We start from the raw sequence: 57,671 nt of genomic DNA, 5'->3' as shown, positions 1-57,671 counted from the left end.
CGGTACCGCTGGTGGCGACGGGATCGCCGTATCTGGTCTCACCGGGACGGGTGACCAAGGACGACGACACTCCGTACAAGGTCTTCACCCCGTTCTTCCGGCGATGGCGCGAGGTCGGCTGGCGGGCTCCGGCACAGTCCGGCGCCGAGACCGCCCGTTGGTTTGACCCGGCGGAAGTGTCGGTGCAGCGGTGCGAAATACCCGACCCGGGCGCCACGCTCGACCTCGCCGCCGGCGAGGAGGCAGCCCAATCGGAATGGGAAGCCTTCGTCGACGACGGCCTGCAGCGCTACGCCGCCGACCGCAACCGGCCGGACCTGTCGGGCACCAGCCGGATGTCGGCGCACTTGAAGTTCGGCACCATTCATCCGCGGACCCTGGTCTCGGATCTGAACCTGCGCCAGCGCAGCGACGCCGCCTATCTGCGCGAGTTGGCTTTCCGCGACTTCTATGCCGCCGTCCTGCATCACTGGCCCGCCAGCGGCTGGTGGAACTGGAACCGCAACTTCGACTCCATCGAAACCGACACCGACGCCGCGGCCGAACGCCGCTTCCAAGCCTGGAAAGCCGGCACGACCGGTTATCCCATTGTCGACGCCGGGATGCGACAGCTGCGCGAGGTCGGTTTCATGCACAACCGGGTCCGCATGATCGTCGCCTCGTTCCTGGTCAAGGACCTCCACCTGCCCTGGCAGTGGGGCGCACGCTGGTTCCTGGAACAGCTCGTCGACGGCGACATGGCCAACAACCAGCACGGCTGGCAATGGTGCGCGGGTTCCGGGACCGACGCCGCGCCGTACTTCCGGGTGTTCAATCCCCTCACCCAGGGCGAGAAGTTCGACCCCGCAGGCGATTACATCCGCCGTTGGGTGCCGGAGTTGCGCGACGCCGACGACCCGCATCTGCGCAAGGGTGACCGCCCGCCGGGATACCCGGAGCCGATCGTCGGCCACGCCGCCGAGCGGTCCGAGGCGCTACGCCGCTACGGCAACATCGGCTGAAAATGCGGTCGCTCCGAGCGACCGTTTCGATTTCTGGATTTCGCCTTCGCAAGATCGCGCCGCGTGCCATTATCAGCCAACTTCAGGTCTCAACGCCGAAAGGTGGCGGTATGGCCCGCATAATTCGAACATTGGTGGTCACGGGTGCCGCCGCCGGACTGATTGCCGGCGCCGGCGGGTGCCATTTCTCCTTCAACGGATCGTCTTCCCACAGCGTGAGCAAGAACGATGTCGCTGCGCAGATCAAAGAGAAGATGACCGACGTGAATGGCAACAAGCCCGATTCGGTCAAGTGCCCGGGCAACTTGCCGGCCAAGGTGGGAGCGGAGGTGACCTGCGAGATGAAGATCAACGACGTCAAGTACAACGTCAAAGTCACCGTGACCAGCGTCGAGGGCAAAGACGTCAAGTTCGATATGGTCAAGACGATTGAAAAGGATTCCTAGGCCCGACCGATCAGAGAGTCCAGCATGAGCAGCCCGCAGCCGCCGGTGGTTCCGACCGATCCCAGCGCGGTCGAGCCGTCCACCGGGCGCCGGATGCTGACGATGATGGACCCGCGCTTCCTGCTGGCACTGGCCCGCGGGTACCCCGTCGGGGTCAAACAGTTCCTGTGGTTCTGCCTGCTGCTCATCTATCCCGCGTGGCTGTTCGCCATCCTGGCATCGGCGGCGCTCTACTACGCGGTCTACGCCACGCTCTGGGTGTTGTTCTGGCCGGTGCGCGCCTGGATGAAGCGGAACCGGCCCGACGACTACGCCGCCAGTCAGCGGAAGTGACGCCGGCTCACGGGGTTTGGTTAGCCGCCTTCTTGCGCTCGATGTCGGCCAGCGCGGCGGCCAGCTCGGCACGCTGGGCCGCCGATGTCTCCCAGGACAGCTTGCGGTTCTTGACCACCTTGGCCGGTGCGCCGACCGCGATCGAATAGTCCGGCACGACACCGCGGACCACGGCATGCGATCCGAGCACGCAACCCCGTCCCACGGACGTGCCCCGCAGCACCGACACCTTCACTCCAATCCAGGTGTCGGGTCCGATGCGCACCGGCGACTTGATGATGCCCTGATCCTTGATCGGCAGCGTGATGTCGTCCATCCGGTGGTCGAAGTCGCAGACGTAGCACCAGTCGGCCATCAGCGCCGAATCGCCGAGTTCGATGTCCAGGTAGCAGTTGATGACGTTGTCCCGACCCAGGACCACCTTGTCGCCGAATCGCAGCGACCCCTCGTGCGCCCGGATGGTGTTCTTGTCACCGATGTGCACCCAGCGGCCGATCTCGAGCTGCGCCAGTTCGGGCGTGCAGTGGATCTCCACGCCCTTGCCCAGGAACACCATGCCGCGGGTGATGATGTGCGGGTTCTGCAACTTGAACTTCAGCAACCGCCAATACCGCACCAGGTACCACGGTGTGTACGCCTTGTTGCGCAGCACCCACTTCAGCGACGCCAGGGTCAGGAATTTGGCCTGGCGCGGGTCCTTGAGTCGCCCGCCACGCCACCGGGTATGGAGCGGAGCACCCCACATGCTCGTCATGGCAAAAGCCTACCGGCGGGCAATTGGAGTTCAGCTACGGGCGGCGGGTTACCCTCACCTGTACTCAATCGCTGCTTGATCCCGACCGTATCCGGACTCGATCCAGAGAGGAAAGCGTGTTCGCGCGACGTCTACTGACGGCCGTTTCGGTGGCTGCGCTGGCGGTTGGTATCGGTGGCTGCGGCAACACGGATTCCTGGGTGGATGCGGCACCGGCGGAGGGCTGGCCGGCGCAGTACGGTGACGCGTCCAACAGCGGATACACCTCTGCCACGGGCGCCAGCAAGCTCAAACTGCGCTGGACGCGTTCGACGAAAGGAAGCCTGGGCACCGGGCCGGCCCTCGGTGCCCGCGGTTATCTAGCGCTCAACGCGCAGACCACGGGCGGCTGCTCCTTCATGCAGTGGGAGAGCGGCAACGGGCGGCAACGCTGGTGCACCCGCCTGGTCCAGGGCGGCGGCTTCGGGGGCCCGCTGTTCGACCGCTTCGACAACATCTACGTCGGGCAGCCCGGCGCGATCATCTCGTTCCCCACGACGCAGTGGACCCGCTGGCGTAAGCCGGTCATCGGTATGCCGACCACTCCCCGATTCCTCGGGGACGGCCACCTGCTGGTGAGCACGCACCTGGGGCAGATGCTGGTGTTCGACACTCACCGCGGCGCGGTGGTCGGCACCGCCCTGGACCTGGTGGACGGCGTCGACCCCGCCGACGCGACGCGTGGACTGGCCGACTGCGCGGCGGCCCGCTCAGGTTGCCCGGTCGCGGCGGCACCCGCGTTCTCCGAGTCCAGCGGGACCGCGGTGGTCAGTGTGTGGCAGCCCGGGGCGCCGGCCGCCGGCCTCGTCGGGCTCAAGTACCGCGGCGGACAACTGGCCCGCGAGTGGACCAGCGAGGCCGTCACCGCCGGTGTGCTGGCCAGCCCGGTGCTGTCCGCCGACGGGGGCACGGTCTACGTGAACGGCCGCGACGAACGGCTGTGGGCCCTGCACGCGACCGACGGAAAAGTGAAATGGTCTGTGCCACTTGGCTTTACGGCGCAAACCCCGCCGGCGGTCACCCCGCAGGGGCTGGTGCTGTCCGGCGGGGGCCCCGACACCCGGCTGGCGGCCTTCCGGGATGCCGGTGACCACGCGGACGCGGCTTGGCGACGCGAGGACGTCACGCCTTTGTCGTCGTCGACGTTGGCTGGGTCCGGCGTCGGCTACGCCCTGGTTGCCCTTCCCCCGCAGGACGGCGGCCCCGGCATGTCGTTGCTGGTCTTCGACCAGAAAGACGGGCACACCGTCAACAGCTATCCGCTTCCGGCGGCCACCGGAACCGCGGTCGGGGTGTCGCTCGGCAAAGACCGGCGGGTGGTCGCCGCCACCGGCGACGGCCAGATCTACACCTTCGATCAGGAGTAGGCGCTACACCGCCAGCGGCGGCAGCGAGCTGCGCGGCACCTGGACAGAAGTGGCGCCGGCGAACGACGGCAGCAGCTCCCCCTGGGCGAAGTAGAAGATCAGCGCGTCGTCGGTGATGGCGAAGTTCTGGTAGTTGGTCGGGTCGTGGCCCGCCCCCGGGGAGATCGCCACGCCCAGCCCGCTTTGGTGTTCCAGTTCGCGCTGCACGATCGGATAGATGGTGTCCAGCGGGTTGGTGTTGGGCGCGAACAGGTTGTCGAACGTGATGGGCTGCTTGCTGGCCAGGTTGTAGTTGAAGGCCTTGTACCAGTTGGACGGCCGGGCCCCGCCGAGGTCCTGGAAGAACTTGAGCACCACGCTGCGGGTCCGCGGCGGCTGCCCAGAGGTGTGTTGTTCGTTGGTGGCGTCCATTTGGTATGGCTGGTCGCGCCGTCCGGATCCCTGCGCGACGTTGACGAACCCGTCCCGGTTCTGGGTGATGTAGTCGGTCAGTGCCTGCTGGTCGGGGTAGTCGACGGGAAACGTGATGTCGAGGGTGTAGGTGGCGCCGGACTGGTGGATGTGGCAGATCTGTCCGGCTTCCACGGTTCCGCCGATGCCGGCGCACGACGGTGGCGCGGCGGTCGCCGTGAAAGAGGCCGGCCAGCCGGTGACGGCCGCACACATCAGTGCCGCGGCCGCTATCAGATAACGCATCGTCGCTTGTTTCCTTCAATACCCAGCCCACCAAGAATGGCGGTGGCCCCTCATCAGGTAATCGCCGTCAGCGTACCCGGCGTTACCGCGCCGGACGGCAGACGTATGCCACCGCTCGATTGCCGGCCCCGAAGCGGCCGATGCGCGCGATGACCACGGACAGCGACACATCGCCGCGCAACCGCAGGCGTCGGCGCAGCACGTCCGGATCCACCTGCACACCGCGCACCAGGATCTCGAGCGCGCCGCAGTCCAGCGCGGCCAGCGCCTGCCGCAGGCGCCGCTCGTCGAAGGCCAGTTGTTCGAGGATTTCGAAGCCTCGCACTCCGGCGGGCAGCCGGTCACCGGACAGATAGGCGATGTCGGGGTCTAGTTGCCACAGTCCGTGCCGGGTGCCGTAGTGGCGCACCAGCCCCGCCCGCACCACGGCTCCGTCGGGGTCGATGATCCATCGTCCGGCGGGCCGCGTCGGGCAGTCGTCCGGGTCGGCGTCGGTGATCTGCTCGTCCCGATCCAGCACGCTGGCCCGTCGCCGCACCCCAGGCGCGGTCAAGCCGGCCGACCACAGGCAGGCCTCTCGCACCGAACCGCGGTAGGACGTCACCTCGATCTCCGCATCGAATCCCAGTCGGTCCAGCTGGTCGAAATCGATTCCCGGAGAACACTTCACAGCAAGATCGCGGCCGCGGTGGCAATCCAGCAGCGGGCCGAGTGCGGGCTGGTAGTCGGCCGGGTGGAAGCGGCGGCGGCCGCCGCTGCGCCGGGCCGGGTCCACGACGACGACCGCGTCACGAGTCACCGGACGCAGCGCGTCGGCGCGGCAGAGTTCGACCGTGCCGGCCAAGTTGTGCTGGGCCATCGTCAGCCGGACCGGGTCGAGATCGCTGCCGATCACCCGCGCCGCCGAGCGCCGTAAAGCGGCCGATTCGGTGCCGATCGAACAGGTCGCGTCGTGCACCACCCGGCCGGCCAGCCGGGCGGCGCGATGCAGCGCCACCGGCGCGGCGGTGGCCTGCTGCAACGCCTCGTCGGTGAACAGCCAGCGGGAAACGTCGTCCAGGCCGCCCAGTTTGTCGGCGGCCTTGCGCCGCAGCAGCGTCGTCTCCACCAGGACCGTGGCCCGGTCGCCGAACCTGGCGCGCACAACGCCGATATCGGCGATCCTGCCGGCGTCGCTCAGTTCGAATTCGGCGACCGCCGCGAGCGCCGCGGCGCCTGGAGCCGAGCGCAGATAGCGGACGTCGTCGGCGCTGAAAGCAACACTCAGGAGGGCTTGACCCCGGTGACCATCACGTTGTAGAACCAGCCCTTCGGCGCGACGTGGCGCCAAACGTTGGCATCCACCCAGCTCAGCGCCTTCCAGCCGCTGAACGCGAACCGCGCCCAGCCCCAACCGAGCCGACCGGGCGGCACCGAGGCTTCGAAGGTGCGCACCGGCCAGCCGAACATGGCGGCGGTGAACTCTTCGCTGGCCGTTTCCACCTCCACCGCGCCGGCGTTGGAGGCCATCCGCTCCAGGTCGGCCGGGGTGAACGTGTGCAGGTCGACGACGGCTTCCAGCGCGGCGGCGCGGGAGGACTCGTCGAGCTCCTCCTGCGGCCGGCGCCAGCTCGCCAGTCCGGGCAGCTTGGTGACGTTGGTGGCGACCCGCCAGGTCAGGGTGGACAGGCCGCGGGCATAGCCATTGCCGATCGAGGTCGGCTCACCGGCGAAGACGAACCGGCCGCCTGGCTTGAGGACGCGGATCACCTCGCGCAGCGAAAGCTCGACGTCGGGGATGTGGTGCAGCACGGCGTGCCCGACCACCAGGTCGAAGGTGTCGTCGTCGTACGGGATGCCCTCGGCGTCGGCGACCCGGCCGTCGATGTCCAGGCCCAGGGACTGCCCGTTGCGGGTGGCGACCTTGACCATGCCCGGCGACAGATCGGTCACCGAGCCGCGGCGCGCGACCCCCGCCTGGATCAGGTTGAGCAGGAAGAAGCCGGTGCCGCAGCCCAGCTCCAGCGCGCGGTCGTAGGGCAGCTCGCGGAGCACCTCGTCGGGCACGATCGCGTCGAAACGGCCGCGGGCGTAGTCGACGCAGCGCTGGTCGTAGGAGATCGACCATTTCTCGTCGTAGTTCTCGGCTTCCCAGTCGTGGTAGAGCACCTGGGCGAGCTTGCTGTCGTGCCTGGCCGCTTCGACTTCCTCGGCTGTGGCGTGCGGGTTGGGAGCCGCGTCCGCGCGGATCTCAGTACTCCTCGTCATGCAGGGCAGCCTAACCGCCGCGCCGATCGCCTTCCGCATGAGCGTCCTGACCAGCGGAAAAGACGTCCACGTAGCGGCGAATCTCAGCGGCGAGCCGCTCGGAGTCACCGCCGTCGTCGGATGCCGCGTTGATTCCGGCCTTGGCGGCGGCCAACGCATGCGGGGGTCCGTCCAGGAAGCGCCGCGCCCAGTTCGCCGCCGCGTCGTACACCTCGTCCGGTGCCACCATGTCGTCGATCAATCCCAGGGCGAGCGCCTCCTCGGCGTCGAAGAAGCGCCCGCTGAACACCAGCTCCTTGGCGCGGCTCGGGCCGACCGCGTGAGTGAGCCGGGCCATCCCACCGCCGCCGGGAATGAGGCCGGCCAGAATCTCGGTGGCCCCGAACTTCACGTTGTCGCCGCTGACGCGCCAGTCGGCGGCCAGCGCGAGCGTCAGTCCCGCACCCAGCGCATATCCGGTGATGGCCGCCACCGTGGGCTTGGGGATCGCGGCCACGGCGTCGATGGCCTCGCGCCGCGCCCGGGCGGCTGTCCCCGCCTCCGCGGCGGTCAGCGTCCGCAGCTCGGGCATGTCGTCGCCGGCGGAGAAAATCTCGTGACCGCCGAACAAGATCACCGCCGCGACGTCCTCGCGTCGACCCAATTCGCTTGCGGCGGAGACGATTTCGCGGTACACCTGACGCGTCATCGCGTTGGTCGGCGGGCGGGAAAGCAACAGCATGGCCAGCCCGGCATCCTGGGTGCCGTCGCTGACGACGACGCTGACGAATTCGCTCACGTCGCACTCGGGTTCATAGCGGCCACTCCATCGCGCCACCCGCTTCCCGCGCACGGTGGTAGCGGTCCGAATCGAAGAACTCGAACACCCAGTTGTCGCCGCGCTTCTCCAGGATCGGCTGCACCGGCGCGATCTGGCGCTCGACGGCCATCACGTCGGCGACCGTGCGTCCCACCAGCGAGTCCAGCTGGGTCCAGGTCGGCGGCAGCAGGACGTTGCGCCCGGCCTCGAAATCGTCGATGGCATCTTGCGGCAACGCCCAACCGGACCGGTCGGATTCGGTGTTGTCGCCGTCGGCCCGCTGGCCCTCCGGCAGCGCCCCGACGAAGAAATAGGTGTCGTAGCGGCGGGTGCGTTCGGCCTCCGGGGTGACCCAGTTCGCCCACGGGCGCAGCAGGTCGGCGCGCAACACCAGTTTCTCGGTCTGCAGGAAGTCGGCGAAGGACAACGTGTGATCGGCCAGTGCGCGGCGGGCATCGCCATATACCGACGCGTCGCCGACGATGCTGTCCGGGTCATCGGCCGGTCCGGCGAACAGCACCCCGGACTCCTCGAAGGTTTCCCGCGCCGCGGCGCAGACCAGCGCGGTGGCCAGCTCGGTCTCGATGCCGAACCGCTGCGCCCACCACTGCGGCGGCGGCCCGGCCCACGCGATATCCGCGTTGCGGTCCCGGTCGTCGACGCCGCCGCCGGGGAACACGATCACCCCGGGCGCGAACTCCATCCGGGAGTGGCGGCGCATCAAGAACAGCGCGATGCCCGACGGGGTGTCGCGCACCAGCATCACGGTCGCAGCCGGACGTGGTGTCAGGGGCACTTCGGTGCTGTTCATGCCTGCCTCCGGTGAGCGGCGCGGCTGCGCACCCGCCGCGCGAAGTATCGGCCGTCGACGACGTCCAGCGCGATCCGCTGCCCGAACGCCGTCGAGAGGTTCTCGGCGGTCAGCACGTCGGGCAGCAGACCCGAGGCCACCACCTTGGCCTCCGACAGCAGCAGGCAATGGCTGAATCCGGGCGGTACCTCTTCGACGTGGTGGGTGACCAGCACCAGCGCCGGGGCGTCGGGGTCGGCGGCCAGGTCGGCCAGCCGCGCCACCAGTTCCTCCCGGCCACCCAGGTCCAGGCCGGCGGCGGGTTCGTCGAGCAGCAGCAATTCCGGGTCGGTCATCAACGCGCGGGCGATCAGCACCCGCTTGCGCTCACCCTCGGACAGGGTGCCGTAGGTGCGGTCGGCCAGGTGCTCGGCACCGAGGCTTTCCAGCATGTCGACCGCTCGGCGGTAGTCGATGTCCTCGTAGCGCTCGCGCCACCGGCCCAGCACCGAATAACCGGCCGAGACAACCAGATCCCGCACCAGCTCGTCGCCGGGCACTCGCTGCGCGAGCGCCGAGGAGCTCAGTCCGATGCGGGACCGCAGTTCGGCGATGTCGACCCGGCCCAGCCGCTCCCCCAGCACGAAGGCGACACCCGAGGACGGGTGTTCGGAGGCCGCGGCGATGCGCAGCAGAGATGTCTTGCCGGCCCCGTTGGGACCGATGATCACCCAGCGTTCGTCGAGTTCCACGGCCCAGTCCAGCGGGCCCACCAGGGTGCGTCCGCCGCGGCGGAGCGAGACGTTTCGGAAGTCGATCAGCAGGTCTGGATCGGCCTCGAGAGAGCCTGGTTCAACCACCCGACCATCGTGCCGTATCACTCGCGAGCGGGGGGTACCGGCCCACTGGCGAGCAGACGCGAAAGCCCCCGACACGCCGTGCGTGCGGGGGCTTTCGCGTCTGCTCGCGCTAGTCAGCCGGGATCTCGACGCGGCGCACCACGCCGTCGACGGCGTCGGCGGCCTCGATCTCGCCGCGGGTGACGCCCAGCAGAAACAACACGGTGTCCAGGTAGGGATGGCTCAGCGACGCATCGGCGACCTCGCGCAGCGCGGGTTTGGCGTTGAACGCCACACCCATGCCCGCGGCGGTCAGCATGTCGATGTCGTTGGCGCCGTCACCGACCGCGACGGTCTGCTCCATCGGCACGCCGTACTGCTCGGCGAACGCCCGCAACGCGGCGGCCTTGCCGGGCCGGTCGACGATGGGTCCGCTCACCCGACCGGTGAGCCTGCCGTCAATGATCTCCAGCTCGTTGGCGGCGACGAAGTCGAGCTTGAGTTCCTCGGCCAGCGGCTCGATGATCCGCCGGAAACCACCGGAGACCACGCCGCAACGAAAACCCAAGCGCTGCAACGTACGTAGCGTGGTGCGGGCACCGGGCATCAGCTCCAGCTGTTCAGCTACCTCGTCGATCACCGAGGCGGGCAGGCCGGCCAGGGTGGCGACCCGCTGCTCCAGCGACTCCGCGAAGTCCAGCTCCCCGCGCATTGCGGCCTCGGTGATGGCCGCGACCTGCCCCTGGGCGCCGGCGCGGGCCGCCAGCATCTCGATGACCTCGCCCTGCACCAGCGTCGAGTCGACGTCGAACACGATGAGTCGTTTTGTGCGCCAAGCCAGCCCGAAATCCTCGACGGCCACGTCGACGTGTTCGTCGGCCGCCACCTTGGTCAGCGCGGACTGCAGCGGCCGGTGTACGTCCGCGGGCACCGAGACGCGCAGTTCTAGTCCGGTGACCGGGTAATCGGAGACACCGCGGATGACGTCGATGTTGACCCCGAGCGCGGCCGCCTCCCTGGCCACCGCGCCGAAGGCGCCCGCGGTGATCGGCCGGCCCAGCACCACGATGGTGTGGGTGGAGGGTTTGCTGATGATCGGCACGTCGTCGCTGCGCTCGACCGTGACGTCCAGACCCATGCCGTGGATGGCGGCCTCGACGTCGTCACTCAGCGCGGTCCCTTCGGCGAGTTCCGCTGCACAGGAGACCAATACGCCCAGGGTCAGCCGGCCACGGATCACCACCTGCTCGACATTGAGCAGCTCAACGCCGTGCTTGGAGAGAACCTCGAAGAGCGCTGAGGTCACACCTGGCCGGTCGACACCGGTGACAGTGATCAGCACCGACACCTTCGCTGAGGCGGTCACCCCAGGTTGCCGCTACTGCTCACTAGTCGCGCGATCCGCCTCAGTCCGTGGACCGAATCCCTTCGGCGACTCGCCCGCGGTGGCGTGGCGCCCGATGTGCGCTTCGTCGCGCATCCGTTCCACCATGTGCGGGTAGTGCAATTCAAAAGCCGGTCGCTCCGAACGGATCCGGGGCAGCTCGGTGAAGTTGTGCCGCGGCGGCGGGCAACTGGTCGCCCATTCCAGCGAGTTGCCGTAACCCCACGGGTCGTCGACCGTAACGACCTCGCCGTAGCGCCAGCTCTTGAAGACATTCCAGACGAACGGGAACATCGACGCGCCGAGGATGAACGCCCCGATGGTCGAGACGATGTTCAGGCCTTGGAAGCCGTCACTGGGCAGGTAGTCGGCGTAGCGACGCGGCATCCCCTCGTCACCCAGCCAGTGCTGCACCAGGAACGTGGTGTGGAACCCGATGAACGTCAACCAGAAGTGCAGCTTGCCCAGCCGCTCGTCGAGCAACCGGCCCGTCATCTTGGGGAACCAGAAATAGATCCCGGCGTAGGTGGCGAACACGATCGTGCCGAACAGCACGTAGTGGAAGTGCGCGACGACGAAGTAACTGTCGGTGACGTGGAAGTCCAGCGGCGGGCTGGCCAGCAGCACACCGGTCAGGCCGCCCAACAGGAAGGTGAGCAGGAAGCCGACCGAGAACAGCATCGGCGTCTCGAACGTCAACTGCCCCTTCCACATCGTGCCGATCCAGTTGAAGAACTTGATCCCGGTCGGCACCGCGATGAGGTACGTCATGAACGAGAAGAACGGCAGCAGCACGGCCCCGGTGGCGAACATGTGGTGCGCCCACACCGCCACCGACAGCGCCGCGATCGCCAGCGTCGCGTACACCAGCGTGGTGTAGCCGAAGATCGGCTTGCGGGAGAACACCGGGAACACTTCGGTGACGATGCCGAAGAACGGCAACGCGATGATGTACACCTCGGGGTGCCCGAAGAACCAGAACAGGTGCTGCCACAACAGGACTCCGCCGTTGGCCGGGTCGTAGATGTGCGCCCCCAGATGCCGGTCGGCGGCCAGCCCGAACAGCGCGGCTGTCAGCAGCGGGAAGGCGATCAGCACCAGGATCGACGTCACCAGGATGTTCCAGGTGAAGATCGGCATCCGGAACATCGTCATGCCGGGCGCGCGCATGCACACCACGGTGGTGATCATGTTGACCGCACCCAGGATGGTGCCCAGACCGGCGACCGCCAGGCCCATGATCCACAGGTCACCGCCCGGTCCTGGTGAGTGGATGGCGTCGGTCAGCGGGGTGTAGGCGGTCCAGCCGAAGTCGGCGGCGCCGCCGGGAGTGATGAAGCCCGCCATACCGATGGTGGCGCCGAACAGGAACAGCCAGAACGAGAATGCGTTCAGCCGCGGGAACGCGACGTCGGGCGCGCCGATCTGCAGCGGCAGCACCAGGTTCGCGAAACCGAACACGATCGGCGTTGCGTAGAACAGCAACATGATCGTGCCGTGCATGGTGAACAGCTGGTTGTACTGCTCATTGGACAGGAACTGCAGGCCGGGCGCGGCGAGCTCGCTGCGCATCAGCAACGCCAGCAGGCCGCCCACGAAGAAGAACACGAAGCAGGTGACGCAGTACATGATGCCGATCAGCTTGTGATCGGTCGTAGTGATCAGCTTGTAGACCAGGTTCCCCCGGGGGCCCGTCCGAGCCGGGTACGGACGAACTGCCTCGAGTTCTCCCAAGGGGGGCGCTTCGGCTGTCAACAGCTCCTCCAAACATCCATCCGGACAGGGGCGCAGAACGCGCGCACTAATCCGAATCTTAGCCCGCCATCAGGTCGGCGGAAGGTCTGGTCCTACAAACTGTCGTAATTGTGCCGGACCAGCGGACCCCCGCAGCAACAGGGGTGGGCGCCCAGGCCCGCTTCACCAGCCTTGAGCTGGCCGGATGTTAACGTCGACCGTGTGCGATCCGGCGGTCTGATTCTCAGCGTGGCCGCCGCGCTGGTACTGACGTGCAGCGCTTGCGGTTCCGGCAAAACGGGGCCCTCGTCCACCCTGGTAACCCCGACCACCCAGATTGCCGGCGCCGGCGTGCTGGGTAACGACCGCAAACCCGAGGAGTCATGCGGGCGGGAACCGGCCGCGCCCGATCCTGGCCCACCCACCCGACCGGCGCGCAACGCCCCCGGCGTCACCCCGGACGTTGCGCAGGTGCCCGCCGATCCGCAGCGGATTGTGGTGCTCTCCGGCGACCAACTCGACGCGCTGTGCGCGCTCGGCCTGCAGTCGCGGGTGGTCGGGGCCGCGCTGGCCGACGGGTCGAGCCAGCCGTCCTACCTCGGCAAGGTGATTCACGACGTGCCCGGCGTGGGATCTCGCACCGCTCCGGATCTGAACGCGATCGCGGCGGCCCGACCGGACCTGATCCTGGGTTCCGTGGCGCTGACCCCGACGCTCTACCCGCAGCTGGCGGCGATCGCGCCGACGGTGTTCACCGCGGCCCCGGGCGCGGCCTGGCAGGACAACCTGCGCGGGGTGGGAGGGGCGACGGCCCGCGGCGGCGCTTCCGACGCCCTACTCAGCGGGTTTTCCCAGCGCGCGACCGAGGTAGGGGCCAAGCACGACGCGGCCCACTTTCAGGTCTCGGTGGTCCAGCTGACCAACAGCACCCTGCGGGTGTACGGAGCCAATAACTTCCCGGCCAGCGTGCTGGCGGCCGTCGGAGTGGACCGGCCGGCGTCGCAGCGGTTCACCGACAAGCCGTACATCGAGATCGGCGCAACCGACGCCGACCTGGCCAAGGACGCGGACTTCTCCGCCGCCGACGCCGACATCATCTATGTGTCCTGTGCCTCCCCCGCGGCCGCCGACCGAGCGGCGACGGTGCTGGACAGCGGGCCCTGGCGCAAACTCGGCGCCAACCGCGACAACCGGATCTTCGTGGTCAACGACGAAATCTGGCAAACCGGCCAGGGATTAATCGCCGCCCGCGGCGTGTTGACCGATGTCGGCTGGATCAGCGCGCCGATCAACTAGTGACGGTGCCCACCAGCCCGCAGCTGGCCGGTAACCATTACCTTAGCTAAGCTTTCTTGTAGTACACGCGACCGAAGAGGGATACGTAAATGAGCACCGTCAACGCTTACGCCGCCACGTCGGCGACCGAACCGCTGACCAAGACCACAATCGAACGCCGCGAACCCGGCCCCCACGACGTGGCCATCGACATCAAGTTCGCCGGCATCTGTCACTCCGACATCCACACCGTCAAGGCCGAATGGGGCGTACCGAACTACCCCGTCGTCCCGGGCCACGAGATTGCCGGTGTGGTGAGCGCGGTCGGCTCGGAGGTGACCAAGCACAAGGTCGGTGACCACGTCGGCGTCGGCTGCATGGTCAACTCGTGTGGCCGGTGCAGCAGCTGCGAGGCCGGTCTGGAGCAGTACTGCAAGAACGGCGCGACGTTCACCTACAACTCCATCGACAAGGACGGCACCTCCACCCAGGGCGGTTACAGCCAGGCGGTCGTCGTCGACGAGAACTTCGTCGTGCGCATCCCCGAATCGTTGCCGTTGGACGCCGCCGCGCCGCTGTTGTGCGCGGGCATCACGTTGTTCTCGCCGCTGCGGCACTGGAAGGCCGGAAAGGACACCCGGCTGGCAATCATCGGCCTGGGCGGTCTGGGCCACATGGGCGTGAAGCTGGGCGCGGCGATGGGCTGCCAGGTTAGCGTGCTGTCGCAGTCGCTGAAGAAAATGGAAGACGGATTGCGTTTGGGCGCAAGCAATTACTACGCGACCTCGGATCCGGCCACCTTCAAGGAACTGCGGGGCAGTTTCGATCTGATCCTGAACACCGTGTCGGCCAACCTCGACCTCGGCCAGTACCTGAACCTTCTCGACGTCGACGGCACCATGGTCGAACTCGGCATTCCCGAGCACCCGATGGAGGTGCCGGCGTTCGGGCTGGCGCTGGCGCGACGCAGCCTGTCCGGGTCGAACATCGGCGGCATCGCCGAGACCCAGGAGATGCTCGACTTCTGCGCCGAGCACAATGTGACGCCGGAAATCGAGGTCATCGAAGCCGACTACGTCAACGAGGCCTACGAGCGCGTGCTGGCCAGCGACGTGCGGTACCGGTTCGTGATCGACATCTCAACCCTGTGACGGAGGCGCGTCGTCGGCGTCGATGCCGGCCAGCGGCCACCCGGCCGCGGCCAGGACGCCGGCGACCCGCGCAATGTTCTCCGGACCCGCGTCGTAGTGGGTCACCTCGGAGATGAACTCGGCGATCTCGTCACGGTCGATCACCCCGTCGACCGTGGCGGGTGAGCCCTCGGCGGTGATGTCACGCACCACCTGCCTGATCTGCTCCTCGGTCAGCGGAGTGTTGCGCAGCAGGGCCAGCAGCGGCATCCGGTCCGGCCCTGGCACGCCTTCGGGATAGCCGGCGCGCAACCATCGCAACACCGACGCGCAGAATGCGGACACCGAAACGCTCTTGGCAGCGGACGCGGTCACGCACCCCAGTGTCACGGCAGGCGCTTCGCTGCGCCACAGCGCGGCGACAACCTTCGCAGTATTCATACGCCGTTCACGCCGCCGTCTCCGCGGGCTGGGCCGGCGGCGCCTCGTTGACCATCAATTCGCTTCACCGGGCGAAAATTAATGGTCCGAAAAACGAAATTCTGCTGCCTTTGTAGGCATACAATCCTCACACGATTCTCACACTATTCGTGGGTGTGTCCCGATGGTCGTTGACCGGGTTGGAGGGCGGCGATGTCCTACGTATCGGCAGTCCCGGAGATGCTGACGGCGGCCGCGGCCGACGTAGCGGACATCGGCTCGTCGTTGAGCGCGGCCACCGCGGCCGTCTCGACTTCGACCACCGCACTGGCAGCCGCCGCCGGGGACGAGGTGTCAACCGCGATCGCGTCGCTTTTTTCCAGTCATGGTCAGGCGTATCAAGCCTTCAGTGCGCAAGCGGCGGCGTTCGAGGCCCAGTTCGTCCAGGCGTTGCGGCAAGCGGGACTGCTCTACGCGGGCGCCGATGCGGCCGCTGTTTCGCCGTTGCAGACATTCGAAGATGGCGTGCTGGCTGTGATCAATGCGCCCACGAACTTGCTGTTCGGGACACCTCTGATCGGCAAGGGCAGCAACGGGGCACCCGGGACCGGGCAGAACGGCGGCCCCGGCGGCATTCTCTGGGGAGACGGCGGCGACGGCGGCTCCGGTGCGGCCGGGCAGCCCGGTGGCAGGGGCGGTAACGCCTTCCTGTTCGGCAACGGCGGGCAGGGCGGTGCTGGTGGTACTGGCATCACCGGCAGCACCGGCTCGACGATTGGCGGCGGCACCAAGGGCGGCATCGGTGGTTTCGGGGGTGCCGGCGGGGCCGGCGGTAATGGCGGGCTGATCTACGGCAACGGCGGCGCCGGCGGTCTCGGCGGCAACGGCGGGATGGGCGGGGCCGGAGTAACCCCCACCAGTTCGCCCAACGGCACCAACGGGGGCAACGGCGGCAACGGCGGTGCCGGGGGCGCCGGGGGCCAGGGGTCACCTTTGTTCGGCCGTGCCGGCGACGGCGGCCAAGGCGGTGGTGGCGGCCAGGGCGGCCAGGGCGGAATCGGCAACGCCGACAGCGGTTCCGGCGGCGGCCATGGTGGCACCGGCGGCAACGGCGGAGACGCGGGCGCCGGCGGCAACGCGGGCGGCTCCGGCGCCAACGCGGGCGCTGCAGGCACCGGCGGCACCGGCGGCACCGGCGGCAAGGGCGGCGGCGCGGGCGCCGTGGCCTTCGGCACCGCCGGCACGGGCGGCGACGGCGGCCAGGGCGGCAATAGTGTCGGCGGCGGCGGCGGTCACGGCGGACTCGGCGGCAACGGCGGCGACAGCAACTCCAACGGCAGCGCCACCGCCGTGTTTCACGGCGGACTCGGCGGCAACGGCGGTCACGGCGGCCAGGGCAGCGTGGGCGGTGACGGCGGCAGCGGCGGCAATGGCGGCATCGCCAACGTGGTCGCCACGAACACAGCCGCGGCCGCCGGCGGCGGCGGTGGTGGCGGAGGCGCCGGCGGGCTCAGTAACGGCGGCGGCAGCGCCGGAAGGGGCGGCAACGGCGGAAGCGGCGGGACCGCCTCCGCCGCGGTCGGCGTCCAACACGCGAGCGGAGGTGGCGGCGCCGGCGGCGGCGGCTCCCAGGCTGTCATTGGGGGCCCAGGTGGCGGTGGTGGCGGCGGCGGCACCGCGGGGATCGGCGCGGTATCCATCTCCGGCCAAGCCGGATCCGATGGCGCCATCGCCGCCGGTAGTTTCGCCACCTCCGGCGATGGAGGTGCCGGCGGCTTCCTCAACAGTCCGTCCGGGGTCGCCAGCGCGGGCGGTGGTGGCGGCGGCGGCGCCGCGATCCCTGGTAACCCGGGCGGGGGCGGCGGCCAAGGCGGCAACGCCGTCGTCAACAGCGGTAACGCGGCCGGCGGACCAGGCGGCGCCGGCGGCACCGGCCAGACCATCGGCGGCGGGGGCAACGACGGTGTGGCCGGTAGCGGCTCGTCTGCGGCCGCCACCGCCACTCCCGGCGCCGGGGGTCAAGCCAGCATCGGCGGGGGCGGCGGCGGGGGCGGCGCCAACGCCAGCAGTGGTGCGGTTGCTCTCGGCGGCGAAGGCGGTGGTGGCGGCGGCGCCTAGCTGACGTCGGTCTCTAGAAGTCCCAGTCCTCGTCCTCGGTGACCACGGCCTTGCCGATCACGTAGCTCGACCCGGACCCGGAGAAGAAGTCGTGGTTCTCGTCGGCGTTGGGCGACAGCGCCGACAGGATCGCCGGGTTCACATCGGTCTCGTCGCGCGGGAACAGCGCCTCGTAGCCCAGGTTCATCAGCGCCTTGTTCGCGTTGTAGCGCAGGAACTTCTTGACGTCCTCGGTCAAGCCGACCTCGTCGTAGAGATCCTGGGTGTACTCCACCTCGTTGTCGTACAGCTCGAACAGCAGCTCGTAGGTGTAGTCCTTGAGCTCGGCCCGCTTGGCCTCGTCGACCAACGCCAGTCCGCGCTGGTACTTGTAGCCGATGTAGTACCCGTGCACGGCCTCGTCCCGGATGATCAGCCGGATCATGTCGGCGGTGTTGGTCAGCTTGGCACGGCTCGACCAATACATCGGCAGGTAGAAGCCAGAGTAGAACAGGAAACTCTCCAGCAGCGTGGAGGCCACCTTGCGCTTGAGCGGTTCGTCGCCTCGGTAGTACTCCAGCACGATCTCGGCCTTGCGCTGCAGGTTGGGGTTCTCCTCCGACCAGCGGAACGCGTCGTCGATCTCAGCGGTCGAGCACAGCGTCGAGAAAATCTGGCTGTAGCTCTTGGCGTGAACCGATTCCATGAACGCGATGTTGGTGTACACCGCCTCCTCGTGCGGGGTCAGCGCGTCGGGGATCAGGCTCACCGCGCCCACGGTGCCCTGGATGGTGTCCAGCATCGTCAGGCCGGTGAACACCCGCATGGTCAGCTGCTTCTCGTTGGCAGTCAACGTGCCCCACGACGGGATGTCGTTGGACACCGGCACCTTCTCGGGCAGCCAGAAGTTTCCGGTCAGCCGGTCCCAGACTTCGGCGTCTTTTTCATCCTGCAGCCGGTTCCAGTTGATCGCAGAGACGCGGTCGATCAGCTTTGCACTACCAGTCACCTGAAACCCCACTTCACCAGGACGATTGGGCTGTCTTGCCTTGGACCCCAAACACTACCCCTGGGGTACGACAAGCGGCGGGAACACAATAAGTTGTGTTTGCGTGTCGTGCGGCTACCCCTTACGGGGCAGCAGGGCGATCATCGTGTCGACCAGTTCGTCGGCGTCGGTGTGCCACTTGTCCAGGTCCATATGCCCACTGAGATCCAGGCCCGCGATGCCGTGGGCACTGGCCAGCAGCAGCGCTCCGTACCGATTCGCCCGGTCCGTCCCGGCGATACGACCGACCAGGTCGAGAAACAGGCTCTGCGCGCGTTGACCCGCCTGCGCCGCGGCGGTGGGATCACCCTTCGGCATGGAGAACATCAGCCGGTACAGGTGCGGCCGGTCGCGGCCGATGCCGATCAGCGCCAGCAGCGCGGTGCGCAGCGCAGCCGCAGGCGGGTCGTCGCCGGCGACCAACTCCTCCAGCGCGTCGGCCAGTTCGTTCAACGCGTTCGTGGCCAGCACACCGAGCAGCGATTCCTTGTCGGCGAAGTGGCGGTACGCCGCCGAGCGCGACACGCCGCTGCGGGCGCCCACCTCGCGCAGGGTCACCGCCTCCACCCCCCCGTGGTCGAGTAGGACGCCGGCCGCCTCGAGCAGCGAACGACGGGTGGCCGCCGCGCTTTCCGCCCGTGTCCTCACCGGCCGAGCATAAGCCGATCTTTGAGTTGACAACGTCAACATTACCGCTAGATTGAGATGACAGCGTCAACTCAAATGCCGCACTGACTCGACGGAGACCACCATGAATTCCTCGATACCCAACCGAAATGAGCTTGTGGTGGTGACCGGCGCCTCCACCGGCATCGGCGCTGCCACCGCAAAAGAACTGGCGCGCCGAGGTTTTCACGTGCTCGCCGGTGTGCGCCGCGAGGCTGACGCCGACGCGCTGGTTGCCGACGGGATCGAAGCGCTCATCCTCGATATCACCGTCGACTCACACATCGCCGCGATCGCCGAGCGGGTTGCGCGCGACCCGCGTCCCGTGCGCGCCCTGATCAACAACGCCGGCATTGCCGTCAACGCGCCCGTTGAGGCGCTGCCGATTGCCCAGTGGCGCAAGCAGTTCGAGGTCAATCTGTTCGGGCACATCGCCATGACCCAGGCACTGTTGCCCGCGCTGATCAGCAGCTCCGGGACGGTAATCAACATCAGTTCCGTCGGCGGCAAGGTGGTGTTGCCGACCTACGGCGCTTACGCCGGATCGAAGTTCGCACTGGAGGCGGCGAGCGACGCCTTGCGGCGGGAGGTCGCAGGGCTGGGTGTCAAGGTGGTGGTCATCGAGCCCGGCGCGGTCAAGACGAAGATGCCGGAGCGCGGCATCGCCACCAGCGAGGGGTTGCAGGCGGACATGACCAGTGACCAACTCGCGCGCTACGGTGATCTCATCGAAGCCGTTACGGCACAAGCCCGCTCGTTCACCGAGGTCGGCGTGCCGGCCGAACACGCCGCAACGGTGATCGCCAAGGCGGTGACCTCGTCGCGGCCCAAGACCCGCTATACCGTCGGTCGCGACGCCGCCATCCTGGTGCGGGTCAGCCGCCTGGTATCCGATCGGGCGCTGGACGGCATCCTGCGAGCCAACCTGCGTTCCATCGCCCGGAAGGCACGCACCACCCCACCGAGTCGGGTTGCCGCAGTTGGGGTTCCGCGCTGAGCGCTACCCCTACGCGACGGACTTGCGAGCTCCCTTGCCAACCCCGAGGAACTGATACTCATCGGGGTCGACCGAGCGGGTGGCGCGCCAGTACTCCCAGGTGTAGCCGCCCCACAGCACGGTGTTCTTGCCGTGCTCGTCGAGGTACCAACTGCTGCAACCGCCGCTGTTCCACACCGAGCTTGTCAGCCGCTCCTGCAGCGCGTCGTTGAACCGGTCCTGCGCCTCGCGGGTGGGAGCCAGCGCCTGGGCGCCCATCTTGTCGCACTTGGCGATCGCATCGGCCACGTAGCGGATCTGGGACTCGATCATGAACACCACCGAGTTGTGCCCCAGGCCGGTGTTGGGGCCCAGCAGGAAGAACAAGTTCGGCACGTCGGCCACCGTCACGCCGCGATGGGCGCCGATGCCCTCGCGGTTCCACCGGTCCACCAGGTCCTCGCCGTGCTGACCCTTGATGTCGACGTAGGTGTAGGAATCGGTGACGTGGAAGCCGGTGGCGTACACGATGACGTCGACTTCGCGTTCGCGGCCGTCCGCGGTGACGATTCCGTCGTGGGTGATCCGCTCGATGCCCTCGGTGATCACCTCGGCGTTCGGGCTGGCGAGCGCGGCGTAGTAGGTCGAGGAGTTCAGGATGCGCTTGCAGCCGATACGGTAGTTCGGGATCAATTTCTTGCGCAGCTCACGGTCCCTGATCGACCGCCAGATGTTCCACTTGCAGTACGCCTCAATGAATTTCAGTGCATTAGGGCGTTTGGTCATGCCGAATGCCAGCGCCTCCTGCGCCCAATAGATGCCCAGGCGCACCAGTGCCCGCAAGCCAGGGACGTTTTCCATCGCCGAACGCACCGGTCGCGGGATCTCCGGGTTTGAGCGCGGCACCACCCACGGCGGGGTGCGCTGGTAGAGCTGCAGTTCGGCGACGTCGCCGACGATCTCGGGCACGATCTGGATCGCGCTGGCACCGGTGCCGATGATCGCTACCCGTTTGCCGGTCAGATCGACGCTGTGGTCCCATTCCGCTGAATGGAAAGCGGGGCCCGCGAATTCCTCGCGTCCTTCGATGTTCGGGAACGACGGGATGTGCAGCGCTCCGGCACCGGAGACCAGGAACTGCGCGACGTATTCGCGCCCGTCGGCGGTGAAGACATGCCAGCGGTACTCATCGTCATCCCAGTACGCGCGCTCGACCAGGGAGTTGAACTCGACGTAGCGACGCAGCCCGTATTTGTCGGTGACGCCTTTGAGGTAATCCCAGATCTCGGGCTGGTAGGAGAACGGGTTCTTCCAGTCCGGTTTGGGCTCGAAGGAGTAGGAGTACAGGTGTGACGGGATGTCGCACGCGCACCCGGGGTAGCTGTTGTCGCGCCAGGTGCCGCCGATGTCGTCGGCCTTCTCCAAGATGATGAAATCCACGCCCTGTTTCTGCAGTGCGATCGCCATGCCCAGGCCGGAGAACCCGGTCCCGATGATGACGACGCGGGCATGCTTCGGCAAAGCCCGCGGTTTCTCGGCCTGGTCGGCCGCCGGTGAGATGACATCAGTCATGGTGAGTCTTCCTGTTGTGCCCGATATTGGCCGGCGCGTGCCGACTGACATGCTGATACCCCGTACCGGAAAAGCAAATACCCAGTACCCGGGGTATCGGATATATCGAGTGTTGTCGATGTCCCCGGTGATGTCAACGCCGCCGAGCGTCAGCTCACGGCAGCGCCGCCGGCATGGCGTCGTGGATCGGCTTATCGGGGTCCAGCACAATGCCGAGCGTCTCGGCGGTGCCCACGATGACGCCCATCATGATGGTGGTCAGCTGGTTGACGAACTGCTCCCGTGTCATCGACCGAGGGCTGTCCGGCTCGGGGCCCAGCCACCATTCGGTGGCCGACGCGGCGCAACCGAACGCCGAGAAAGCCGCGAGCTCGAACGCGGCGGCGTTGAGCTCCATGTCCCGCAGTTCGTTGTTGAACATGTCGGCGATGGTCAGCGTGATCTCGCGGCCCTCCTTGAGGGTGCGCACGGTCGCCTTGGACTGGGCGTTGGAACCGCCGCCCTGGATGAACACGCGCACCACGTTGGGGTGTTCGTCGAGCAGGCTGACGAACTCCTCGACGGCCCGCTGGATGACCTGGCGGGCTGAGTCGGTGGCCAGGTTGATCGACGGAAAGATCGCCGCCCACAGCATGTCCCGTAGCCGTTCCCCGATGGCCAGGAACAGGTCGGACTTGTCGGTGAAATGCCGGTAGATCTTTGGCTTGGCGGTGCCGGCCTCCTCGGCGATTTCCCGAACGCTTAGCTCGGGTCCCAGGCGGTCGATGGCCCGGAAGGCCGCGTCGACGATCTCACTGCGCACCTTCTTGCGGTGTTCGCGCCAACGCTCGCTGCGCGCGTCGACTTTCACCCCCGTGTTCGTGCCTGGGGGGTGGGGTCGGGGAATTCTCACCACGTCAAGCACGATACAGCCCTGCGGGGCTGACCTGGGCAGACCGCGTAGGCCGTGACCGGGTGTCGCGAACTCACCGCGACGCGCGCAGCACTTCGCTCGGCGACTGGCCGAACTCCCGCCGGTAATCGGCCGCGAATCGGCCGAGATTTCCGAAGCCCCATCGGTACGCGATTTCCGCGACGGTGGTCCCGCCCTCAACGGATGATTGCCGCAGCTCCGAGTGCGCCCGGGCGAGGCGGATCGATTTGAGATACGCCATCGGCGTGGTGCCCAGGTGTTTGCGGAAGGCTTCCTGGAGGGCACGCGGGCTCAACCGGGCCGCGGCCGCGACGTCATCGATGCGGATGTCCTCGATGGAGTCCTCGACAGAGCCCTCCAGGTAGGCGACGGCACGACGGACGGCCGGCGGTCGGACGTCACCGCTGGAAACCTCAGCTGGTGACGGGAATTCTTCGGGGTAGGCCTCGATCAGACTGGCTACCAGGGTGCGACGCAGCTGGTCTCGCAGCAGCGCACCGGAGCTCAGAAGCCCGTTCGGTCCGGCATTGCGGAGCAGGAAGTGCATGAGTCTCGCCACCGCGACGGCCCCCTGTTTCGACGGGCGCGAACTCAGCCGAAATCGGACGGCCCCGGATCGTCGGGCTCCGAGCAGGGCCGCAACCGCCGTCTCGAAATCACTGCGTGCGATCCGCACGTGGAAGACGTCGCAGTTCTCCTCCCAGCGCAGCCGATATGCCGTGTGCGCATCCAGCACCACGTGTTGGCCGGGCAACAGCAGCCGGTCCCCACTGTGGGCCCGGACGGCGAGCCGCCCAGTGATCTGCTGGGAGACCAGGACGAAGTCCTCGAACGGCGGCGAATCCAGCAAGGTGGTGGCGGACCCGAAGGACAGCGAGTAAACGCCGAGCCCCGCGACACCACCCTCGGCGTGGCGGGCGCGGAACCCCGAAGAGCCGCCGCGGACGGTGAGGCGGTGGGGACAGTAGACACCCGCGAGTCGGCTGCTCGCTTCCTGCGGATCGGAGGTGTCGGTCCGGATACGAAGACCGTCGATCATGACGCCGCGGCCCTATCCCGGATCTCGACCGCCGTCTCGAGCATCTGGTGAGTGCTGGTGAACCAATCCTGCAGATTGAGGTCCACGATCAGCTCGTCGGCGCCGGCCTCGGCGGCCGTCGCCACGTCGTCCATGATCTGGTCCAGAGTGCCGACGAACGCCGCTCGGTCCGGCCCCGCCGGACGGTCGGTGAAGGTGACGTTTCCGACCACGATCATCTGCATCCTGGCGGTATCCCGCCCGCATTCGGACGCCCGTTGCCGGATTCGGTCCCAGCCGGCGCGGAGGTCCGCGGCTCCGGGGGGCCCCGGCGTGGTCATCACCGGGAGCCAGCCGTCGGCGCGGGAGGCGATGCGCTGCACGGCTTTCGAGGTGGTGCTGCGGCCCAGGTTGCTGCCGCCACCGCCCAGCAGCACCGGGATCTTCGATACGGGCTTGGGCAGGACGGCGGCGTCGTCGATGACAACGCGAGGACTTCGGAAGCTGACCGGGTCCGGGCCCCAGACGGCGTCGAAGACGTCCAGCGTCTCGTCGAGGAAGCGGCCTCGGTCCGCCCGGGTGGCGCCGGTGGCCCGCAATTCATCCGTGGCCCAGCCGGTCCCGAGGCCGGCGATGACCCGGCCGCCGCTGATCCGATCCAACGTGGCAAGGGTTTTTGCCAGTTGTACGGGGGTGTGCAAGGCAGCGACCAGAACGGACGTACCCAGACGTACATTTTCCGTCGCCACTGCCGCCACGGTCAGAATGGTCAAGGGGTCGGCGGCCTGCCGTGAGTGTTCCGGCCACGGCTCGTTCGATCCGGCATAGGGTTCGACGGGCGTTCGCGGGAAGAGCAGGCGTTCGTACGTCCACAAGCTCGCATACCCGGCCGCCTCGGCGGTCCGAGCCGCTTCAACCAAGTCGTGCCGCAGGTCGACTCCCAATCGCTGCGGCAGCCGGAGCCCGAGTCTCATACGTACCCTTCCCTGTTGTCATGACAGTCAGCGCAGTCAACAACGGCGGTGCAGCGCGAATGCCGTTGGAATGGAAAGGCGTCCGGATCTGTGGACTAGATGGCGCATTGCGAAAGCTCGATGCGAGTCCGCCGCGGCGTTGCTACAAGCATGGCAACCGTTATCTCCCCCGATGGCACCACGATCGGCTACGAATCCGTCGGCGCCGGTCCACCCCTACTACTCGTGCACGGCAGCACCGGCACGCGTGCTCGCTGGTCCTCGGTGACACCGGCACTGGCGCAGCGCTACACCGTTCATGCGATGGACCGACGCGGTCGAGGGCTGAGCACGGCCGAGGTGCAGCCCTACAGCCTGGGCCGGGAGGCCGAGGACGTCGCGGCGGTCGCGGAAGCACTCGGTGGAAATGTGTACGCGCTCGGGCATTCTTACGGCGCGTTGGCGGTGCTGGAAGCGGCTCTGATCACGCCGGCTTTCCGCCGCATCATGCTTTACGAGCCGCCGATACCGTCAACGGGCCTCGGCGGCGGCTCCCCGGATGGCTGGGCCCGGATCACCGCGATGCCCCACCCGCGCGGCATCCTCGAAGCGTTCTACCGCGAAACCCTGCACCTGCCGTTGTCGGAGACCAAAGACCTTGCGGATCGGGAGTTTTCGTATGTCGCCGATTCGATCGCACACACGGCCGGCCGTGAGCTCACCCATGCCAGCGCCTATCGCGTGACAGCGCGGCATGCCGCCATCACCGTCCCCGTGCGAATGTTGCTCGGCACCGAGAGCCCGGCCTACTTTCGGGCCGCCGCCACAGCCCTCGCCGCTCGAATACCGGACGCCACAGTCGTGGCCCTGCGCGGGCAAGGACATCACGCGATCGACTACGAACCAGAGCAATTCGTCCGCGCGGTAGTGGATTTCGATGCCGCTGTTGACGAGTAATCCCTGGCGGCGTCAGCCTCTGACCAGGTTTCTCGGCGGTCGGGACGGGATCAGCCTGGGCCACCAGAAGAACGGTCCGAGCAGGCGGGCGATGGCTGGTGTGATGAAGGAACGCACGATGAGCGTGTCGAGCAGCAGGCCGATGCCGATCGTGGATCCCATTTCGCCGACCGAAACCAGTTTGCCGGAGACCATTGCCATCATGGTGACGGCGAACACCAGACCGGCGGTGGTGACCACCTTGCCGGAATTGGCCACCGCCCGAATCAGACCGGTGTTCAGGCCCGCCTTGCTTTCTTCCAGGTAGCGGGCGATGAGCAGCAGGTTGTAGTCCGAACCGACCGCCACCAGGATGATGAAGGTGAGCGGCAGGCCCAGCCAACTCATCGGTATGCCGAAGGCGTGCTGCCAGATCAAGATGGACAGCCCGAACGCTCCCGAATAGGAGAACGCCACCGTGCCGATGATGACCAGCGCGGCGATAATGCTGCCGGTGATGAGCAGCATCACCAGAAAGATCAATGCGAATGCCGCTGCGGCCGCGATGATCAGGTCCGTCTTCGCGGCATCCTGGATGTCCCAGTACGTCGTCGCGGCACCGCCGAGATAGACGCGCGACCCGCCGAGCGTGGTGCCTTTCAGCGCCTCCTCGGCGGCGGCCAGATACACCTGGTCGTGGTGGATGCCCGCTTCCGTCAGCGCTTCGCCGTCGTGGTAGATCATGTATCGCGCGGCCTTACCGTCCGGGGACATGAAGAATTTCAGATCGATCTGAAAAGACGGGTTTTCGAACGCATCCGGCGGTAGGTAGAAGAACTCGTCGTTCTTCGAACTGTCGAACGCGTAGCCCAGATCCATCATCTGCCGGCTCAGCGCCTCCAACTCGGCCAGTTGCGGCTCGATCGTGCTGTGCTCGGCGAGGATCTTCTCCCGAAGCTCGTTGAGCTGGTCGACGTTGCGGCCGAGCAGATCGACCAGTTGCGGCAGCACCGCGTCCTGAATCAGGGCGGCTTTCAGGTTCTTGTCCATCTGCTCATCGAGCTGGTCGATCTTGTCGGTGGCGTCGAACAGCGAACGCAGCGACCAGCAGACCGGGATGTCGAAACAGTGCTTCTCCCAATAGAAGTAGCTCCGGATCGGGCGCCAGACATCGTCGAAATCGGCGATGTTGTCCCGCAGCGCATCGGTGACGTCCTTCATGCCGCGGGCGGCATCGGCGGCGATATGGGCCGCGCCGGCCTGCTGCGACGTCAGTTCTTGCTGCTGTCGCATCAGGTCTGTCATGCGGTTCGTGATGTTGGCCATGTCGCTCAGCCGGGTGTTCAGGTCGGTGAGGAACGGCAGCAGTTCTTTGATTTTCGTCCCCATGGTGCCGATGGTGTAGGTGAACGACGAATGCTCGAGCGGTGTACCCAGCGGCCTGGTGACGCTCTGAATCAGTCCCACTCCTGGGGTGTGGAACACACTGCGCGCCACTCGGTCCAGCGCGATCATGTCCGTGCTGTTGCGCATATCATGATCGGATTCGACCATCAGCATGTCACCGTTCAGCCTGCTGACCGGGAAGTGTCGGTCGCTGGCGGCGTATCCCTGCTTGGACGGGCTGTCATCGGAGATGTAGATCCGGTCGTCGTAGTTGGGATGGTAGGTGGGCAACGTCAGCGATCCGACCAGCACGACGACGCAACTTGCCAGCAGAACCCGGCCCGGCCACCGCACCGTCAAAGTGCCGACTTTGCGCCAAACACCTGCTCCGGCTTTACGTTTCGGTTCGAAGATGCCCACCCGGCTGCCCAGCGCAAGCACCGCCGGGCCGAAGGTCAGGGCGGCTGCTACCGCGGTCAGCATGGCGATCGCGCAGGGGATTCCGCAGGTATTGAAGTAGTTGAGCCGGGTGAATTTGAGGCAGAAGGTTGCGCCGGCGACCGCCAGGCCCGAGCCCAGGATGACATGGGACACGCCGTGCACGGCGGAATAGTAAGCGGTTTCCCGGTCTTCGCCGGCGTGGCGTGCTTCTTGGTAGCGGCCGATCAGAAAGATCGCGTAATCCGTTCCCGCTCCGAGGATCAACGATACCAACAAGTTCGAGGCGAATTCTGATATCCCGATCACCTTGTGAAAGACCAGGAACGAGACGATGCCGCGTCCGCAATTCAGTTCCAGCATCACCATGAACAGGACGAGCACCGCGGTTGTGATCGAGCGGTAGACGATCAGCAGCATCACCGAGATGAGCACGATGGTGACGAACATGATCATGATCAGGCTCTCGTTGCCGGCCTGCAGCATGTCCGCCGACAGCGGTGCGGAGCCGGAGACGTAGACCTTCAGCCCCGGCGGGGTCTTGGTCTGCGAGACGAGATCCCGCACCGCCTTGATCGACTCGTCAGACAGCGCCGACCCGAGATTGCCGGCGGTACGCACCAGCGTGTAGGACGCTTTGCCGTCGTTGCTCTGCACTCCGGCGGCGGTGGTCCCCTGACCCCATAGGTTCATCACGTATTGAACGTGCTTGTCGTGCTGCAGCTTTGCGACCAGGTCGTCGTAGAACAGGTGGTCGGATTGGTCGAGTTTGTGTTCGCCCTCCAGGACGACCATCACCAGGCTATTGCTGTCGGACTCGTGGAACACCTGCCCAATGTGGATGAGCGCCTGTGCCGATGGCGCGTCGACCGGGACCAGGGGGCCCCGGCCCGCCTCGGTTACGGGCTCCAATTGCGGGACGACCACATTGAGGACGATCATCAGCGCGACCCAGGCCAGGACCACGGGCACGGCGAACTTGCGGATCGTCCGCGCGACAAAGGGTTTGCGCATGGCGCTGGTGCTGTCGGCCTTCATGCGGACAGCACCTGACACCAGACGCCGGCATGATCACCCGTGGCCGTGTGCTCCGAGCGAACCTGTCCGTCAACGGTGATACGGCAGCCGACGGTTCCGCCCGATACCTGTGCGGTGATATCCGCGGTCGCCGTCGTCAAAACGGTTACCTCCGTGTGTGTCCAGGGCAGTGCCGAGAGGTCGACCACCACGGGGTGGGAGTTCACATCCCAGTAGCTCGCTCTCCCCCACCCCGCCAACTCCCCGAAGACGTCGTATTCGATGCGTTTGGGATTGAACTGCGCGATGGCGAATTTGTTGCCCGGGCTTCGGGTTCGGTCCTCTGAACCGAAGATTCCGTGCGCGGAGTTGATGACAAATCCGGCCAATACGGCTACGACGGCGACGACGGCGGGCAGCCAGAGCCTGTTGAGCAATCGCCGACCTATGGGGACTTTCATTTGTTGTTGCGGTCCTTCGTATTACACGCATGCAGCAGCTCAGGCACCCGCAACCAAGCGTGAGTGACCTCTGCTGGGATCCTTCAGGCAGACACGGCGACGGGACTCAATGCAGCCGAGGCGCGGCGCTCAGCACTTCGCCGCAGGGCTGTACGGGTGTGTCGGGCCCAGTCACGGTCACGAGAGTTGATCCTTCGGTTTCAGCGCCATCGGCGAAGGCACCCACAGAGGGCACCTTCGCCGGCTTTCTGCTGAAACGGTAGGGGCGCGACCGTCGCCGGTCTACCCGGATTGCGCGGCCGCTGGCCGGAAAACGCGGCCGGAAGGAGCCCCGCCCGTCAGGCCTTGAAAGGTCCGCAACCGCCGTCGTATGGTGGCCGGTGTCAACGACGGAAAGTCAACGTCGCCAACGCAATTCGTTTTCTGCTAGCCCTTAGGGGGACTTCACCTTGCCAAAAATCGAGTCCTACGACTTCATCGTCATAGGCGCAGGTACCGCCGGGTGCGTCTTGGCGCGCCGGCTCAGCGACGACAGCAACGTCCGAATCCTATTGCTCGAGGCTGGCAGTGCCACCCTTCCGCCTGCGAGCGCGCAGCCGCCGCAATGGCCCACGTTGATAGGAAGTTCGGCCGACGGCGGGACTCTCACCACTGTTCAGTCGGCAATCGGCAGGGCAGTCCATCTCCCGCTCGGGCGTGGTGTGGGGGGTTCCTCCGCAATCAGCGGCATGACCTTTACCCGCGGCCACCGCGACAGCTACGCCGATTGGCCACCGGGCTGGCAGTTCGGCGACCTGTTGCCTTACTTCAAAGCGAGCGAGACCGCGCGCTACGGCGATGCTGCTCTGCGGGGTAAGAGCGGACCCCTGCAGGTGGCGCCGGTGGAGTCACCGAACGAGGTACTCGCGGCCGGATTGTGCGCCGCACTGCAATGCGGCTACCGGCAGGCTAAGGACCTGAGCGGCGGATGCGAGCTGGGTTTCGCGTCACCGGATGTGACAATCGTCGGCGGGCGCCGGCAGAGCGCTGCGGATGCTTACTTGTGGCCCGTGCTTCCCCGCGAGAATCTGACCCTGGTGGCGGACGCTTTCGTGCACCGGCTGCGAATTGTCAACGGTCGCTGTACCGGAGTGGACTTCGACGTCGCCGGCCAAGCTCCGACGACCGCCATGGCAGGCGAAGTCTTGCTGTGCGCCGGCGCAATTGGCTCGCCAAGGCTCCTCATGATTTCGGGTGTCGGACCGCAAAGCCATCTCCGAGACGTTGGCATCGACGTTGTATGCGACCTACCCGGCGTAGGACTCAACCTGCAAGACCATCCCTTCACCGGAGTGATATATCAAGCAACTCGGCCTATTCCGACACCGCAGAACAACCACGGCGAGATAATGGGAGTGGTTCGCTCCAAACATGCCGGTGCGGCGCCTGACTTACAGATCCTGATGGTGGATACGGGCGCTTTAGCAGGAGTCGACATACCGAACATCTACGTTATCGGTGTCTCGGCGCTGCAACCGTTCAGTCGCGGCAGAGTGCGCTTGGCGGGCCGAGCCGCTGACTTGGAACCCGTCGTCGACCCGAACTACCTCGGGGATGAGCGTGACTTGGAAACTCTGGTGGAGGGTCTATTCACAGCCCGAGAGATCGGGGCCGCGCCCGCAATGGACGGTTGGCGTGGCGCCGAAGTAGCGCCAGGACCACAAGTCGGCACCAGGGATGCATTGCGAGAGTTCGTCAAACAGACGGTAGGCACCTACTTTCACCCAGCCGGCACATGCGCAATGGGCCAAGCTCATGAGTCAGTGGTCGATGACCAGCTTCGCGTCCACGGCGTCTCTGGGCTCCGGGTCGTCGATGCGTCGGTCATGCCCTCGCTACCGGCAACCAACACAATGGCAACCGTCTACGGGATTGCGGAACGGGCAGCAGCTCTCATCAAGAGCCCCAGCGCCGGCACCCTACCCTGATCTGCCGGCATCGTGCCCTACAGCATGCAGGACACGCACCCCTCGACCTCGGTTCCTTCCAAAGCCATCTGACGCAGCCGGATGTAGTACAGCGTCTTGATTCCCTTGCGCCAGGCGTAGATCTGCGCCTTGTTGACGTCGCGCGTGGTGGCGGTGTCCTTGAAGAACAACGTCAGTGACAGCCCCTGATCCACGTGCTGGGTCGCGGCGGCGTAGGTATCGATGATCTTCTCGTAGCCGATTTCGTACGCGTCCTGGTAGTACTCCAGGTTGTCGTTGGTCATGTAGGGCGCCGGGTAGTAGACGCGGCCGATCTTGCCTTCCTTGCGGATCTCCACCCTGGACACGATCGGGTGAATCGAGGACGTCGAGTGATTGATATAGGAGATCGACCCGGTCGGCGGCACCGCCTGCAGGTTCTGGTTGTAGATGCCGTGCGTCTGCACCGACTCCTTCAACCGCTTCCAGTCGTCCTGGGTGGGAATGCGGATGCCGGCATCGGCGAAGAGCTGGCGCACCTTCTCGGTTGCGGGCTCCCAGACCTCATCGGTGTACTTGTCGAAGAACTCTCCCGAGGCGTACTTGGAACGTTCGAACCCCTTGAAATGCGTACCGCGTTCAATCGCAATACGATTCGACGCCCGCAGCGCGTGGTAGAGCACCGTGTAGAAGTAGATGTTGGTGAAGTCGACGCCCTCTTCGGAACCGTAGAAGATGCCTTCGCGGGCCAGATACCCGTGCAGGTTCATCTGCCCCAGCCCGATCGCGTGAGAGTCGTTGTTGCCCTGCTCGATCGAGGGCACCGAGGTGATGTGGGTCTGATCGCTCACCGCGGTCAGCGCGCGGATCGCCACCTCGATGGTCTGGGCGAAGTCCGGCGAGTCCATCGTCTTGGCGATGTTGAGCGACCCCAGGTTGCACGAAATGTCCTTGCCCACCTTGGCGTATGACAAGTCGTCGTTGAACTCCGACGGTGTGGAGACCTGCAGGATCTCCGAGCACAGGTTGGAGTGGGTGATCTTGCCTTCGATCGGGTTCGCCCGGTTCACCGTGTCCTCGAACATGATGTAGGGGTAACCGGACTCGAACTGCAACTCGGCCAGCGTCTGGAAGAACTCGCGCGCCTTGATCTTGGTCTTGCGGATGCGTGCGTCGTCGACCATCTCGTAGTACTTCTCGGTGACCGAGATGTCGGCGAAAGCCTTTCCGTAGACGCGTTCGACGTCATACGGCGAGAACAGATACATGTCCTCGTTCTTCTTGGCCAGCTCGAAGGTGATGTCGGGAATCACCACGCCCAGGCTCAGCGTCTTGATCCGGATCTTCTCGTCGGCGTTCTCCCGCTTGGTGTCCAGGAAGCGGTAGATGTCGGGGTGGTGGGCCTGCAGGTACACCGCTCCTGCACCCTGACGCGCACCGAGTTGGTTGGCGTAGGAGAAGGAGTCCTCGAGCAGCTTCATGATCGGGATGACGCCCGAGGACTGGTTCTCGATGTTCTTGATCGGCGCGCCGTGCTCGCGAATGTTGCTCAGCAGCAGCGCGACTCCGCCGCCGCGCTTGGAAAGCTGCAACGCGGAATTGATCGAGCGACCGATCGACTCCATGTTGTCCTCGATGCGAAGGAGGAAGCAGTTGTGCACGACGGTGCCGCGAATCGTGTAGGTGTGCGTGCCCTCGACGTGGAGGTTGTACACCTTCTCTGGGGTCTCCTGCGTCTGCGTGAGGCCGCGGATCCCGTATACGTGCCGCCCGTTAACTACCTGGTACGTAGTGCGCGAGGTACCCTTCTGCCCCACATAGTTGTACAGGTTCTTGCCTACGTCGAAGATGAAGTCCTCATTTGCGCCGGGCAGGCCCGGGACGAACACCTGACCCGTCACATTCCCAGACTGGTTGGTGTAATGACGAACCCGGGACATGATGCCGACGCGGCGCAGCAATAGTTGCACCTGGTCGACGAGCTCGGGGTTGACCAGGTCAAGCACCATACCGCCGGTGGTCGAGCACCCGTCACCGCGGAACAACCCGGCCAACAGACCACGTTGAAAGTCCTCATCGGCTGTCAGGACATCGTGGGACAGGCGCTTGAGGTGATAGCCGGTGCCGACCAACGACAGGAAGAGCGAAGCCACCACCTTGCTGTTGCAGATCATCCGCACCGATTGGTCCGACACACTCTGGTGAACGGCAAGGTCAGCAGCAAACACTCGCTTGAAGGCCACCGCCAACTCGTGTTGGTATTCGAGTTCGTGTGTGCCGATGGTGAAGTGGATGCCGTTGGGCGTCCTCACGCCATCGGGTCCCGACGGCTTTGAGATGTGTCCTTCTGCTATGTACCAACCAAGGATGAGTCCCAGGTCGTAGGACTCCTCCACATAGCGATTCACCGACACGAACTTCATATGGTGACGCTGCTTGTTGCGATGTTTCAGGTCTACGTTCACCTTGCGGATCAGTCCGTCGACTTCTTCGTATTCGCCGGCGCCGACGTGTTCCATCAGGTCGTAAACCCGCCGTGGACGCTGCTCCAACGGCGCGGCCGTCACGATGAAGTCCGTCGGACGGATGTCTTTGGCGGCTAGCCACACAAAGCCGTTGAACGGATCGGCACCGTCACCGTCAATCAATGTCTGCACATCGCGCGTCGTCCATACCAGGATCGGATGCTCAGGGGTGCACAGGATCGGCTCTTTGTGACCGAAATGCGAGATTTCAACCAGCGGTTGATCATTCGGGTTCTCAATGACCGACTCGACTACTGAGAATGACCCGTCGTGCGACAGCACCCGGTCACCTGCGCGCAGCGCCTCGATGGCCTTCGGCCCCTCGGCGGTGTCGATGGGAGTTCCGGCGGGAAAGCACGAGACCGGCTCACCGCGCTGCTTCTTCCCCGAATTCAGGAAGGTCGGAGTGGCCGGCTGGAACCGGCCGTCGATGATTTCGTCCACCAACTTCTCGGCCAGTGCGGTGTCACCGGCGGCCAGGGTGAGCGAGACCATGACGACCCGGTCTTCGAAGCGCTCCAGGTAGCGCTTTCCGTCAAAGGTCTTCAGCGTGTAGGAGGTGTAGTACTTGAACGCACCGAGGAAGGTGGGAAACCGGAACTTCTTGGCGTAGGCGCGGTCCAGCAGCGTCTTGACAAAGTTTCGCGAGTACTGGTCGAGCACCTCACGCTCGTAGTAGTTCTCGCGGATCAGGTAGTCGAGTTTCTCGTCCTGGTTGTGGAAGAACACGGTGTTCTGGTTGACGTGCTCGAGGAAGTACTGGCGCGCGGCGAGTACGTCCTTGTCGAACTGAATCTTGCCGTCGGCGTCGTACAGATTCAGCATCGCGTTGAGCGCGTGGTAATCCGTTTCGTTCTGCGACGCGTGCGTGCCGGTGGTTACAGGCTCTGCAGTGACGGTTGGTGGCACGTCTGTTCCTTCCAGAATTGGGCCAGGCCCGCGCGGACGGCATCGACGTCGTCCTGGGTTCCCATGAGTTCGAATCGGTAGAGGTACGGAACACCGCACTTGCGGGACACCACGTTGCCCGCGTAGGCGAATTCGGCACCGAAGTTGTTGTTGCCCGCGGCGATGACGCCGCGGATGAGCGAGCGGTTGTGCTCGTTGTTCAGGAAAGTGATGACCTGCTTGGGGACGTAGCCACCGTCGTTGATGTTCGGCGTGGCCCGGCCGCCGCCGTACGTGGGCAGCACCAGCACGTACGGCTCGTCGACCTCTATGCGTTCATGCAGCGGTATCCGTGTGGCGGGAACACCCAGCTTCTGCACAAAGCGGTGGGTGTTCTCCGACACGGACGAGAAATAGACCAGGTTGCGTCCCAGACCATCCATGGCACCGCAACCTCCTTACTTACTTGCCTACCCGCGCTAGGCGCTGAGCGCCGCCTCGGCGAGTGCCTTGATGCGGTCCGGCCGGAACCCGGACCAGTGGTCGTTGTCGGCCACCACGACGGGCGCCTGCAGGTAACCGAGCGCCATCACGTAGTCACGCGCTTCAGAATCCAGCGTGATGTCGACCTTCTGGTAGGCGACGCCCTGCTTGTCCAGTGCCTTGTAGGTGGCGACGCACTGCACGCATGCGGGCTTGGAGTAAACGGTAATGGTCATGGGCGTACCGCTCCTTTGCGGAAGTGGGGACATCAAAAGGACTGGCAACGACTCTGGTGGCACATCTGTACTAGGTACAGCGACCCGACAACCCCCCAGATTCCCGTTTTGCGGCGCCGTGTCAACCGACCTGGAGACGCCGATTCCGGGAAGTTCATCAGGAGCCTGGACGCCTGGTGAACCTGGGTTCTGCCGGTGCTCAAACACTACACCTAGGGGGTGACGACGAGAAGAGATACAACATGTTCTGAATAACATTTCTGAAATTCCCTGGTCGTAAGCGTGTCGCCCGTGTCGCCTCGGCGTGTCGCAGATCACAACTGACGGGATAGGTGTACATGGCGTCAGGTTTAACACCGACCACTGACAAGCGCGGCCGACGGCAGAGCCCGACCGAGAGCCAGCAAAGCCGCCGGCGCATTCGCCGACGGCTTTGACTAGAGCGTTCAGTGACGCGTTATGCCTCGGTGGCGACCCCCGCGCCGGCGTGCGCAGTAACCTCGGCCGCCAGCTTGCCCACCACCTCACGCACGCTTTCGGTCAGCTCCGCGTTCTCGGCCGGCGGCAGGCCGCCAAGTGTGCCGAACGGGACAGACAGCTTGACCTCGTCGAGCACGCGCGCCCCGGCGATTCCGAACGCCTTGCGGGTGTCGTCGTGTGCCCAGACCCCGCCGTACCGGCCCAGCGCTCCACCGACAACCGCCAGTGGCTTGCCGTTGAGCGCGCCGTCGCCGAACGGCCGGGACAACCAGTCGATCGCGTTCTTGAGCACAGCCGGGATAGTTCCGTTGTTCTCGGGGGTCACCACTAACGCCGCGTCGGCCTCACTCGCCGCGGTGCGCAACGCGGCCACCGCCGCGGGTTCCTCGACGGGCGTCCCTACCCCGGGATCGAGGTCTTCGTTGTAGAAAGGCACGTCCGCCAGGGTCTCGAACAGGGTGACGGTGACACCTTCGGGGGCCACGTCAGCCGCGAGCTCGGCGATCTGGCGATTGATCGACCCCGCGCGCAAGCTGCCGACCAGAGCCAAGATCTTGGTTTCTGTCACGTTCATGTCCTTTCGAATTGTTGCTACATCTTCGCACGACCTAACCGGACTATAGTCCGATTAATTCCCGCGGAGTTAAAGTGCGTAGGTGAGCGAAAACGAGCGGCTGGGCCAGTTGGGCATGCCGGCGCCCGGAATCCGCTTGCAGGAACCCTCGCTACCCGAGCGAAGTGACGCCGCGCGCAACCGGGCGCTGCTCCTGGACGCCGCGCGCCACCTCGTCGCCGAACGCGGCGCCGATGCGGTGACCACCGACGACATCGCCGCCGCCGCCGGCGTCGGCAAGGGAACCCTGTTCCGCCGGTTCGGCAGCCGGGCCGGACTGATGATGGTGCTCCTCGATGAGGACGAGAAGGCCTTCCAACAGGCCTTCCTCTTCGGACCGCCCCCGCTCGGGCCCGACGCGCCGCCCCTCGAGCGGTTGATCGCGTTCGGCCGGGAGCGGATCTGCTTCGTGAACACCCACCACGAGTTGCTCTCGGCGGCCAGCCGCGACCCGCACAGCCGCCACGTCGGCGCGGCCGTCGTCCAGCGCCGGCATGTCTGGGTACTGCTGCACTCAGCGCACACCACGGGCGATCTCGATGTCCAAACAGATGCGCTGCTGGCGCTGCTCGACGCCGGCTACGTCGGCCATCAGCTGACCGAGGGCAGCCACAACCAGCAGACGCTGGGCGACGGGTGGGAGAGCTTGGCGCGCAAGCTGTGCGGAAGGTGAGGCACATCCTGCACGTCGACCTCGACCAGTTCCTGGCCTCGGTCGAGTTGCGCCGCCATCCCGAACTGGTCGGGCTGCCGGTGATCGTCGGCGGCAACGGTGACCCGACCGAGCCGCGCAAGGTTGTCACCTGCGCGTCCTATCAGGCACGCGAATTCGGGGTGCACGCGGGCATGCCGATGCGCGCGGCCGCCCGCCGGTGCCCGGACGCTACCTTCCTTCCCTCGGATTCGGACGCCTACGACGCCGCGTCCGACGAGGTGATGGAATTGTTGCGCGACCTTGGACATCCGGTCGAGGTGTGGGGCTGGGACGAGGCGTATGTCGGGTTGGCGGACGGGGATCCATGCGAACTCGCCGAGCAGATCCGCACCGTCATCTCCACACAGACCGGCTTGTCCTGCTCGGTGGGGATCAGTGACAACAAACAGCGCGCTAAAGTGGCGACCGGCTTCGCGAAACCGGCCGGCGTATTTCAGCTGACCGATGCCAACTGGATGACATTGATGGCCGACCGCCCGGTGGACGCGCTGTGGGGTGTCGGCCCGAAGACGGCGAAAAAGCTTGCCGCGCAGGGCATCACCACGGTGTGGCAGCTGGCGCACAGCGATGGCGAACTGCTGACGACGACGTTCGGCCCGCGCACCGGGCTGTGGCTGCTGTTGCTTGCGAAGGGCGGCGGCGACACCGAAGTCAGTGCCGAACCGTGGGTGCCGCGCTCGCGCAGCCACGTCATCACCTTCCCGCGGGACCTCACCGATAGGTCTGAAATGTATTCGGCGGTAACGGAATTGACGCGGCGCACGCTGGACGACGTGATCGCCGGGGCGCGTATCGTCACCCGGGTGGCCGTCACGGTGCGGACCGCGACGTTCTATACCCGCACCAAGATCCGCAAGCTCGACGCGCCGACCACCGATGCCGAAGTCATCACCGCCGCGGCGCTGCGCATCCTCGATCTGTTCGAGTTGGACCGACCCATCCGGTTACTCGGTGTGCGTCTGGAACTCCAAATGCCCGATCAGCGCTGAAGTTGCGGCGGCCCCGGCCGCAACGCGCGCGTGAAGATCACGTTCACCTGACGCATCGCCACGCTGTACGGCCACCAAGCCAACCGCTTGAACGCATACAGCGCGCGGATGTCCTGCGAGGTGTAAATCAGGTACCTGTTCTTGGCGACCCCGGCCAGGATTTTCTCGGCGGCCCGTTCGGGCGAGACGGCGTGCCCACTGAACCGGTCAACCCACCGGGCGACCTGAGGATCGTTGCGGTCTACGCCGGCGATCTCGACCGTGTTGACCAGCGGGGTCTTGACCGCGCCGGGCACCACGACGGACACCCCGATGCGGTGCCGGGCCAGGTCGAAGCGCAGCACCTCGGACAGGCCGCGCAGACCGTACTTGCTGGCGCTGTACGCGGCGTGCCAGGGTAAGGCCACGAGCCCGGCGGCCGAGGAGACATTCACCACGTGCCCACCCCGGCGCGCGGCGACCATGTGCGGAACGAAGGATTCGATGACATGGATCGGGCCCATCAGATTGATCTGGACCATCTTGCTCCACTGCTCGTGGCTCAACCGGTCGACGGTTCCCCACGCCGAAACCCCGGCGATGTTGAGGACCACATCCATGCTGGCGTGGGCGGCGTGGATGTCGGTCGCGAACGCCGAGACCTGCGCGTAGTCCGAGATATCCAGCACCCGGTGCGCGGGCACCTGGGCGCCGAGCGCTCGCGCGTCGGCGACCGTCTGCGCCAGTCCGTCCTCGTCCCGGTCGGTCAGATAGAGTTCGGCGCCCTGCGCAGCCAGCCGCAACGCGGTCGCGCGGCCGATGCCGCTCGCCGCGCCCGTGACGAAACACCGCTTACCCGCGAAGTACCGCTGCGATCCGCTCTGCGCCATGGACGTGACGATACCGGCGGTACCAGGAGCCCCTGCTACCGCGCCGGGCCGCCCCATAAGGCGTTGAGCCACAACTGCTCCAGCACCCGCACTCGGCGGTCCGGATCATGGTGCCGGCCCGCCAGCATCGGGTCCCCGGTGAGCATGAGCGCGGTAGTGCCCGCCAGGGTGCGGATGAGCACCGGAAGGTCGTCGCTGATGGGTTGCGCGGTCCCGGCTTTCACCTCGGCGTCGACGATGGTGACGATCTGACGCAGCACCCCCTCGAATTGCTGCTCGAGGATCTCCCTAATCTCCATGTCGGTATGGCGGGCCGCGTTACACGCGGTCATCACCGGGTCGTTGTGCGTGTAAACCACGGCGGCACTGCCGACCATCCGGGAGGCGAACTGCTGCGGCGACTCGTCGGCCTGGCGCGGCGCGAAGTAGTGCGTGAGCTCCTCGAGTTCCTCGGCGACATCGGCCAGGATCGCGGCGAGCACCGAGTACTTGGAGTCGAAGTAGAAGTAGAAGCCCGACCGGGCCACCCCGGCCCGCGTGCTGATGGTGCTGACCGACAGTTCCGAGAAGGGACGCTCCTGCAGAAGTTGACGGACGGCCTCCATGATCGCCTGCCGGTGTTTGTCGCCGCGCCGACGCAACACGGGCGCGGCGCGCTCATCGTTGACAGCCCGGCTAGGCACTCGCGATCACTTCCTGACCATGCACCACATCAATTCAAGAAGACAACTTGACAGGCGTCAAGTTTTTCCGAAATCATTGGCAATAGTGACGGTTACCACAACCGATCAGGAAACCGGTTAGGAGCGCGCGTCAATGGTGACGACAATCAGCACCCCTCAATACCTCCTTGACCAGGCTCGACGTCGGTTGACCCCGTCGTTCAACAACTTTCCCGGCATGGGCATGGTGGAGCGCAAGCTGCGAAACACCCAGTTCCCAGAGAAGGTACTTGCCGACCCCCCGCCCGACAGCGGGCTCAAACCGATCGTCGGCGATGCCGGCCTGCCGATCCTGGGCCACATGATCGAAATGCTGCGCGGTGGACCGGACTATCTGATGTTTCTGTATGAAACGCGGGGCCCGCTGATTTTCGGGGACTCGCCGTTTCTGCCGTTCGTCACCGCGCTCGGTCCGGATGCCGCCCAGGCCATCTACTCCAACCGCAACAAGGACTTCTCCCAGCAGGGCTGGGTTCCCGTCATCGGCCCGTTCTTCCGCCGCGGCCTGATGCTGCTCGATTTCGAAGAGCACATGTTTCACCGGCGGATCATGCAGGAAGCTTTCATCCGCTCGCGGTTGGTCGGCTACCTCGAACACATCGACGAGGTGGTCTCGCACGTCACCCGCGACGACTGGGTGACCGACGACCCGCGTTTCCTGCTGTATCCAGCGATGAAGGAACTCACCCTCGACATCGCCTCGATGGTGTTCATGGGGCATGAGCCCGGCACCGATCGCGAGCTGGTCACCAAGGTGAACAGGGCGTTCACGACGACCACCCGGGCCGGCAACGCGGTCATCCGCAAGGGGGTGCCGCCGTTCACCTGGTGGCGGGGCCTGAAGGCGCGTGAGCTGCTGGAGAACTACTTCGCCGAGCGGGTCAAGGAGCGCCGGGGCACGGAAGGCAACGACCTGCTGAGCGTGTTGTGCCAGACCGAGGACGAGGACGGCAACCGGTTCTCCGACCAGGACGTCATCAACCACATGATCTTCTTGATGATGGCCGCGCATGACACGTCGACGTCGACGGCCACCACGATGATCTACCACCTGGCCGCGCACCCGGAGTGGCAGCAACGCTGCCGCGACGAGTCGGACCGGCTCGGCGATGGGCCACTGGACATCGAGTCGCTGGACAAGCTGGAATCGCTGGACCTGGTGATGAACGAGTCGATCCGGTTGGTGACACCGGTGCAGTGGGCGATGCGGCGAACGGTGCGCGACACCGAACTGCTGGGCCACTACCTGCCCGAGGGCACCAACATCACCGCCTTCCCCGGGATGAATCACCGTCTACCCGAATTGTGGACGGACCCAATGAAATTCGACCCGCTGCGGTTCACCGAGCCCCGCAACGAGCACAAGCGCCACCGGTACGCCTTCACACCGTTCGGCGGCGGGGCGCACAAGTGCATCGGGATGGTGTTCGGTCAGCTGGAAGTCAAGACGATCGTGCACCGGCTGCTGCGCCGTTATCGTCTCGAACTGCCGCGGCCTGGCTACACGGCGCGTTGGGATTACGGCGGCATGCCGGTGCCGATGGACGGCATGCCCATCGTGCTTCGCCCGCTTTAGTAGGCCGAGCAGACGCAAAAGCCCCCGCACGCACGGCGTGTCGGGCGCTTTTGCGTCTGCTCGCCCAGCGGGTCTCAACCCAACAAACGGTTGGCGCACGCGATCACCGCACGCAGCGCGGACTGCACCGGATCCTCGGCCCACCCCATCGCCCATTCCGCGCGGGTGCCGTCGGTTCCGCGGACGAACGTGGCGGTATGCCGGCCGGCGCGCATCTGGTGAAAGTTCAGCGTTTCCAACGCTATTCCGCGCTGGTGCAGCATCGCCGTGAGCGCGGCGACGGGTCCGCCGGCTGCGGCGGTGGATGCGCTGATGCGATCACCCTGCGCGATCACCGCACGGTAGTTACGGGCTTGCGGCCCGATCCGCGTGGCCGGGCGTTCGGCGTCGGTGCACTCCCAATGGCCGAGCCGAAGCGGCCCGGCGGCCGGCGCGTAAGCGGTCACGAAGTCCCGCCACGACATCGCCGCGGCCGATGTGCGCAAGCCGCTCGGCAGGGCGACGCCGAAGTGGTCGCCGAACCACGCGTCGGCGTGAACTTCGGAAAGAGTGGTTTCGGGGAGAGTCATGGTGCCGGTCTTCTCTGGCTCGAAGGAGCGACCGACGCGAGTAGCTTCCGACCCACAGCGGGGGGTCGGTCTGGATCAGACCCCGCTGCGGGTGCTGGCTACTACTGCAAGCGCGGGAAGAGGCACGAGCGGAAACACTAGCGATCGTGCGGGACCGCGCGCAACTACTTTTCTTCCCGGCGTACGGAAATGTCACACAATTCCTGTCAAAACGACTCGCGGCACACTGGGATCGCGTTAGCATTCCGGTAGCGGTAAAACGCGAGTTGGGTGAGAGCCAGCAAACGAAAGGCGAGACCATGCGCGCGAGGCGGCCCGGTCGGGGGATGCAGTCGCTTCGGGTCGTGGTCGCAGTGCTGGCGGCGGCGTTGGCCGTCGCATCTGCTGGTTGCGCAGCCCAGCGACAAGTTAATCCTGAGTTCGAGGTCACCGGCGGATAGGCCGCTGAGCCCGAATGACGTCGGGGGATCCCGCTGGGGGCCACTGCTAGGGCGGTCGGTTCCCAGCGGGATGGGGTTTACCCCCGGTCAACCGATCATCCGCACCCATGGCCGTCGCCGGTAGTAGAGGCGCCGGTTCACGGTCAGCGCCACGTCCTTCCGCAGCAAACCCGGACCGCGGCCCGTACGCGTAACTTACGCAGTTTCTATGGATGCCCCAGAAAGGACTCGTTGTAGCGCCTACACGGCGATACCATCACATCGCCTACTCGTTGTAGACAACCGTGCAATAACGCCGCAGAAAGGCGAAACGATGACGATTAGCAGGTGGGCTCAGGTGGTGGGTGCAATGATCTTCGCGGCCTACGCCGTTTTCGCGACCGGTTGCGGAAGCACTGGCATGCGGGAAATACCGCAGCCCGAGATCCGCCCCGTGGAGGTTCAGCGCTGAGGCGCTGACTCGCTTCAAAAAATATTGACTAACCCGTAAGAATTTGCCGTCTAACCGGATAACATCGGCAATGCCGGGTGTAGCCGCCGGTGAACTACGAGGAACGGGGTAGCAACGATGCGCACCATGTTCGCCACGAAGACCATCAAAATCGTAGGGGCCGTACTGATTACGGCGTTCGCCGCGCTGGCAGCCGGGTGCGCCCAACCTCCGGCACCCACTGCGCCCGCTGTGCCGGTCACGCCGCCGAACCCTGACATACCGCAGTAACCATTCACAGCCACCAGGACGCCGCGGCGTCCAGGTGGCGACGGATGCGGTAGCGGGCCAGGCTGTCATCGCCGGACTCGATCGCCTCGAGAATCCGTAGATGCGCGTGCTCGACCGCGGTTACGTCGGTCCACGTCAGCTGGGCCTGTCCGGTGCTGGACCAGTGCCGGCGGAACAGTTCGACAATGATCCGCAGGAACAAGTCGAGCACCGCATTTCCGGCCAGTTCGGCGAGCCCGACGTGAAAGCGGAACTCGTCGACCGCGGCCCGGCGAACGTCGCCGCCCTCGGCGATGTGGGTCCAGCTGCGCGGGTCCAGGAAGGCGACCACGTCCGGCAAGGTCCGTCGCGCGACGACCTCCGCGACGTTGTGGATCTCGATTGCGTCCCGCACGCTCCTCAGGTCTTCCCGGCTGGGCTGGCGGTACTGCAGATACAGGGCGATGGTGTCAATGCTGGCCTGCGCCTGGGGTTTTGTGACGATCAGTCCGCCGCCGGGCCCGCGCCGCATCCGCGCGACCGCGTGGTACTCGAGCAGGCGCACCGCTTCGCGCAATGCCGCGCGGCTCACCTGGTACCTGGCAAGCAGCGCAGCCTCGGTGCCCAACACCGAGCCGACCTGCCAGCCGTCGGCGGCAATGTCGTCGGCGATGTTCGCGGCCAATACTTCGGCAAGTTTGCCGCGTGGCGCCACAAGGCCGGCGCGTGCCCGCCTACCCGCTTGCGCGCGGCCTGCCGGGGCGCGGTGCCGCTGTAGCCATGACGTGACGCCCTGTACGTGGCGTTCGCTGAGCGTCTTGGCTCGCGCCGAGTCGCCCGAGGTGACGGCCGCGACGATATCGGCATGGTCACCACGCATCTGATGGGCCGCTTCGACGGCCTGGTCTGCCGAATCGGTGCGTGACGTCCGCGCGTACCGTTTGGTCAGTCGCATCAGGACGTCGATAAACAGTTGCAGCACTGGATTTTTCGACTGCTCGGCGAGGGCGAGGTGAAACTCGTCGGGAGGTGCGGGAAGCCCGGGACGCCACTGCTGCTCGGCACGCAGCACCGCCCGCAGTCGTTCGATCCCGGTTTCGTCGATGTGGTCGGCGGCCAGTTCGGCCGCCAACGGCTCCAGCACCAACCTTGCGTTGAGCAGATCGGTCAGCGTGGTGCCCAGGTACTCGAGGTAGATGACGACCGCCCGCGTTGCTGGACCGGCATCGGGTGCGCAGACGAGCAATCCGCCGTTGGGGCCGCGACGCATCCGCGCAACCTGGTGATGCTCGACGAGGCGAACGGCTTCTCGAAGTACCGATCGACTCACCCGAAACTGTTGTTGCAGCAGCGCTTCGGAACCGAGCGACTCTCCGACCGGCCAGCCGCGACGGACGATATCGGCTTCGATGCACCGAGCGATCTGCGCGGCCCGCTTGTCCGCCCGCACAGGCTCCGGCTCAGTGGTCATCGCGGCTCAGCAGGTAAGCAGCATGCAGCCCGCGACCGGACCACCGCCCACCGAAACCACCCCAACCTCGGGGCGGCGCGAGACCTGCCGCTCCCCCGCATCACCGCGCAGCTGTAGACACCCCTCGTGCAATGCCCAGTAGCCGTGCATACGGCCCGCCGAAAGCTGGCCCCCGTAGGTGTTCAGCGGGAGCTGGCCGTCGCGGGCGATCCGCGCGCCACCCTCGACGAAGGGTCCCGACTCGCCGTCGCCGCACACCCCAAGGGCCTCCAGCCAGGCCAACGTGAGAAAGGTGAAGCCGTCGTACAGTTGGGCGACTTCCAGGTCAGCGGGCGTGAGCTCGGTGCGCGACCACATCTGCGCCGTCGCGTCCGACATCGCCATCTTCGGGTAGTCGGCGCGGTGAAACCATCCTCCGGAGCCGTCCGAGCCACCGATCGCCTCGACCCGCACGGCACGGTGCGGACAGTCCGAGGCGTATTCCGCGTGCGAGACGACGACTGCGATCGAACCGTCAATCGGCACGTCGCAATCCAGCAGCCCGAACGGCGTCGAGACCGGCCGCGCGCCCAGGTAGTCGGCCATAGTCATCGGATCGCGGTATACCGCACGGGGATTCAACGCCGCGTTGCGCCGCCCGTTGAGCGCGATCCAACCAAGCTGCTCCTTGGTGGTTCCGTAGAGCTCCATGTGGCGACGACAGTTCAGCGCCAGCCAGTTGGCCGCCGAATAAGCATGCGCCGCAAGCAGATCATTGATGTCGTCCATCGCGCCGACGGCCGGGCGCTCGCCTTCGGGCGCATCGAACATCCGCGCCAATGGCGGTGCCGGTGCGTTCTTGTCCTGAGGTAGCACCGTGCCGCCCAACATCTGGATGGTCCGGTACACCACCACGTGACGGACCCGCCGCTCGGAGACGGCACGGCAGGCCGACATCACCGGGCTCAGCAGACCGCCCGTGCCGAAGCCGCTGCCACAGTCGGCGGCGTCAATCTTCAACTCCGCGTTGACCTCCGCGGCGGGCGTATCGCCCAGGGTCGCGATGCCGTCGATGTCCGTCGCAACCAGGCCGGCGTCGTCGATCGCGGCGCGCACCGCTTCCATCGTCAGGTCGCGCCCGGGGATCCCGGTGCGACGACCGATGCGCGAGATGCCGATCCCGGACACGATCGCGTCTTTCTCGAAGTACTCCATCTGCCCCGTCCGTCGAATCACCGCGCTAACAAGCCGAGCTCAATAGAGTGTACTGTATTAGGCGTGTCAGCCGATGGATCGTCTCCGCTGCTCATCGAACACTGCGCCGGCTGCGCGCGATGGGTACACCCGGCCGCGGGCGTGTGCCGCGACTGCGGCGGCGCACTGGTGGCAAAGCCGGTGTCCGGCCGCGGGACGGTGTTCACCTACACGGTGAACCACCACCCCTACAACCCGGAAGTCCCGACGCCGTATGTCATCGCTCTCGTCGAACTCAGCGAACAGGACGGGCTGCGGGTAGCCGCCAATATCGTTGACTGCGAACCTGATTCAGTGACCTGCGGTATGCCCGTCGCGATCCGCCCCGACAGGGGCACCGGCGGCGCACCGCTGTTCGCCCCCGTTTAGCCGCGAGCAGACGCAGAATCGCACAACATCCAGCGGATTCGTGCGATTCTGCGTCTGTTCGCGCGGCAACCCAAGCGCGGCGCGGGCTTAATTAATCAGCGGGTCGCGCGGCATCCCAAGGATCCGCTCGGCGATCTGGTTGCGGGTCACCTCCGAGGTACCGCCCGCGATCGCCATGCCGCGGGCACCCATCACCATGCGCCCGGCCAACGCGCCGGGCCCGTCCAGCAATGCGACCTCAGGTCCGGCCAGCGCGGTGGAGATGGCGGCACCCTCGATCATGTGATCGGCCAGCTTGAGTTTGGTGACGTTACCCTCCGGCCCGGGGCCCGATCCTTCGACACTGCGCGCCGCGCGCCGCAGGTTGAGCAGTCGCAGCGAACTCTCTTCGGCTAGATAGGTGCCGACGCGAACCACCGCGCCCGCCAACCGATCTCCTTCTTGCTGAGCGGCCTTCACCAGCTGCGGGGCCAACGCCTCGTAGAACAAGCCACTACCACCGATGCTGACCCGCTCGTTGCCCAGCGTCGCGCGCGCCACCGTCCAGCCGGAATTGGGCGCCCCGACGACGTCCTCGTCCGGGACGAACAGGTCGTTGAAGAACACCTCGTTGAACTCCGCCCCACCGGTCATCTGCCGCAGCGGACGGACCTCGACCTCCGGGGCCTTCATATCCACAATGACGGTGGTGATGCCGGCGTGCTTGGGCGCTTCGGGGTCGGTGCGCACGGTGGCCAAGCCACGCGCGCAATACTGTGCCCCACTCGTCCACACCTTCTGCCCGTTGATCTTCCAGCCGCCGTCCACCCGGGTGGCGCGGGTCTTGACCGACGCCGCGTCCGACCCCGCCTCGGGCTCGGAGAACAACTGGCACCAGATCTCGTCCTTGCGTAGCGCCTTCTCGACGAACCTTTCGATCTGCCAGTCGGTTCCGTGCTGGATCAAAGTCAGGATGACCCAGCCGGTGATCCCGTAGTCCGGCCGCCTGATACCGGCGGCGCGGAACTCCTCTTCGATGACCAGCTGCTCCACCGCATCGGCGGCACGCCCCCACGGCTTGGGCCAGTGCGGCATCACATAGCCCGTCTCGATCAACTTGTCGCGCTGCGCGTTCTTCTCCAAACCCGCGAGTTCGGCTGCGTCGGCGCGGATCTGGGTGCGCAGCTGCTCGGCCTCCGGGGGCAGATCCAGGCTGTTGTCCCGGACGACACCGGCAGCTGTCAAGTCGAACACGTCGCGCGCCGGTGCGTCGCCGCCGAGCAGCGCCGAACTCACCAGCGCACGGCGGAGATGCAGATGCGCGTCGTGCTCCCAGGTGAAGCCGATACCACCGTGCACCTGGACGTTGAGTTCCGCATTGCGCGCGTAGGCCGGAAAGGCGAGCGTCGCCGCGACGGCGGAGATCAGCTGGAATTGCTGCTCGTCCTCGCCCGCCGCACGAGCGGCGTCCCATACCGCGGCGAGCGCGGACTCCGCAGCCACCAGCATGTTGGCGCAATGATGTTTCACCGCCTGGAAAGTTGCGATGGTACGGCCAAATTGCTTGCGCACCTTGGCATATTCGACCGCGGACTCCACACAGTCGCTCGCACCGCCGACGGCCTCGGCGGCCAACAGGATCCGGGCGCGCGCCAGTGCGGCGCCGCGCGCACCCGCCAAGATGTCCTCGTCACCGACCCGCACGTTCGACAGGCGGACGCGGCCAGATCGCCGGGTCGGGTCGAAGTTCTCGGGCACTTCCACCGAAACGCCGTCGCGGCCGCGGTCGAGCAGCACCACATCGTCGCCCGCAACAAGCACCAGCAAATCGGCCAGCCCCGCACCGAGCACGATCCCGGCGTCGCCGTTGACCACACCGTCAGAGACCTGCACATCGCCGCCGACCCCGACGCCGGCGGTGACCGTCCCGTCGATGAGGCCGGGCAACAGCCGGGCTTGCTGCTCGGCGCTGCCTGCGTGCGCGATCACCGCCGAGGCGATCACTGTGGGCACGAACGGTCCGGGCGCCACAGCGCGACCGAGTTCTTCGATCACCACCACCAATTCGGGCAGGCCGTAGCCTGAGCCGCCGTGCTCCTCGCTGATGTGCAGGCCCAGCCAACCGAGTTCGCCGATGCCCTGCCAGATTGCCGGTCGCTCCTCCTCGGGCGCATCGAGTAGCGACCGCGCCGCCGCGCGCGCCTTCTGCGAGGTCAAAAACCCGCGGGTGACCTCCGCAAGTTCGCGGTGGTCGTCGGTCAGTGCGATACCCATGCGGATCCTCCTCGCAGCGCTGCCAAGTACCTAAAGAGTGTACTTAATGCGCGAGGGGGTCCTGAAGCTGGTGGCCGACGACGCGGGGCTTACTTCGGCGCGAACCGCTGCCCCGCGTCCAAGCGCAGGCACTGGCCGTTGAGCATCGGGTTGTCCACGATGGCCGCCACCAGCTTGGCGTACTCCTCGGGCCGTCCCAGCCGCTTCGGGAAGGCGGCATCCTTGGTCAGCGCGGTGGCGAACTCGTCCGGGATGCCCTTGGTGAGGCCGGTGGCGAACAGGCTCGGCGCGATGGCCAGCACCCGGATGCCCACTGAGCCAAGGTCGCGCGCCATGGTCAGGCACATGCCCGCGATTCCCGCCTTGGCCGCGGTGTAGGCGACCTGCCCGATCTGGCCCTCGAATGCGGCGATGGACGCGGTGTTGATGATGACGCCGCGCTCGTCGTCTTCGGGTTCGTTCTTGCTCATGTGCGCGGCGGCCAGGCGGCTGATGTTGAAGGTCGCGATCAGGTTCAGGTCCACCACCGATTGGAAGGATTCGAGATCGTGGGGTCCCGTCTTGGTCAGCGTGCGCTTGGCGATGCCGCCCCCGGCGGTGGTGACGGTGACGTGCAGCCCGCCGAGATCGTCGACCGCGGCCTGCAGCGTCTCCTCGGTGCCGGCGAAGTCGGTGACGTCGACGGGATAGAACTTGCCGCCGACCCCTTCGGCGACCTCTTTGCCGTCCGAACCCTCACGGTCGAGCACCGCGACCTGCGCGCCGCGCTCGTGCAGTAGCTCGGCGCTGGCGCGTCCCATCCCCGAGGCGCCGCCGATGACGACGACCTTCTTTCCGCTGATCTCCATCCGGACCTCCGTTTTCTGGGTTGTCACAAAGCCTAGAATTTGTAACGTTACCGAGGCACGCTAGCTGGTCGGTCCGCCGGGGTTGTCAGCGCGTCGTGCCAAGCTCGACAGCGTGCTCCTTCTCGACGTAGCAAGCACCTCGCTCAGCGTGGGCGCCACCTCGTCGCGGCTTGCCAAGGTCGCGCACATCGCCGAGCTGCTGCGGCGCGCCGGCGCCGAAGCCGAGGTGGCCGCAACCGTCGTGTCGTGGCTGTCTGGAGAATTGCGGCAGCGCCAGATCGGCGTGGGCTGGGCCGCCCTGCGCTCGCTGCCGGAGCCCGCATCGGATGCAACGCTCACCGTTGTCGGGGTCGACGCCACATTCACCGAGATCGGCGCCGTGTCGGGCAAGGGCTCCCAGGCCCGGCGCGCGGAACTGATCCGCGGACTGTTCGCTGCCGCGACCGAAACCGAGCGGACCTTCCTGTTGCGGCTGCTCGGCGGCGAGCTGCGGCAGGGTGCGCTCATCGGAGTCATGACCGACGCCGTGGCCAAGGCGGCCGGCCTCCCCGCCGCCGCGGTGCAGCGCGCCGCCATGCTCGGCGGGGATCTGCCCGCGGTCGCCGCGGCCGCGCTGTCCGGTGGCTCGTTGGACGAGTTCACCCTCCAAGTCGGCCGGCCGGTCGGGCCGATGCTGGCCCAGACCGCGACCAGCGTTACCGATGCGCTCGAAAAGCATGGCGGGACATCGATTTTCGAGGCGAAGCTGGACGGGGCACGGGTGCAGATCCACCGCGGAGGTGACGACGTCCGGGTGTTCACCCGCAGCTTGGACGACGTCACCGCCCGGCTACCCGAAGTCGTTGAAGCGACGCTGGCCTTGCCGGTACGCCAGCTGGTTGCCGACGGCGAGGCAATCGCCCTTCGGCCGGACAACCGGCCGCACCGCTTCCAGGTCACCGCGTCCCGGTTCGGCCGATCGGTGGACGTGGCCGCCGCCCGCGACAAGCAGCCGCTGTCGGTGTTCTTCTTCGACATCCTGCACCGCGACGGCGTCGACCTGCTCGACGCTCCCACCACCGAGCGGCTGGCCGCGCTCGATGCGCTGGTGCCGCAACAACATCGGGTTGATCGGCTGGCCACTTCCGACCCGGCGCAGGCCGCCGCTTTCCTGGACGCAACGCTGGCCGCCGGGCACGAAGGTGTGATGGCCAAGGCACCGGATGCGCCGTACCAGGCTGGCCGGCGGGGCGCGGGCTGGGTGAAGGTCAAACCGGTGCACACCCTCGATCTGGTGGTGCTGGCCGTGGAATGGGGCTCGGGACGCCGGAAAGGGAAACTGTCCAACATCCATCTGGGCGCCCGCGACCCGGACAGCGGCAAGTTCGTAATGGTCGGCAAGACGTTCAAGGGGATGACCGACGCCATGCTGGACTGGCAGACCGCGCGGTTTACCGAATTGGCCACCGCAGGCACCGATGGCTACGTCGTACACGTCCGGCCGGAGCAGGTGGTGGAGATCGCGCTGGACGGCGTCCAGGGCTCGACACGGTATCCGGGCGGGGTCGCGCTACGGTTCGCCCGGGTAGTGCGCTATCGCGACGACAAGAGCCCGGCCGAAGCCGACACCATCGACGCGGTGCGGGCCATGTACTGACGCCCAGCGTGAAGTACACGACGCGACGCGCCGATCCGGCGTCGGTAGATTCACAGTCGTTGGCGACGCCGGAAGGAGCCCGGGTGGACCGCGACATCAGCTACATCCGCACCGAGCCCGAGCTACCGCCCGTCGCCATCATCGACCGCTCACCCATTACCGGTAGGGAAAAAGCCTTCTTTGGGGTGATCGGTGTCGTCGGCGCAATCGCCTGGGCGGTGATTGCGTTTGTTCGCGGCGAGCAGGTCAATGCGGTTTGGCTGGTGGTCGCGGCGATCTGCACCTACCTCATCGGATTCCGTTTCTACGCGCGGTTGGTCGAGACGAGAATTGTTCGCCCGCGCGACGATCACGCCACTCCCGCCGAGGTTCTCGAGGACGGTACCGACTACGTGCCGACGGACCGACGCGTGCTGTTCGGCCATCACTTCGCCGCCATCGCCGGTGCCGGGCCATTGGTCGGCCCCGTGTTGGCCACCCAGATGGGTTATCTGCCGTGCAGCATCTGGATCGTCATCGGAGCGGTACTGGGCGGTTGCGTGCAGGACTACCTGGTGTTGTGGATATCCACCCGACGGCGTGGCCGCTCGCTGGGCCAGATGGCCCGCGAGGAGCTTGGTGCTGTCGGGGCGGCGGCCCTGGTCGGCATCTTCGTCATCATGCTGATCCTGCTCGCGGTGCTGGCGATGGTGGTGGTGCGGGCATTGGCGCAGAGCCCGTGGGGCGTGTTCTCGATCGGCATGACGATCCCGATCGCGGTGTTCATGGGCTGCTATCTGAGGTTTCTGCGTCCTGGCCGGGTGGGTGAGGTATCGGCAATTGGGGCGGTGTTATTGCTGCTCGCGGTGGCCTGCGGGCATTGGGTCGGTGAAACCGCTTGGGGCGCATCATGGTTCGACCTTTCCCCGGTGACGTTGTGCTGGCTGATCATTGGGTACGGGTTCGCGGCGTCGGTGTTGCCGGTGTGGCTGCTGCTCGCCCCGCGCGACTACCTGTCCACCTTCATGAAGGTCGGCACCATTGCGCTGTTGGCCGTCGGAGTCTGCCTTGCCCATCCCGTTCTGGAGGCCCCCGCCATCTCACACTTCGCCACCCGAGGTGACGGGCCCGTCTTCGCCGGCTCGCTGTTCCCGTTCCTGTTCATCACGATCGCGTGCGGTGCGCTGTCCGGCTTCCATTCGCTGGTGGCCTCGGGGACGACGCCGAAGCTGCTGGAAAAGGAAGGCCAGATGCGGGCGATCGGCTACGGAGGCATGATCACCGAATCGTTCGTCGCCGTCATGGCGCTGATCACCGCCGCGGTCCTCGATCAGCACCTGTACTTCACCCTCAACGCGCCCGTCGCGCAGACGGGCGGTACGGCGACCACCGCCGCCGAATACGTCAACGGGCTCGGGCTGTCCGGGGCGCGAGTAACCGCGGATCAGATAAACCAGACCGCAGCCAGCGTCGGCGAGCACACGGTCGTGTCCCGCACCGGCGGGGCACCCACCCTCGCGTTGGGAATGTCGGACGTGCTGCACCGCGTGTTCGGCGGAGCGAGCCTCAAACCGTACTGGTACCACTTCGCGATCATGTTCGAGGCGTTGTTCATCCTCACCACCGTCGATGCGGGCACCCGGGTCGCGCGCTTCATGCTTTCCGACGGACTGGGCAATCTGGGTGGACCGCTAACCAGGCTGCGGAATCCCAGCTGGCGGGTCGGCGCGTGGATCTGCAGCCTGGCCGTCGTTGCCGGCTGGGGCAGCGTGCTGCTGATGGGCGTGACCGATCCGCTCGGCGGCATCAACACCTTGTTTCCGCTGTTCGGCATCGCGAACCAGCTGCTCGCCGCCATCGCCTTGACCGTCGTTACGGCGGTGGTCATCAAAAAGGGTTTGTGGAAGTGGGCCTGGATTCCCGGGCTGCCGCTGCTGTGGGATCTCGCGGTCACCCTGACGGCGTCCTGGCAGAAGATCTTCTCGGCCGATCCGGCCATCGGATACTGGTCACTGCATTCGCGATATCTGGCCGCCAAGCACGCGGGCAAGACGGCGTTCGGTTCGGCCGGCAACGCCGATGAGATGGAAGCGGTCATCCGCAACACTTTCATCCAGGGTACCCTGTCGATCGTCTTCGCACTGGTAGTCGTGATCGTGGCGGTCGCCGGGATTGTGGTGTCGTACAGAGTGTTTCGTGGCTCAGATCCGCGCCTGACCGAATTCGATCCGGTGGATTCGAAGCGGTTCGCGCCGGCGGGACTGATCCCTACCGCCGCCGAACGCGAGGTGCAACGGCAGTGGGACACACTCACGCACGGCACTGAAAAGACGCTCGAGCGGCCCTAGAATTGGGCGGAATGAGAGTCGGTATCGACTTCGGGACCACACACACCGTCGCGGCGATCGTCGACCGGGGGAATTATCCGGTCGTCTCCTTCGACGGGTTCGACACCTGGCCCTCGCTGGTCGCCGCCAACGCGGCCGGCGAGCTGCGGTTCGGACTGGACGCCGCCGCCGTACGCCACCAGCCCGGATGGTCGGTGCTGCGGGCAGCCAAACGGCTGCTCAATGACGCCGGCCCGCAGTCAGAGGTGACACTCGCCGGACGCACCTACCTATTAACCGATCTGCTCACCGGCTTCCTGGCGCAACTCAAGAGCGATCTGTACCAGCGGTCGAATGCCGGCGCATCGCCGGACGAGCCGGTGGAGGCTGCGATCAGCGTGCCGGCCAACGCGTCGAGCGCCCAGCGCTTCATGACGCTGAATGCATTTGCTGCAGCGGGCTTTCGAGTGGTGGCTCTATTGAATGAGCCCTCGGCCGCGGGACTGGAATACGCCCACCGGTACCGGTCGACGATCACCCCCAAGCGCGAGTACGTCCTGATCTACGACCTCGGCGGTGGCACGTTCGATGCCTCTCTGTTGCGGATGGTCGGCCAGGTCAACGAAGTCGTCGTCAGCGAAGGAATCCAGCGTCTGGGCGGCGACGATTTCGATGAGGCGATTGCACAGCTGGTGCTGCGCGCAGCGAAATTGCGGGTCGCCGACGAGGCTCACGAGCTGCTGCTCGAGGAATGCGCGGCCCGCAAGGAGGCGGTCGGACCTCAGACGCGCCGCTTCCTGGTCGATCTCACGGAGATAGCGGAGCGGCCGCCGTTTTCCTGTGCCATCGACGATGTGTACGCGGCATGTTCGCCCTTGGTCGACAAGACCGCCGATCTCCTGTCCCGGGTGCTGCGCGATCCGGCCGGTGACGGCCGGGACGTCGCGTGGTCGGAGGTGGCCGGCATCTATGTGGTCGGGGGCGCGGGCAGCTTCCCGCTGGTCTCCCGGATGTTGCGGACGCAGTTCGGTGACCGCCGCGTCAAGCGTTCCCCGCACCCCTTTGCGGCAACGGCCATCGGACTGGCGGTGTTTCTCGACAGTGACGCTGGATTCGTTTTGTCCGAACGTTTTTCGCGGCATTTCGGTGTCTTCCGGGAGGCGCAGGCGGGCGCCGACGTGGTGTTCGACCCGATCGTCCCCAAGGACGCGCCGCTTCCGGTGGACGGTCGCACGCCGCTGGTGGTCCGCCGCACCTACCGCGCCGCGCACAACATCGGGCATTTCCGATTCGTCGAGTGCAGCCGGGTGGTCGACGGGCGTCCCGACGGCGACGTCACCCCGTACGATCCGGTGCTCTTCCCGTTCGACCCGGCCCTGCACGACCGGGACGATCTAGGTCGCCAGCCGGTCGGCCGGTGGAGCGACGGGCCGCAGGTCGAGGAACGCTATGTGGTTGCTCCCAGCGGCGCGGTGGAAGTCACCGTTACCACCCAGCCCACCGGGTACCAGCGCACGTTCCGGCTGGAACGCGCGGGGGTGTGAGTTCCGTGGACCTCTACGACGTCATGCGCAGCACCTTCGCGGCGCGGGAATTCACCGACGCACCATTGCCCGACGACGTGTTGTACCGCATCTTGGACAACGCCCGCTTCGCGCCCAGCGGCGGTAACCGGCAGGGCGCGCATGTCACCGTGGTGCGCGATCTGGACACGAGGCGCCGGATCGCCGAACTCAGTGCACCGGCTTCTCGCCGATACTTCGCTCAGCAGGCCGCCGGCGAGAGCCCTTGGAACCCATTGCACCCCAGCGCGGTTCCGCAGGACGTCATCGACCGAACCGATTTCCCGCAGCAGTTTCTGACGCCGTTGGTCAAGGGCTCCGTTGTCCTGGTGATTTCCGTGGACCTGGGCGTTGTCGCAGCCCTCGATCAGGATCTGGATCGGGTCGGACTGGCATCCGGGGCCTCGGTGTATCCCTTGGTGTGGAACATATTGTTGGCGGCGCGCAACGAGGGTTTCGGCGGCACCATCACGACGATGGCCATTCCGCAGGAGCCGCGACTTCAGAAGTTGCTGGGCATCCCGCAGACGCATGCGGTCGCGGCGGTCGTGCCGTTGGGCAAGCCGGTACGGCAGCTGACCAAGCTGCGCCGGCAGCCGGTCGCGGACTTCGTCACACGCGAACGCTTCGACGGCGCAACGTTTTCCGGCTGAGCGGCGTTAGAGCGCGCTGTGCCCGTCACTGCCAGCAGCATTGTATGTGCTGCCAACGCCGCCCTTGCCGCCTACCCCGCCGACCGCACCGCCGTCGCCTCCAGCGTTGCCGAGATTCAGCGGCGGATCCGGAAGCTGGAAGGCCGGGCCACCCGCTGGTACACCGCCGGGTGATCCATAGCCCGGGAACGCGAGGTTGTAGGCGCCGCCGCCGCCACCACCGCCGACACCGTTGGCTCCGGTCGCGCCGGCCCCGCCGGTCCATGTGACGTTCCCGTTGGTCTTGGTATTGCCGCCGTTGCCGCCCGTACCGGCGATGACACCCGCGGACCCAGCCCCGCCGCCACCACCACCGCCGCCGGTGATGGCCTTGTTTGCTTCGGCGAAACCGCCGGCACCACCGCCGCCGCCGCCGCCGCCCTTGCCGCCGACGCCGGTAGCGGTGGTGGCGCCGGCTCCGCCGGTGCCACCTGAACCGCCGGTTGCGGTAATCAGGTCGGCGAAACCGCCGCCGTAGTTCGCCGTGCCGCCGTCACCGCCGTCCCCGCCCAGCCCGCCGGTGTTGCCAAAGCCAGCAAAACCCTCGCCGTCACCGGCACTTCCGCCGTTACCGCCGGCGCCGCCGCCACCACCGCCTCCGCCGTGAGCAGGGAAGGCGTCCGGGTCGTTGAAGCCACGGCTTGCATTTCCGCCGTTACCACCGTCGCCACCAGCGCCGCCCTGGCCGCCGTCGCCGTTGGTCCCGCCGATCGGGGCGGAACCCCCGCCGCCGCCGGCGCCACCTCGGCCGCCGTCACCAGCGAGACCGCCGACCGCGGCAGCTGAACCGTCGCCCCCGTTGCCGCCGGCACCGCCTCCGGCGCCGCGACCTGCCTTTGCGTCCGCGCCAAGGGCGTCGCCACCGCTACCGCCGGCCCCGCCGAGTCCGCCGGCGCCACCGCTGCGGTGAGCGAGGTCCGAAGTGGAGCCTTTCGCCCCGTCGCCACCGATACCGCCGGCACCGCCTTCGCCGCCGTCGCCGTAACCGCCGCCGAGACCGCCGGCCGCGCCGCCGGTGCCGCCGTTGCCGCCCACCCCGCCGTTGCCGCCGGCCTGGCCGGTCGTCAGGGCTGATGCGTTGTAGCCGTCGCCGGCTTCACCGCCAGCTCCGCCGTCGCCGCCGTCGCCATAGGTGCCACCACCGGTGGCGGTGCCTCCCGTGCCGCCGTTCCCGCCGTGGCCTCCGTTGCCGCCGTCGCCGGATACGTCGCCATAGGTGCCACCGTTGCCGCCATTAGCGCCGGCCCCGCCGGCGCCGCCGGCGCCGGCCTTGCCGCCGGCACCCAGAACGGCACCGCCATCGCCACCGTCGCCGCCGCTACCGCCGGAACCGCCATGCTGTTCCGCGGGATACCAAGGGTTGAAGCCAGACGCGCCGCCACCACCGGCGCCGCCGGCCCCGCCGTCGCCACCATCGCCGTAGGCGCCGCCGAGCCCGCCAGTGCCGGGCGCCCCGCCGGTGCCGCCGTTACCGCCGTCACCGCCGTCGCCGCCGTTGCGGCCGAAGTCGGTCCTGGACCAGTCAGACCCGACGCCGCCCTTACCGCCCTCACCGCCCTTGCCGCCGTCGCCTGCAGCCACCAAGTCACCGCCGGCCTTTCCGCCGGTACCGCCCATGCCACCCTGGCCGCCGTTACTTGCACCGTCGTTGAGGAAGCCGTCGAAACCGGCACCGCCCTTGCCGCCTTCGCCACCGTTGCCGCCCGCGCCCTCGGCGCCCTTGGCACCGGTCAGACCACCGCCCACACCCCCGGTGCCGCCGTCACCGCCGGTGCCACCTTTACCCCCGGTGCCGCCGATTATGGGACCGTCCTCGTCGTGGTCGCCGGGGTGACCCTCGGCGCCACGACCACCGACGCCACCGGCACCGGCATCGCCGCCCCGGCCGTCGAATCCGCCGGTGCCACCGTTACCGGCCGCCCCGCCCGTGCCGCCGCTGCCACCCTTGCCGCCGTCTCCGCCATCCAGGGAGACCCCGCCTATGGTCGCAGGCTGGTCGAAGCCGGCACCACCGGTACCGCCGTGGCCGCCCCGGCCGCCGTTGCCGGCCGCCACACCGGAACCACCGGCGTCACCACCGGTGCCGCCGGTGCCGCCCTGGCCGCCTTGACCACCGTCATCGGTCGCGGTGCCGGCCACTCCGATGCCCCCGTCACCGCCGTCACCGGCATGGCCGCCGGCACCATCGGCACCCTTGACACCGTTCGTACCACCGCCGTCGCCGCCGGTACCCCCACCACCGCCATTGCCGCCGCCGCCGCCATCGCCGCCGGCCACCGCATTGTTCGCACCGCCACCACCGGCGCCACCCGCACCCGCGGCGCCACCATCACCGTCAGTGCCGCCAGTGCCACCGCTGCCCGCCGCCCCGCCGGCACCGCCGTTGCCGCCGCCGCCGCCGTGACCGCCGTCGACCCCGGTGGTCAGACCCCTCGCGTCATACCCATCGCCACCCTGGCCGCCCTGGCCGCCCCGGCCGCCGTTGCCGTTGATGCTGCCGGTGCCACCCGCGCCGCCACCACCGCCGGTACCCCCGTGGCCACCGGAAGCACCCGCCACCGCGGAGCCGTTGTAACCCGCGCCGCCTTGGCCGCCGCCACCGCCGTCGCCGCCAACACCTGCAGCGCCGGCTACGCCCGCCACCCCGAACGTTCCCCCAGAACCACCTGCACCGCCGGCGCCGGCATCGCCGCCCCTACCGCCATCGCCGCCAAAACCGCCAGCGGTCAACGAGTTTGGGCCGGCACTACCGTCAGCGCCGAGACCGCCGCCCCCGCCACTACCACCCACGCCGCCGGCCCCACCGCCACCGAAC

Annotated in this window: 45 protein-coding genes and 5 pseudogenes (1 of these 50 running past the window's edge); 18 read left to right on the top strand and 32 right to left on the bottom strand. The window is 66.7% G+C overall.

All coding sequences use genetic code 11. From position 1 onward, the window contains the following. The 3 genes and pseudogenes from A5645_RS08665 to A5645_RS08655 form a co-directional block, all read left to right on the top strand. On the top strand, positions 1–1,001 hold the 3' portion of the coding sequence (locus A5645_RS08665; protein WP_065129243.1) for a cryptochrome/photolyase family protein. 334 nt of this gene lie to the left of the window's left edge; only the last 1,001 of its 1,335 coding nucleotides appear in the window; the start codon falls outside the window, past its left edge; its stop codon occupies positions 999–1,001. Between the two features lie 110 nt (positions 1,002–1,111). Then, positions 1,112–1,441 (top strand): annotated as a pseudogene (locus A5645_RS08660) (DUF4333 domain-containing protein); the annotation flags it as partial. A 30-nt stretch (positions 1,442–1,471) separates the two neighbouring features. After that, complete coding sequence (locus A5645_RS08655; RefSeq protein WP_065038263.1) at positions 1,472–1,780, top strand: hypothetical protein; 309 nt, start codon at positions 1,472–1,474, stop codon at positions 1,778–1,780. 7 nt (positions 1,781–1,787) lie between these two features. Here A5645_RS08655 and A5645_RS08650 read toward each other — a convergent pair whose 3' ends face one another. Continuing rightward, entirely contained in the window at positions 1,788–2,534 is a 747-nt protein-coding gene (locus A5645_RS08650) for an acyltransferase (protein WP_065038264.1), read from the bottom strand. 116 nt (positions 2,535–2,650) lie between these two features. Here A5645_RS08650 and A5645_RS08645 point away from each other — a divergent pair, with 116 nt between their 5' ends. Then, positions 2,651–3,940 (top strand): outer membrane protein assembly factor BamB family protein, encoded by a 1,290-nt coding sequence (locus tag A5645_RS08645; protein WP_065129241.1) that lies wholly within the window; start codon positions 2,651–2,653, stop codon positions 3,938–3,940. 3 nt (positions 3,941–3,943) lie between these two features. Here A5645_RS08645 and A5645_RS08640 read toward each other — a convergent pair whose 3' ends face one another. From A5645_RS08640 to ctaD, 8 genes are all read right to left on the bottom strand, one after another. After that, on the bottom strand, positions 3,944–4,636 hold the full coding sequence (locus A5645_RS08640) for an esterase (RefSeq protein WP_065038266.1): 693 nt from the start codon (positions 4,634–4,636) through the stop codon (positions 3,944–3,946). 82 nt (positions 4,637–4,718) lie between these two features. Continuing rightward, complete coding sequence (locus A5645_RS08635) at positions 4,719–5,903, bottom strand: THUMP-like domain-containing protein (protein WP_436405479.1); 1,185 nt, start codon at positions 5,901–5,903, stop codon at positions 4,719–4,721. Continuing rightward, on the bottom strand, positions 5,900–6,883 hold the full coding sequence (locus A5645_RS08630) for a class I SAM-dependent methyltransferase (protein ID WP_065129239.1): 984 nt from the start codon (positions 6,881–6,883) through the stop codon (positions 5,900–5,902). Before A5645_RS08630 ends, A5645_RS08635 begins: the two co-directional genes overlap by 4 nt. Positions 6,884–6,893: 10 nt before the next feature. Further along, on the bottom strand, positions 6,894–7,661 hold the full coding sequence (locus A5645_RS08625) for an enoyl-CoA hydratase (protein ID WP_065129361.1): 768 nt from the start codon (positions 7,659–7,661) through the stop codon (positions 6,894–6,896). A gap of 13 nt (positions 7,662–7,674) precedes the next feature. Further along, complete coding sequence (locus tag A5645_RS08620) at positions 7,675–8,493, bottom strand: NUDIX hydrolase (protein ID WP_065038269.1); 819 nt, start codon at positions 8,491–8,493, stop codon at positions 7,675–7,677. Then, the gene (locus A5645_RS08615) at positions 8,490–9,350 is read right to left on the bottom strand and encodes an ABC transporter ATP-binding protein (protein ID WP_065038317.1); all 861 of its coding nucleotides are present in this window, start codon (positions 9,348–9,350) and stop codon (positions 8,490–8,492) included. The genes A5645_RS08620 and A5645_RS08615 overlap by 4 nt, the downstream gene beginning before the upstream one ends. A 91-nt stretch (positions 9,351–9,441) precedes the next feature. After that, the gene (gene serB / locus A5645_RS08610) at positions 9,442–10,677 is read right to left on the bottom strand and encodes a phosphoserine phosphatase SerB (protein WP_065129238.1); all 1,236 of its coding nucleotides are present in this window, start codon (positions 10,675–10,677) and stop codon (positions 9,442–9,444) included. Between the two features lie 12 nt (positions 10,678–10,689). Next, positions 10,690–12,450 (bottom strand): aa3-type cytochrome oxidase subunit I, encoded by a 1,761-nt coding sequence (ctaD, locus tag A5645_RS08605; protein WP_065129360.1) that lies wholly within the window; start codon positions 12,448–12,450, stop codon positions 10,690–10,692. 201 nt (positions 12,451–12,651) lie between these two features. On the opposite strand from ctaD, the gene A5645_RS08600 reads away from it, so the two are divergent. Beyond that, a complete protein-coding gene (locus A5645_RS08600; protein WP_155767915.1) occupies positions 12,652–13,725 on the top strand; it encodes an iron-siderophore ABC transporter substrate-binding protein in 1,074 nt (357 codons plus the stop codon). Positions 13,726–13,814: 89 nt separating this feature from the next. After that, positions 13,815–14,855, top strand: coding sequence for an NAD(P)-dependent alcohol dehydrogenase (locus A5645_RS08595; protein ID WP_065129236.1), 1,041 nt, complete (start codon positions 13,815–13,817; stop codon positions 14,853–14,855). On the opposite strand, the gene A5645_RS08590 is transcribed toward A5645_RS08595, so the two are convergent. After that, positions 14,844–15,179: a DUF3349 domain-containing protein gene (locus A5645_RS08590; RefSeq protein WP_231123360.1), complete on the bottom strand. Its 336-nt coding sequence runs from the start codon at positions 15,177–15,179 to the stop codon at positions 14,844–14,846. The genes A5645_RS08595 and A5645_RS08590 overlap by 12 nt on opposite strands. A 288-nt stretch (positions 15,180–15,467) precedes the next feature. Here A5645_RS08590 and A5645_RS29060 point away from each other — a divergent pair, with 288 nt between their 5' ends. Further along, positions 15,468–17,372: a PE family protein gene (locus A5645_RS29060; protein ID WP_065129235.1), complete on the top strand. Its 1,905-nt coding sequence runs from the start codon at positions 15,468–15,470 to the stop codon at positions 17,370–17,372. 13 nt (positions 17,373–17,385) lie between these two features. Here A5645_RS29060 and nrdF read toward each other — a convergent pair whose 3' ends face one another. Beyond that, a complete protein-coding gene (gene nrdF / locus A5645_RS08580; protein ID WP_065038320.1) occupies positions 17,386–18,360 on the bottom strand; it encodes a class 1b ribonucleoside-diphosphate reductase subunit beta in 975 nt (324 codons plus the stop codon). A gap of 114 nt (positions 18,361–18,474) precedes the next feature. Continuing rightward, on the bottom strand, positions 18,475–19,047 hold the full coding sequence (locus tag A5645_RS08575; RefSeq protein ID WP_065129234.1) for a TetR/AcrR family transcriptional regulator: 573 nt from the start codon (positions 19,045–19,047) through the stop codon (positions 18,475–18,477). Between the two features lie 103 nt (positions 19,048–19,150). On the opposite strand from A5645_RS08575, the gene A5645_RS08570 reads away from it, so the two are divergent. Continuing rightward, positions 19,151–20,062, top strand: a complete 912-nt coding sequence (locus A5645_RS08570) for an SDR family oxidoreductase (protein ID WP_065129233.1) — start codon at positions 19,151–19,153, stop codon at positions 20,060–20,062. A gap of 9 nt (positions 20,063–20,071) precedes the next feature. Here the strand turns inward: A5645_RS08570 and A5645_RS08565 are convergent, their stop codons facing one another. The 4 genes from A5645_RS08565 to A5645_RS08550 all read right to left on the bottom strand — a co-directional run bounded on the left by A5645_RS08565 (position 20,072) and on the right by A5645_RS08550 (position 24,518). Next, positions 20,072–21,613, bottom strand: coding sequence for a flavin-containing monooxygenase (locus A5645_RS08565; protein WP_065129232.1), 1,542 nt, complete (start codon positions 21,611–21,613; stop codon positions 20,072–20,074). Between the two features lie 154 nt (positions 21,614–21,767). Beyond that, the gene (locus A5645_RS08560; protein WP_065129231.1) at positions 21,768–22,508 is read right to left on the bottom strand and encodes a TetR/AcrR family transcriptional regulator; all 741 of its coding nucleotides are present in this window, start codon (positions 22,506–22,508) and stop codon (positions 21,768–21,770) included. Positions 22,509–22,578: 70 nt separating this feature from the next. Then, entirely contained in the window at positions 22,579–23,565 is a 987-nt protein-coding gene (locus A5645_RS08555) for a helix-turn-helix transcriptional regulator (RefSeq protein ID WP_065129230.1), read from the bottom strand. Then, a complete protein-coding gene (locus tag A5645_RS08550) occupies positions 23,562–24,518 on the bottom strand; it encodes a TIGR03619 family F420-dependent LLM class oxidoreductase (RefSeq protein WP_065129229.1) in 957 nt (318 codons plus the stop codon). The genes A5645_RS08555 and A5645_RS08550 overlap by 4 nt, the downstream gene beginning before the upstream one ends. A gap of 150 nt (positions 24,519–24,668) precedes the next feature. Here A5645_RS08550 and A5645_RS08545 point away from each other — a divergent pair, with 150 nt between their 5' ends. Next, on the top strand, positions 24,669–25,454 hold the full coding sequence (locus A5645_RS08545; RefSeq protein ID WP_065129228.1) for an alpha/beta fold hydrolase: 786 nt from the start codon (positions 24,669–24,671) through the stop codon (positions 25,452–25,454). A 12-nt stretch (positions 25,455–25,466) separates the two neighbouring features. Here A5645_RS08545 and A5645_RS08540 read toward each other — a convergent pair whose 3' ends face one another. Continuing rightward, complete coding sequence (locus A5645_RS08540; RefSeq protein WP_065129227.1) at positions 25,467–28,295, bottom strand: MMPL/RND family transporter; 2,829 nt, start codon at positions 28,293–28,295, stop codon at positions 25,467–25,469. Next, positions 28,292–28,735: an MmpS family transport accessory protein gene (locus A5645_RS08535; protein ID WP_065129226.1), complete on the bottom strand. Its 444-nt coding sequence runs from the start codon at positions 28,733–28,735 to the stop codon at positions 28,292–28,294. Before A5645_RS08535 ends, A5645_RS08540 begins: the two co-directional genes overlap by 4 nt. Before the next feature lie 449 nt (positions 28,736–29,184). Between A5645_RS08535 and A5645_RS08530 the strand changes: the two genes are divergently transcribed. Continuing rightward, positions 29,185–30,702: a GMC family oxidoreductase gene (locus A5645_RS08530; protein WP_065129225.1), complete on the top strand. Its 1,518-nt coding sequence runs from the start codon at positions 29,185–29,187 to the stop codon at positions 30,700–30,702. A 17-nt stretch (positions 30,703–30,719) separates the two neighbouring features. On the opposite strand, the pseudogene nrdE reads toward A5645_RS08530, so the two are convergent. From nrdE to A5645_RS08510, 6 genes and pseudogenes are all read right to left on the bottom strand, one after another. After that, positions 30,720–32,336, bottom strand: a pseudogene (gene nrdE, locus A5645_RS29240) (class 1b ribonucleoside-diphosphate reductase subunit alpha); the annotation flags it as partial. A gap of 24 nt (positions 32,337–32,360) precedes the next feature. Next, positions 32,361–33,551, bottom strand: a pseudogene (locus A5645_RS29235) (LAGLIDADG family homing endonuclease); the annotation flags it as partial. Positions 33,552–33,557: 6 nt separating this feature from the next. Continuing rightward, positions 33,558–34,115: pseudogene (locus A5645_RS29230) on the bottom strand (ribonucleotide reductase N-terminal alpha domain-containing protein); the annotation flags it as partial. Continuing rightward, a complete protein-coding gene (gene nrdI / locus A5645_RS08520; RefSeq protein WP_065038284.1) occupies positions 34,085–34,537 on the bottom strand; it encodes a class Ib ribonucleoside-diphosphate reductase assembly flavoprotein NrdI in 453 nt (150 codons plus the stop codon). The pseudogene A5645_RS29230 and the gene nrdI, both read right to left, overlap by 31 nt. Positions 34,538–34,573: 36 nt before the next feature. Next, the gene (locus A5645_RS08515; protein WP_065038285.1) at positions 34,574–34,813 is read right to left on the bottom strand and encodes a redoxin NrdH; all 240 of its coding nucleotides are present in this window, start codon (positions 34,811–34,813) and stop codon (positions 34,574–34,576) included. Positions 34,814–35,270: 457 nt separating this feature from the next. Next, positions 35,271–35,861 (bottom strand): NAD(P)H-dependent oxidoreductase, encoded by a 591-nt coding sequence (locus tag A5645_RS08510; protein ID WP_414467461.1) that lies wholly within the window; start codon positions 35,859–35,861, stop codon positions 35,271–35,273. A gap of 88 nt (positions 35,862–35,949) precedes the next feature. Here A5645_RS08510 and A5645_RS08505 point away from each other — a divergent pair, with 88 nt between their 5' ends. After that, positions 35,950–36,579: a TetR/AcrR family transcriptional regulator gene (locus tag A5645_RS08505; RefSeq protein ID WP_065129223.1), complete on the top strand. Its 630-nt coding sequence runs from the start codon at positions 35,950–35,952 to the stop codon at positions 36,577–36,579. Next, positions 36,576–37,610, top strand: coding sequence for a DNA polymerase IV (locus A5645_RS08500; RefSeq protein WP_065129222.1), 1,035 nt, complete (start codon positions 36,576–36,578; stop codon positions 37,608–37,610). Before A5645_RS08505 ends, A5645_RS08500 begins: the two co-directional genes overlap by 4 nt. Here A5645_RS08500 and A5645_RS08495 read toward each other — a convergent pair. Together A5645_RS08495 and A5645_RS08490 are read right to left on the bottom strand one after the other, a co-directional pair. Next, positions 37,601–38,479, bottom strand: a complete 879-nt coding sequence (locus A5645_RS08495; protein ID WP_065038289.1) for an SDR family oxidoreductase — start codon at positions 38,477–38,479, stop codon at positions 37,601–37,603. The two genes, A5645_RS08500 and A5645_RS08495, sit on opposite strands and share 10 nt — an antisense overlap. A 35-nt stretch (positions 38,480–38,514) precedes the next feature. Continuing rightward, entirely contained in the window at positions 38,515–39,084 is a 570-nt protein-coding gene (locus A5645_RS08490) for a TetR/AcrR family transcriptional regulator (RefSeq protein WP_081288254.1), read from the bottom strand. A 214-nt stretch (positions 39,085–39,298) separates the two neighbouring features. On the opposite strand from A5645_RS08490, the gene A5645_RS08485 reads away from it, so the two are divergent. Next, positions 39,299–40,777 (top strand): cytochrome P450, encoded by a 1,479-nt coding sequence (locus A5645_RS08485; protein ID WP_155767935.1) that lies wholly within the window; start codon positions 39,299–39,301, stop codon positions 40,775–40,777. A 74-nt stretch (positions 40,778–40,851) separates the two neighbouring features. On the opposite strand, the gene A5645_RS08480 is transcribed toward A5645_RS08485, so the two are convergent. The 3 genes from A5645_RS08480 to A5645_RS08470 all read right to left on the bottom strand — a co-directional run bounded on the left by A5645_RS08480 (position 40,852) and on the right by A5645_RS08470 (position 45,151). Continuing rightward, on the bottom strand, positions 40,852–41,346 hold the full coding sequence (locus A5645_RS08480) for a 2-isopropylmalate synthase (RefSeq protein WP_065129220.1): 495 nt from the start codon (positions 41,344–41,346) through the stop codon (positions 40,852–40,854). A 1,165-nt stretch (positions 41,347–42,511) separates the two neighbouring features. Continuing rightward, the gene (locus tag A5645_RS08475; RefSeq protein WP_065129219.1) at positions 42,512–43,957 is read right to left on the bottom strand and encodes a FadR/GntR family transcriptional regulator; all 1,446 of its coding nucleotides are present in this window, start codon (positions 43,955–43,957) and stop codon (positions 42,512–42,514) included. 6 nt (positions 43,958–43,963) lie between these two features. Next, positions 43,964–45,151, bottom strand: coding sequence for a thiolase family protein (locus A5645_RS08470; protein WP_065129218.1), 1,188 nt, complete (start codon positions 45,149–45,151; stop codon positions 43,964–43,966). A gap of 63 nt (positions 45,152–45,214) precedes the next feature. Here A5645_RS08470 and A5645_RS08465 point away from each other — a divergent pair, with 63 nt between their 5' ends. Continuing rightward, positions 45,215–45,559 (top strand): Zn-ribbon domain-containing OB-fold protein, encoded by a 345-nt coding sequence (locus A5645_RS08465; RefSeq protein ID WP_065038295.1) that lies wholly within the window; start codon positions 45,215–45,217, stop codon positions 45,557–45,559. Between the two features lie 87 nt (positions 45,560–45,646). On the opposite strand, the gene A5645_RS08460 is transcribed toward A5645_RS08465, so the two are convergent. Next, a complete protein-coding gene (locus A5645_RS08460; RefSeq protein ID WP_065129216.1) occupies positions 45,647–47,812 on the bottom strand; it encodes an acyl-CoA dehydrogenase family protein in 2,166 nt (721 codons plus the stop codon). A gap of 89 nt (positions 47,813–47,901) precedes the next feature. Beyond that, positions 47,902–48,660, bottom strand: coding sequence for an SDR family NAD(P)-dependent oxidoreductase (locus A5645_RS08455; protein WP_065038297.1), 759 nt, complete (start codon positions 48,658–48,660; stop codon positions 47,902–47,904). 112 nt (positions 48,661–48,772) lie between these two features. On the opposite strand from A5645_RS08455, the gene A5645_RS08450 reads away from it, so the two are divergent. From A5645_RS08450 to A5645_RS08435, 4 genes are read left to right on the top strand one after another with little or no spacing between them, the layout of a single operon-like run. After that, positions 48,773–50,296 (top strand): ATP-dependent DNA ligase, encoded by a 1,524-nt coding sequence (locus A5645_RS08450; protein ID WP_065129214.1) that lies wholly within the window; start codon positions 48,773–48,775, stop codon positions 50,294–50,296. 59 nt (positions 50,297–50,355) lie between these two features. Further along, the gene (locus A5645_RS08445; protein WP_172830495.1) at positions 50,356–52,623 is read left to right on the top strand and encodes a carbon starvation CstA family protein; all 2,268 of its coding nucleotides are present in this window, start codon (positions 50,356–50,358) and stop codon (positions 52,621–52,623) included. Positions 52,624–52,634: 11 nt separating this feature from the next. Beyond that, positions 52,635–54,146, top strand: a complete 1,512-nt coding sequence (locus A5645_RS08440) for an Hsp70 family protein (RefSeq protein WP_065129212.1) — start codon at positions 52,635–52,637, stop codon at positions 54,144–54,146. A 23-nt stretch (positions 54,147–54,169) separates the two neighbouring features. Continuing rightward, positions 54,170–54,817 (top strand): nitroreductase family protein, encoded by a 648-nt coding sequence (locus A5645_RS08435; RefSeq protein ID WP_065129358.1) that lies wholly within the window; start codon positions 54,170–54,172, stop codon positions 54,815–54,817. A 6-nt stretch (positions 54,818–54,823) separates the two neighbouring features. Here the strand turns inward: A5645_RS08435 and A5645_RS29055 are convergent. Beyond that, positions 54,824–57,671 (bottom strand): annotated as a pseudogene (locus tag A5645_RS29055) (PE family protein); the annotation flags it as partial.

The organism is Mycobacterium asiaticum (assembly GCF_001673635.1).
In the GTDB taxonomy this organism is placed as follows: domain Bacteria; phylum Actinomycetota; class Actinomycetes; order Mycobacteriales; family Mycobacteriaceae; genus Mycobacterium; species Mycobacterium asiaticum_C.
Note: the sequence above shows the minus strand (reverse complement) of the source record. Positions and strands in the feature narration are given on the sequence as shown.

Coding starts and splice junctions, on each gene's coding strand:
- A5645_RS08655 (WP_065038263.1), top strand. CDS start 1,472: ATGAGCAGCCCGCAGCCGCCGGTGGTTCCGACCGATCCCAGCGCGGTC.
- A5645_RS08650 (WP_065038264.1), bottom strand. CDS start 2,534: ATGACGAGCATGTGGGGTGCTCCGCTCCATACCCGGTGGCGTGGCGGG.
- A5645_RS08640 (WP_065038266.1), bottom strand. CDS start 4,636: ATGCGTTATCTGATAGCGGCCGCGGCACTGATGTGTGCGGCCGTCACC.
- A5645_RS08630 (WP_065129239.1), bottom strand. CDS start 6,883: ATGACGAGGAGTACTGAGATCCGCGCGGACGCGGCTCCCAACCCGCAC.
- A5645_RS08620 (WP_065038269.1), bottom strand. CDS start 8,493: ATGAACAGCACCGAAGTGCCCCTGACACCACGTCCGGCTGCGACCGTG.
- A5645_RS08595 (WP_065129236.1), top strand. CDS start 13,815: ATGAGCACCGTCAACGCTTACGCCGCCACGTCGGCGACCGAACCGCTG.
- A5645_RS29060 (WP_065129235.1), top strand. CDS start 15,468: ATGTCCTACGTATCGGCAGTCCCGGAGATGCTGACGGCGGCCGCGGCC.
- A5645_RS08570 (WP_065129233.1), top strand. CDS start 19,151: ATGAATTCCTCGATACCCAACCGAAATGAGCTTGTGGTGGTGACCGGC.
- A5645_RS08565 (WP_065129232.1), bottom strand. CDS start 21,613: ATGACTGATGTCATCTCACCGGCGGCCGACCAGGCCGAGAAACCGCGG.
- A5645_RS08555 (WP_065129230.1), bottom strand. CDS start 23,565: ATGATCGACGGTCTTCGTATCCGGACCGACACCTCCGATCCGCAGGAA.
- A5645_RS08550 (WP_065129229.1), bottom strand. CDS start 24,518: ATGAGACTCGGGCTCCGGCTGCCGCAGCGATTGGGAGTCGACCTGCGG.
- A5645_RS08545 (WP_065129228.1), top strand. CDS start 24,669: ATGGCAACCGTTATCTCCCCCGATGGCACCACGATCGGCTACGAATCC.
- A5645_RS08540 (WP_065129227.1), bottom strand. CDS start 28,295: ATGAAGGCCGACAGCACCAGCGCCATGCGCAAACCCTTTGTCGCGCGG.
- A5645_RS08535 (WP_065129226.1), bottom strand. CDS start 28,735: ATGAAAGTCCCCATAGGTCGGCGATTGCTCAACAGGCTCTGGCTGCCC.
- nrdI (WP_065038284.1), bottom strand. CDS start 34,537: ATGGATGGTCTGGGACGCAACCTGGTCTATTTCTCGTCCGTGTCGGAG.
- A5645_RS08515 (WP_065038285.1), bottom strand. CDS start 34,813: ATGACCATTACCGTTTACTCCAAGCCCGCATGCGTGCAGTGCGTCGCC.
- A5645_RS08495 (WP_065038289.1), bottom strand. CDS start 38,479: ATGGCGCAGAGCGGATCGCAGCGGTACTTCGCGGGTAAGCGGTGTTTC.
- A5645_RS08490 (WP_081288254.1), bottom strand. CDS start 39,084: ATGGAGGCCGTCCGTCAACTTCTGCAGGAGCGTCCCTTCTCGGAACTG.
- A5645_RS08480 (WP_065129220.1), bottom strand. CDS start 41,346: ATGACTCTCCCCGAAACCACTCTTTCCGAAGTTCACGCCGACGCGTGG.
- A5645_RS08475 (WP_065129219.1), bottom strand. CDS start 43,957: ATGACCACTGAGCCGGAGCCTGTGCGGGCGGACAAGCGGGCCGCGCAG.
- A5645_RS08470 (WP_065129218.1), bottom strand. CDS start 45,151: ATGGAGTACTTCGAGAAAGACGCGATCGTGTCCGGGATCGGCATCTCG.
- A5645_RS08460 (WP_065129216.1), bottom strand. CDS start 47,812: ATGGGTATCGCACTGACCGACGACCACCGCGAACTTGCGGAGGTCACC.
- A5645_RS08455 (WP_065038297.1), bottom strand. CDS start 48,660: ATGGAGATCAGCGGAAAGAAGGTCGTCGTCATCGGCGGCGCCTCGGGG.
- A5645_RS08440 (WP_065129212.1), top strand. CDS start 52,635: ATGAGAGTCGGTATCGACTTCGGGACCACACACACCGTCGCGGCGATC.
- A5645_RS08435 (WP_065129358.1), top strand. CDS start 54,170: ATGCGCAGCACCTTCGCGGCGCGGGAATTCACCGACGCACCATTGCCC.